62 protein-coding genes (2 of these 62 cut by a window edge) are annotated in these 53,822 nt (G+C 70.3%); 50 read left to right on the top strand and 12 right to left on the bottom strand.

Annotation, left to right across the window (positions count from 1 at the left end; all coding sequences use genetic code 11):
• Positions 1 to 598: the 3' portion of a hypothetical protein gene (locus tag ACWCXH_RS17115; RefSeq protein WP_449802220.1), read on the top strand. 29 nt of this gene lie to the left of the window's left edge; the window shows 598 of its 627 coding nt (coding positions 30-627); its start codon lies beyond the left edge, outside the window; the stop codon is at positions 596 to 598.
• On the opposite strand, the gene ACWCXH_RS17110 is transcribed toward ACWCXH_RS17115, so the two are convergent.
• Complete coding sequence (locus ACWCXH_RS17110; protein ID WP_449802219.1) at positions 595 to 2,397, bottom strand: vWA domain-containing protein; 1,803 nt, start codon at positions 2,395 to 2,397, stop codon at positions 595 to 597. The genes ACWCXH_RS17115 and ACWCXH_RS17110 overlap by 4 nt on opposite strands.
• A complete protein-coding gene (locus ACWCXH_RS17105; RefSeq protein WP_449802218.1) occupies positions 2,394 to 3,488 on the bottom strand; it encodes an ATP-binding protein in 1,095 nt (364 codons plus the stop codon). The genes ACWCXH_RS17110 and ACWCXH_RS17105 overlap by 4 nt, the downstream gene beginning before the upstream one ends.
• A gap of 127 nt (positions 3,489 to 3,615) precedes the next feature.
• On the opposite strand from ACWCXH_RS17105, the gene ACWCXH_RS17100 reads away from it, so the two are divergent.
• The 3 genes from ACWCXH_RS17100 to ACWCXH_RS17090 all read left to right on the top strand — a co-directional run bounded on the left by ACWCXH_RS17100 (position 3,616) and on the right by ACWCXH_RS17090 (position 6,655).
• Positions 3,616 to 4,356, top strand: a complete 741-nt coding sequence (locus ACWCXH_RS17100; protein WP_449802217.1) for an SIR2 family NAD-dependent protein deacylase — start codon at positions 3,616 to 3,618, stop codon at positions 4,354 to 4,356.
• Between the two features lie 66 nt (positions 4,357 to 4,422).
• A complete protein-coding gene (locus ACWCXH_RS17095) occupies positions 4,423 to 5,637 on the top strand; it encodes a cytochrome P450 (protein ID WP_449802216.1) in 1,215 nt (404 codons plus the stop codon).
• A 19-nt stretch (positions 5,638 to 5,656) separates the two neighbouring features.
• Positions 5,657 to 6,655, top strand: coding sequence for an ADP-ribosylglycohydrolase family protein (locus tag ACWCXH_RS17090; protein ID WP_449802215.1), 999 nt, complete (start codon positions 5,657 to 5,659; stop codon positions 6,653 to 6,655).
• An 11-nt stretch (positions 6,656 to 6,666) separates the two neighbouring features.
• On the opposite strand, the gene ACWCXH_RS17085 is transcribed toward ACWCXH_RS17090, so the two are convergent.
• Positions 6,667 to 7,305 (bottom strand): hypothetical protein, encoded by a 639-nt coding sequence (locus ACWCXH_RS17085; RefSeq protein WP_449802214.1) that lies wholly within the window; start codon positions 7,303 to 7,305, stop codon positions 6,667 to 6,669.
• A gap of 85 nt (positions 7,306 to 7,390) precedes the next feature.
• Between ACWCXH_RS17085 and ACWCXH_RS17080 the strand changes: the two genes are divergently transcribed.
• Positions 7,391 to 8,716, top strand: a complete 1,326-nt coding sequence (locus tag ACWCXH_RS17080; RefSeq protein ID WP_449802213.1) for a serpin family protein — start codon at positions 7,391 to 7,393, stop codon at positions 8,714 to 8,716.
• Between the two features lie 3 nt (positions 8,717 to 8,719).
• Here ACWCXH_RS17080 and ACWCXH_RS17075 read toward each other — a convergent pair whose 3' ends face one another.
• The 4 genes from ACWCXH_RS17075 to ACWCXH_RS17060 form a co-directional block, all read right to left on the bottom strand.
• A complete protein-coding gene (locus ACWCXH_RS17075) occupies positions 8,720 to 9,838 on the bottom strand; it encodes an ADP-ribosylglycohydrolase family protein (protein ID WP_449802212.1) in 1,119 nt (372 codons plus the stop codon).
• A 62-nt stretch (positions 9,839 to 9,900) separates the two neighbouring features.
• A complete protein-coding gene (locus tag ACWCXH_RS17070; RefSeq protein ID WP_449802211.1) occupies positions 9,901 to 11,205 on the bottom strand; it encodes a DUF2786 domain-containing protein in 1,305 nt (434 codons plus the stop codon).
• A 76-nt stretch (positions 11,206 to 11,281) separates the two neighbouring features.
• Positions 11,282 to 12,898: a transporter gene (locus ACWCXH_RS17065; RefSeq protein WP_449802210.1), complete on the bottom strand. Its 1,617-nt coding sequence runs from the start codon at positions 12,896 to 12,898 to the stop codon at positions 11,282 to 11,284.
• Positions 12,895 to 13,740: an ABC transporter ATP-binding protein gene (locus tag ACWCXH_RS17060; protein WP_449802209.1), complete on the bottom strand. Its 846-nt coding sequence runs from the start codon at positions 13,738 to 13,740 to the stop codon at positions 12,895 to 12,897. The genes ACWCXH_RS17065 and ACWCXH_RS17060 overlap by 4 nt, the downstream gene beginning before the upstream one ends.
• Before the next feature lie 238 nt (positions 13,741 to 13,978).
• Between ACWCXH_RS17060 and ACWCXH_RS17055 the strand changes: the two genes are divergently transcribed.
• The 9 genes from ACWCXH_RS17055 to ACWCXH_RS17015 all read left to right on the top strand — a co-directional run bounded on the left by ACWCXH_RS17055 (position 13,979) and on the right by ACWCXH_RS17015 (position 24,860).
• Positions 13,979 to 14,500, top strand: coding sequence for a DUF1707 and DUF4190 domain-containing protein (locus tag ACWCXH_RS17055; protein WP_449802208.1), 522 nt, complete (start codon positions 13,979 to 13,981; stop codon positions 14,498 to 14,500).
• Between the two features lie 416 nt (positions 14,501 to 14,916).
• Positions 14,917 to 15,288: a 30S ribosomal protein S12 gene (rpsL, locus tag ACWCXH_RS17050; RefSeq protein ID WP_014144289.1), complete on the top strand. Its 372-nt coding sequence runs from the start codon at positions 14,917 to 14,919 to the stop codon at positions 15,286 to 15,288.
• A gap of 2 nt (positions 15,289 to 15,290) precedes the next feature.
• The gene (gene rpsG, locus ACWCXH_RS17045) at positions 15,291 to 15,761 is read left to right on the top strand and encodes a 30S ribosomal protein S7 (RefSeq protein WP_030055803.1); all 471 of its coding nucleotides are present in this window, start codon (positions 15,291 to 15,293) and stop codon (positions 15,759 to 15,761) included.
• Positions 15,762 to 15,800: 39 nt separating this feature from the next.
• Positions 15,801 to 17,906, top strand: coding sequence for an elongation factor G (gene fusA, locus ACWCXH_RS17040; RefSeq protein ID WP_449802207.1), 2,106 nt, complete (start codon positions 15,801 to 15,803; stop codon positions 17,904 to 17,906).
• Between the two features lie 234 nt (positions 17,907 to 18,140).
• Positions 18,141 to 19,334: an elongation factor Tu gene (tuf, locus tag ACWCXH_RS17035; protein WP_449802206.1), complete on the top strand. Its 1,194-nt coding sequence runs from the start codon at positions 18,141 to 18,143 to the stop codon at positions 19,332 to 19,334.
• 211 nt (positions 19,335 to 19,545) lie between these two features.
• Entirely contained in the window at positions 19,546 to 20,742 is a 1,197-nt protein-coding gene (locus tag ACWCXH_RS17030) for an acyltransferase family protein (protein ID WP_449802205.1), read from the top strand.
• A 135-nt stretch (positions 20,743 to 20,877) separates the two neighbouring features.
• The gene (locus tag ACWCXH_RS17025; protein WP_449802204.1) at positions 20,878 to 21,891 is read left to right on the top strand and encodes a glycosyltransferase family 2 protein; all 1,014 of its coding nucleotides are present in this window, start codon (positions 20,878 to 20,880) and stop codon (positions 21,889 to 21,891) included.
• An 81-nt stretch (positions 21,892 to 21,972) separates the two neighbouring features.
• Positions 21,973 to 24,369 (top strand): hypothetical protein, encoded by a 2,397-nt coding sequence (locus ACWCXH_RS17020; protein WP_449802203.1) that lies wholly within the window; start codon positions 21,973 to 21,975, stop codon positions 24,367 to 24,369.
• Between the two features lie 17 nt (positions 24,370 to 24,386).
• Positions 24,387 to 24,860 (top strand): GtrA family protein, encoded by a 474-nt coding sequence (locus tag ACWCXH_RS17015; RefSeq protein WP_449802202.1) that lies wholly within the window; start codon positions 24,387 to 24,389, stop codon positions 24,858 to 24,860.
• Here ACWCXH_RS17015 and ACWCXH_RS17010 read toward each other — a convergent pair.
• From ACWCXH_RS17010 to rfbA, 5 genes are all read right to left on the bottom strand, one after another.
• On the bottom strand, positions 24,850 to 25,956 hold the full coding sequence (locus tag ACWCXH_RS17010) for an acyltransferase family protein (RefSeq protein ID WP_449802247.1): 1,107 nt from the start codon (positions 25,954 to 25,956) through the stop codon (positions 24,850 to 24,852). The two genes, ACWCXH_RS17015 and ACWCXH_RS17010, sit on opposite strands and share 11 nt — an antisense overlap.
• A 169-nt stretch (positions 25,957 to 26,125) precedes the next feature.
• Positions 26,126 to 27,085, bottom strand: coding sequence for an NAD-dependent epimerase/dehydratase family protein (locus ACWCXH_RS17005; protein ID WP_449802201.1), 960 nt, complete (start codon positions 27,083 to 27,085; stop codon positions 26,126 to 26,128).
• 25 nt (positions 27,086 to 27,110) lie between these two features.
• On the bottom strand, positions 27,111 to 28,013 hold the full coding sequence (locus tag ACWCXH_RS17000; RefSeq protein WP_449802200.1) for a glycosyltransferase family 2 protein: 903 nt from the start codon (positions 28,011 to 28,013) through the stop codon (positions 27,111 to 27,113).
• Positions 28,014 to 28,164: 151 nt separating this feature from the next.
• Positions 28,165 to 28,764, bottom strand: a complete 600-nt coding sequence (locus ACWCXH_RS16995) for a dTDP-4-dehydrorhamnose 3,5-epimerase family protein (protein WP_449802199.1) — start codon at positions 28,762 to 28,764, stop codon at positions 28,165 to 28,167.
• Positions 28,761 to 29,636, bottom strand: coding sequence for a glucose-1-phosphate thymidylyltransferase RfbA (gene rfbA, locus ACWCXH_RS16990; protein WP_449802198.1), 876 nt, complete (start codon positions 29,634 to 29,636; stop codon positions 28,761 to 28,763). Before rfbA ends, ACWCXH_RS16995 begins: the two co-directional genes overlap by 4 nt.
• A 93-nt stretch (positions 29,637 to 29,729) precedes the next feature.
• Between rfbA and rfbB the strand changes: the two genes are divergently transcribed.
• From rfbB to ACWCXH_RS16810, 36 genes are all read left to right on the top strand, one after another.
• Positions 29,730 to 30,704, top strand: coding sequence for a dTDP-glucose 4,6-dehydratase (gene rfbB / locus ACWCXH_RS16985; RefSeq protein ID WP_449802197.1), 975 nt, complete (start codon positions 29,730 to 29,732; stop codon positions 30,702 to 30,704).
• A complete protein-coding gene (locus tag ACWCXH_RS16980; protein ID WP_449802196.1) occupies positions 30,701 to 32,017 on the top strand; it encodes a hypothetical protein in 1,317 nt (438 codons plus the stop codon). The genes rfbB and ACWCXH_RS16980 overlap by 4 nt, the downstream gene beginning before the upstream one ends.
• Before the next feature lie 111 nt (positions 32,018 to 32,128).
• Positions 32,129 to 32,530: a DUF2304 domain-containing protein gene (locus ACWCXH_RS16975; protein WP_359962256.1), complete on the top strand. Its 402-nt coding sequence runs from the start codon at positions 32,129 to 32,131 to the stop codon at positions 32,528 to 32,530.
• Positions 32,527 to 33,303, top strand: a complete 777-nt coding sequence (locus tag ACWCXH_RS16970; RefSeq protein ID WP_449802195.1) for a glycosyltransferase family 2 protein — start codon at positions 32,527 to 32,529, stop codon at positions 33,301 to 33,303. Before ACWCXH_RS16975 ends, ACWCXH_RS16970 begins: the two co-directional genes overlap by 4 nt.
• A gap of 359 nt (positions 33,304 to 33,662) precedes the next feature.
• A complete protein-coding gene (locus tag ACWCXH_RS16965) occupies positions 33,663 to 35,417 on the top strand; it encodes a phospholipid carrier-dependent glycosyltransferase (RefSeq protein ID WP_449802194.1) in 1,755 nt (584 codons plus the stop codon).
• A 393-nt stretch (positions 35,418 to 35,810) separates the two neighbouring features.
• Entirely contained in the window at positions 35,811 to 37,622 is a 1,812-nt protein-coding gene (locus ACWCXH_RS16960) for a hypothetical protein (protein ID WP_449802193.1), read from the top strand.
• Positions 37,623 to 38,014: 392 nt separating this feature from the next.
• Positions 38,015 to 38,323, top strand: coding sequence for a 30S ribosomal protein S10 (gene rpsJ, locus ACWCXH_RS16955; protein WP_012785157.1), 309 nt, complete (start codon positions 38,015 to 38,017; stop codon positions 38,321 to 38,323).
• 14 nt (positions 38,324 to 38,337) lie between these two features.
• Complete coding sequence (rplC, locus tag ACWCXH_RS16950) at positions 38,338 to 38,985, top strand: 50S ribosomal protein L3 (protein WP_153460994.1); 648 nt, start codon at positions 38,338 to 38,340, stop codon at positions 38,983 to 38,985.
• A gap of 4 nt (positions 38,986 to 38,989) precedes the next feature.
• Positions 38,990 to 39,667: a 50S ribosomal protein L4 gene (gene rplD, locus ACWCXH_RS16945; protein ID WP_449802192.1), complete on the top strand. Its 678-nt coding sequence runs from the start codon at positions 38,990 to 38,992 to the stop codon at positions 39,665 to 39,667.
• Positions 39,667 to 39,984, top strand: a complete 318-nt coding sequence (rplW, locus tag ACWCXH_RS16940) for a 50S ribosomal protein L23 (protein WP_030280768.1) — start codon at positions 39,667 to 39,669, stop codon at positions 39,982 to 39,984. The genes rplD and rplW overlap by 1 nt, the downstream gene beginning before the upstream one ends.
• Before the next feature lie 46 nt (positions 39,985 to 40,030).
• On the top strand, positions 40,031 to 40,867 hold the full coding sequence (gene rplB, locus ACWCXH_RS16935) for a 50S ribosomal protein L2 (protein WP_030232466.1): 837 nt from the start codon (positions 40,031 to 40,033) through the stop codon (positions 40,865 to 40,867).
• Between the two features lie 11 nt (positions 40,868 to 40,878).
• Positions 40,879 to 41,160, top strand: a complete 282-nt coding sequence (gene rpsS / locus ACWCXH_RS16930) for a 30S ribosomal protein S19 (RefSeq protein ID WP_030280772.1) — start codon at positions 40,879 to 40,881, stop codon at positions 41,158 to 41,160.
• A 57-nt stretch (positions 41,161 to 41,217) separates the two neighbouring features.
• The gene (gene rplV, locus ACWCXH_RS16925) at positions 41,218 to 41,565 is read left to right on the top strand and encodes a 50S ribosomal protein L22 (RefSeq protein WP_030280773.1); all 348 of its coding nucleotides are present in this window, start codon (positions 41,218 to 41,220) and stop codon (positions 41,563 to 41,565) included.
• Complete coding sequence (rpsC, locus tag ACWCXH_RS16920; protein WP_030055823.1) at positions 41,565 to 42,389, top strand: 30S ribosomal protein S3; 825 nt, start codon at positions 41,565 to 41,567, stop codon at positions 42,387 to 42,389. Before rplV ends, rpsC begins: the two co-directional genes overlap by 1 nt.
• Before the next feature lie 5 nt (positions 42,390 to 42,394).
• Positions 42,395 to 42,814, top strand: a complete 420-nt coding sequence (gene rplP / locus ACWCXH_RS16915; protein ID WP_030232476.1) for a 50S ribosomal protein L16 — start codon at positions 42,395 to 42,397, stop codon at positions 42,812 to 42,814.
• The gene (gene rpmC, locus ACWCXH_RS16910) at positions 42,814 to 43,038 is read left to right on the top strand and encodes a 50S ribosomal protein L29 (RefSeq protein ID WP_030263491.1); all 225 of its coding nucleotides are present in this window, start codon (positions 42,814 to 42,816) and stop codon (positions 43,036 to 43,038) included. The genes rplP and rpmC overlap by 1 nt, the downstream gene beginning before the upstream one ends.
• A complete protein-coding gene (gene rpsQ, locus ACWCXH_RS16905; protein WP_030280777.1) occupies positions 43,038 to 43,310 on the top strand; it encodes a 30S ribosomal protein S17 in 273 nt (90 codons plus the stop codon). The genes rpmC and rpsQ overlap by 1 nt, the downstream gene beginning before the upstream one ends.
• A 102-nt stretch (positions 43,311 to 43,412) precedes the next feature.
• Entirely contained in the window at positions 43,413 to 43,784 is a 372-nt protein-coding gene (gene rplN, locus ACWCXH_RS16900; RefSeq protein WP_030232481.1) for a 50S ribosomal protein L14, read from the top strand.
• Between the two features lie 15 nt (positions 43,785 to 43,799).
• Positions 43,800 to 44,111, top strand: a complete 312-nt coding sequence (gene rplX, locus ACWCXH_RS16895) for a 50S ribosomal protein L24 (RefSeq protein WP_270151185.1) — start codon at positions 43,800 to 43,802, stop codon at positions 44,109 to 44,111.
• Positions 44,111 to 44,680, top strand: coding sequence for a 50S ribosomal protein L5 (gene rplE / locus ACWCXH_RS16890; protein ID WP_449802191.1), 570 nt, complete (start codon positions 44,111 to 44,113; stop codon positions 44,678 to 44,680). Before rplX ends, rplE begins: the two co-directional genes overlap by 1 nt.
• Positions 44,681 to 44,684: 4 nt before the next feature.
• Positions 44,685 to 44,870 (top strand): type Z 30S ribosomal protein S14, encoded by a 186-nt coding sequence (locus tag ACWCXH_RS16885; protein ID WP_030055830.1) that lies wholly within the window; start codon positions 44,685 to 44,687, stop codon positions 44,868 to 44,870.
• Positions 44,871 to 45,137: 267 nt separating this feature from the next.
• Positions 45,138 to 45,545 carry a 30S ribosomal protein S8 gene (gene rpsH, locus ACWCXH_RS16880; RefSeq protein WP_030280781.1) on the top strand — a complete coding sequence of 136 codons (408 nt, stop codon included), beginning with the start codon at positions 45,138 to 45,140 and terminating at the stop codon, positions 45,543 to 45,545.
• Positions 45,546 to 45,567: 22 nt separating this feature from the next.
• A complete protein-coding gene (gene rplF / locus ACWCXH_RS16875; protein ID WP_030280782.1) occupies positions 45,568 to 46,107 on the top strand; it encodes a 50S ribosomal protein L6 in 540 nt (179 codons plus the stop codon).
• A 3-nt stretch (positions 46,108 to 46,110) separates the two neighbouring features.
• A complete protein-coding gene (gene rplR, locus ACWCXH_RS16870; protein ID WP_030280785.1) occupies positions 46,111 to 46,494 on the top strand; it encodes a 50S ribosomal protein L18 in 384 nt (127 codons plus the stop codon).
• Between the two features lie 48 nt (positions 46,495 to 46,542).
• Complete coding sequence (rpsE, locus tag ACWCXH_RS16865) at positions 46,543 to 47,163, top strand: 30S ribosomal protein S5 (RefSeq protein WP_350573992.1); 621 nt, start codon at positions 46,543 to 46,545, stop codon at positions 47,161 to 47,163.
• On the top strand, positions 47,163 to 47,345 hold the full coding sequence (rpmD, locus tag ACWCXH_RS16860) for a 50S ribosomal protein L30 (protein WP_030300409.1): 183 nt from the start codon (positions 47,163 to 47,165) through the stop codon (positions 47,343 to 47,345). The genes rpsE and rpmD overlap by 1 nt, the downstream gene beginning before the upstream one ends.
• A gap of 2 nt (positions 47,346 to 47,347) precedes the next feature.
• Positions 47,348 to 47,800 (top strand): 50S ribosomal protein L15, encoded by a 453-nt coding sequence (gene rplO / locus ACWCXH_RS16855; protein ID WP_449802190.1) that lies wholly within the window; start codon positions 47,348 to 47,350, stop codon positions 47,798 to 47,800.
• 322 nt (positions 47,801 to 48,122) lie between these two features.
• Positions 48,123 to 49,433, top strand: a complete 1,311-nt coding sequence (gene secY / locus ACWCXH_RS16850; protein WP_449802189.1) for a preprotein translocase subunit SecY — start codon at positions 48,123 to 48,125, stop codon at positions 49,431 to 49,433.
• The gene (locus ACWCXH_RS16845; protein ID WP_449802188.1) at positions 49,433 to 50,086 is read left to right on the top strand and encodes an adenylate kinase; all 654 of its coding nucleotides are present in this window, start codon (positions 49,433 to 49,435) and stop codon (positions 50,084 to 50,086) included. The genes secY and ACWCXH_RS16845 overlap by 1 nt, the downstream gene beginning before the upstream one ends.
• 108 nt (positions 50,087 to 50,194) lie before the next feature.
• Complete coding sequence (gene map, locus ACWCXH_RS16840; RefSeq protein ID WP_449802187.1) at positions 50,195 to 51,034, top strand: type I methionyl aminopeptidase; 840 nt, start codon at positions 50,195 to 50,197, stop codon at positions 51,032 to 51,034.
• A gap of 143 nt (positions 51,035 to 51,177) precedes the next feature.
• Positions 51,178 to 51,603 carry a large conductance mechanosensitive channel protein MscL gene (mscL, locus tag ACWCXH_RS16835; RefSeq protein WP_449802186.1) on the top strand — a complete coding sequence of 142 codons (426 nt, stop codon included), beginning with the start codon at positions 51,178 to 51,180 and terminating at the stop codon, positions 51,601 to 51,603.
• Positions 51,604 to 51,797: 194 nt separating this feature from the next.
• Entirely contained in the window at positions 51,798 to 52,019 is a 222-nt protein-coding gene (gene infA, locus ACWCXH_RS16830; RefSeq protein ID WP_003956442.1) for a translation initiation factor IF-1, read from the top strand.
• Positions 52,020 to 52,051: 32 nt separating this feature from the next.
• Complete coding sequence (gene rpmJ, locus ACWCXH_RS16825) at positions 52,052 to 52,165, top strand: 50S ribosomal protein L36 (protein WP_003956441.1); 114 nt, start codon at positions 52,052 to 52,054, stop codon at positions 52,163 to 52,165.
• Between the two features lie 192 nt (positions 52,166 to 52,357).
• Positions 52,358 to 52,738 (top strand): 30S ribosomal protein S13, encoded by a 381-nt coding sequence (rpsM, locus tag ACWCXH_RS16820; protein ID WP_188306769.1) that lies wholly within the window; start codon positions 52,358 to 52,360, stop codon positions 52,736 to 52,738.
• A gap of 72 nt (positions 52,739 to 52,810) precedes the next feature.
• The gene (gene rpsK / locus ACWCXH_RS16815) at positions 52,811 to 53,218 is read left to right on the top strand and encodes a 30S ribosomal protein S11 (RefSeq protein WP_014136257.1); all 408 of its coding nucleotides are present in this window, start codon (positions 52,811 to 52,813) and stop codon (positions 53,216 to 53,218) included.
• A gap of 130 nt (positions 53,219 to 53,348) precedes the next feature.
• A protein-coding gene (locus tag ACWCXH_RS16810) for a DNA-directed RNA polymerase subunit alpha (RefSeq protein ID WP_030055844.1) crosses the window boundary here: on the top strand, positions 53,349 to 53,822 show its 5' end (the start). 549 nt of this gene lie beyond the right edge of the window; the window shows 474 of its 1,023 coding nt (coding positions 1-474); the start codon lies at positions 53,349 to 53,351; the stop codon falls past the right edge of the window.

Below are 53,822 nucleotides of genomic sequence, written 5' to 3'. Positions count from 1 at the left end.
CACCCGCCTCGCGGCCTACGCCGTCGTCGGCGCCCCCGCCCTGATGGCGCTGTACGGCGGCATCCGCCTGGTCCCGGGCTCCCGCGAGCCGGGCCTCGGCTGGACGGCCGGCCACACCGCGATGTTCGCCGGGCTGCTGCTGTTCGCCCCCGTCCTGCTCGCGCTGCACCGGTTGATCGCCCCGCGCGGCACGGTGGCCGGGCGGCTCGCGGCGGGCACCGGGCTGGGGGTGGCGTTCACGGGCCTGGCGGCCTCGGCGGTCCAGATCGGGATCGACCTGTACGTCGGCCTGGCGTCGGCGACCAAGGGCGAGCAGGCGCGGATGTTCGAGCGGATCCAGGCCGTCCCGGGCGTGCTCGCTGCCGTGTACAAGGTCGGCCCGCTGTTCTTCTACGTCGGTCTGCTGGCCCTGCTGATCGCCGCCTCGGTGGGCGCGTCCCGGACGCTGCGCTGGTGGAGCCCGGTGCTGATGCTGGTCGGGACCCTCGCGTCGATGGTCGACCTGGCGTTCATCCCGCCGGCCGCCGCCTGCTACCTGATCGCGCTGGCCCCGCTGGTCCGCCTCGGCGCCGCCACCCCGTGGGCCGTACCGGCCTAGCTCATCCGGAAGACCGGCCCGCGCGGGGTGAACGGCAGCCCGGCGCCCCGGGGGACGAGGAAGGCGTGCTCGCGGCGGACCCGCAGCACGTCGCACTCGCCGTCGGTGATGACCAGGACGGGTGCCCCGGGCGGGAAGTCCTCGGCCCGTTCCAGCAGGTCGACGCCCGGCTGGAGGACGGTGCCGCCGCGACCCCGGATCCGGACCCGGCCGGCGATCTCGGTGACCGCGACGTACCCGGCGTCGTGCGGGGCGGCGTCGCAGTGCACCACCCGGGCGGCGGGGACGTCCCGGGCGGTGGCGTACGAGGCGATCGCGCCGAGCGCCTTGCCGAGCAGCACCGGGTCCATCGAGCCGGAGGTGTCCAGCACCACCCCGAAGGTGCAGCGCGGTACTTCCTCCTCGGGGTGGTAGCGCCCGGCGCGGGGGATGTCCGGGGTGGCGGACTGCCGGCGGGCCGGGCGGGAGTAGCTCCGGACGGGCTCCGGGCTCGGCACGAACTCGTCGAACCAGCGGGCCAGTTGGGCGTCCCAGGGCAGTGGCGGGTGGGCGAGCGCGCGGATCTCCTCGACCAATCCGGCCGGGAGCAGACCGCGTCCGCGCTGGTGCAGCTCGAAGCCCTGCAGGAGGCCGCGCCGGTAGAAGTCGTCGAGGTCGACGTAGTCGCGCGGGCCGAGGTCGAGCGGTGCGCCGAGGACGTCCGGGCGGTTCTTGCCGGCCAGGGTGGCGAGCCGGCGGATCCGGCGCTGGTCGCGGACGATGCGGTCGTACACCTCCTCGGCCGACAGGCCGTTCAACTGCGGGTCGTGCAGCAGGCCTTCGGGCATGTCGCCGACGCCCATCTCCAGCAGCCAGCCGTTGATGACGTAGTCGGCGGCGACGTTGAACAGGAACGGGTCGCGCCCGCCGCGGCGTTCGCCGTGCCGCAAGGCGGCGTGCAGCATCTCGTGGCCGAGGATGAACCGCCACTCCTCGTCGGTGTAGCGGCGCAGCGGGTTGACGTAGACCTCCCCGGCTTCGGCGTTGACGGCGGCGATGGCGATGTCGTGCGCGCGGGCGAGTTCGGCGTCGGCGACGACGGTGAGGCCGGCCGCGATGCCGCCGAGCAGCGGGTACGAGGAGACGAACCAGTTGAGCGCCCTCGTCCACGGCCGTTCGGGCAGGCGGTCGCCGGTCGCCTCGTCGATCCGGCCGCCGGCCCGGTCCATCGCGGCGGACATGGTGCGGGTGAGCGCGGCGGCGAAGGCGCCGGACCAGTCCTTCGGGTGCCGCCCGTGGCCCGTCCACTCGACCAGCAGCTGGTCGGCGTCGGCGCCCGCGGTGCCGTCCGCCCCGGCGACTCCGGCGGGCGGCGGGCCGTCGCGGCGCCAGCGGGCGGCCAGCTCCTCCTCGTCGCCGCCGGGGTACTCCTGCGGGAGGGTGAGCGGGGAGCGGCCGACGGGGAAGCCGGCGAGGAAGCGGTTGACGACCGCGCAGCGGGCGGCCGTGTCGTGCGCGTCGGGCTGGACGCGGGTGCCGCGGGCGGCCGGGACGTGGCCGAAGCCGAGGTGCAGCAGGCAGTGCGCCAGCACCCAGGCCCACTCCTCGGGCTCGGCGCGGCGGCGGTGGTTGACGTGCACGGTGCCGTCCGAGTCGACGGCGGCCCAGCCGGTCTCCGGGGCGACCGGGCAGTCCTCGCGGCGGCAGAAGTCGGCGTCCAGGGCGGCGAAGGCCGGGTTGCGGCGCAGGATCCGGACGCCCTCGGCGAAGACCTCCGCGCCCGGGTCGGGCTTCTTCTGGGCGGCCGTGGTGCGCCTCACCGGCGGGCCTCGACCAGCCGGGGCATGTCCCGGGCGGCCTCGATGAGGAACCAGGACGGCAGGACCGGGTTGCCGTCCGCGCCGTCGGCGATCACCGTCTGGGCCACCTCGACCGATATCTCGGCCAGCTGGACGAGCAGCGACTTGGCCCGGAAGGCGGTCTGCCGCTGTGCCCCGGAGGCGTGCTCCTTGCTCGCGGGCAGCTCCTTGACGAGCCGGCCGCGGAAGGCGTCGGCGAGGTAGTAGAGCAGGTCGCGGTCCTCCAGGCGGTGCGGCCAGCGGGCGTCGCCCTTGAGGATCGCCTCCAGCCCGTAGGAGTTGCGGACGATCTTCGCGTAGCCGCAGAACGCCACCGCGTGCTGCGGGGTGAGCAGGCCGTGTGCGAGGACCTTGAGGGTGTCTCCCCCAGCCTGGCGGCTGGGAGGTGCCCCCACGTCGAGGGTGGGCCCGAAGGAGTGCAGCGCGTCGGAGAGCATGTGCCAGGCGCGCGGGGTGGAGAACGGCTCCTCGGACTTGGGCGGGGCGGACCACAGGTGGTCGGGCCGGTCGGTGAGGTAGTCGACGACCCAGGAGTGGATGCCCTCGCCGGCCGCCCACCGCAGCCAGTCGTCGGCGCTGGCCCGCAGGTGGACGTGCACCATGCGGTTGACCAGCGCGGACGCCATCGGGCGGGCGAGCGCGCCGTCGGTGGCCCGGTTCCCGGCGCCGATCACGATCGAGCCGGGCGGCAGCTCGTACGAGCCGATCCGGCGGTCCAGGATGAGTGAGTAGAAGGCCTTCTGGACGTCCGGGCCGGCCGCGTTGAGTTCGTCGAGGAACAGGCAGTACGGCTCGTCGCGGGCGATCTGCTCGGGCGGGCAGAACCGGGAGCGGCCGTCCGGGGTGAGCTGCGGGACGCCGATCAGGTCCTCCGGGGCGAGCTGGGTGCCGACCAGGCTCACGCACTCCAGGCCGAGCGACTCGGCGAACGCCCGGACCAGGGAGGACTTGCCGATGCCGGGGGCTCCCCAGAGGAACACCGGGCGGACGGTGGCGAGGCCGAGCAGCAGCTCGGGGATCTGGGCGGGCGAGACGCTGACTGCTCCCTGCACGGGGCTCCTCTGTGGCGGGGTGGAACGACCGGCCCAGTGTGCGGCGGGAGTTGACTCGGCGCATCCGGATTTCCGGTGCGCGTATTTTCGGTGGCCGCTCAGCGGTCCGCCCCCGTACCGTCCGGGTATGAACGCGAAGCGTCCGCTGATCGCCGTGCTCACCGGCGCGGGCATCTCCACCGACTCCGGCATCCCCGACTACCGCGGCCCGAACGGGCTTTGGCAGCGCGATCCGTCGGCCCAGAAGCTGGTCACCATCGGCCCGTACCTGGCCGATCCCGAGGTGCGCCGCCGGGCCTGGCTGCTGCGCCGGGACGCCGGGGCGCTGGCCGCCGAGCCGAACGCCGGGCACCGCGCGCTGGTCGAGCTGGAGCGCAGCGGCCTGCCCGTGCGGGTGCTGACGCAGAACGTGGACGGCCTGCAGCAGCGCGCCGGCCTGCCCGCCCGCAAGGTGCTCGAACTGCACGGCACCGCGCGGGAGGTGCAGTGTGCGCGCTGCCGGGTGGTCGGCACCATGGCCGAGGCGCTGGAGCGGGTGGCGGCGGGGGAGCCGGACCCGGACTGCCGGGAGTGCGGGGGGATCCTGCGTCCGCGCACGGTGATGTTCGGGGAGGCGCTGGACCCGGTGGTGCTCCAGCAGGCCGACGCGATCGCCAGGGCCTGCGACCTGTTCATCGCGGTGGGCACCAGCCTCCAGGTCTACCCGGTGGCCTCGCTGCCGCAGATCGCGCTGGAGGGCGGCGCCCGCCTGGTCGTCGTGAACGGCGAGCCGACCCCGTTCGACGAAGCGGCGGACGAGGTGATCCGGGAACCGATCTCCACCGCTCTCCCGGCGCTGGTACGGAAGTTGGTCACCGAACACTCTTAAAACGGACGAACCGCATGCGTACGATGATCCTTCCGGCTCCCCCTCTCGGCCTGGAGTGATCGACCGATGACGACGACGGCGAAGTTCGACCCCTGGTCGGCGGCGTTCGTGGCCCACCCGTACGACGCGTACGCCGAGCTGCGCGAGCACGCGCCGGTGACGTACTACGAGCCGACGAAGCAGTGGCTCGTCTCGCGCCACGAGGACGTCAGCGCGCTGCTGCGCGACCGACGCCTCGGGCGGACGTACACCCACCGCTTCAGCCACGAGGAGTTCGGCCGGCCCGCGCCCGACCCGGCGCACGAGCCGTTCCACACGCTGAACGACCACGGGCTGCTCGACCTGGAGGCGCCCGACCACACCCGGATCCGCCGGCTGGTCTCCAAGGCCTTCACCCCGCGCATGGTCGAGGGCCTGCGGCCGACCGTCCGGCGGCTCGCCGCGGAGCTCGTGGACGGGCTGCTCGCGGCCGGCGGCGGCGACCTGATCGCCGCCGTCGCCGAGCCGCTGCCGGTCGCCGTGATCGCCGAGATGCTGGGCGTCCCGGAGGCCGACCGGCACCTGCTGCGACCCTGGTCCGCCGACATCACCGGGATGTTCGAGCTCAACCCGACCGAGGAGGCGGCCCGCCGGGCGGTCACCGCGAGCATCGAGTTCTCCGACTACCTGCGCGCCCTGATCCGCGAGCGCCGCGCCGCCCCCGGCACCGACCTGATCAGCGCGCTCATCCAGGCCCAGGAGGGCACGGACGCGCTCAGCGAGCAGGAGATGGTCTCCACCTGCGTGCTGCTGCTCAACGCCGGCCACGAGGCCACCGTCAACACCACCGGCAACGGCTGGTGGGCGCTGTTCCGCAACCCCGGCGAACTCGCCCGGCTGCGCCACGACGTGGACGGGCTGCTGCCCACCGCCGTCGAGGAACTCATGCGCTGGGACACCCCGTTGCAGATGTTCGAGCGCTGGGTACTGGAGGACGTCGAGGTCCGTGGCGTCACCATCCCGCGCGGCTCGGAGATCGCCCTGCTCTTCGGCTCCGCCAACCGCGACCCGGAGCGCTTCGCCGAACCGGACCGGCTCGACCTCGGCCGCGCCGACAACCCGCACATCACCTTCGGTGCCGGAATCCACTTCTGTCTCGGCGCCCCGCTCGCCAGACTGGAGCTCACCGAGTCGTACGGCGCGCTGCTGCGCCGGGCGCCGGGCCTGCGGCTCGTCCGCGAGCCCGAGTGGCGCCCGGGCTACGTGATCCGGGGGCTCAAGGAGCTGTTGGTCGAGGTGTGACGGAAGAGGGGGAGTGGCCGTGGGCAAGGCGACGGGTGCGCTGCTGGGGCTGGCGATCGGGGACGCGATCGGCCGGGTGACGGAGTTCAAGACGGTCGAGATGATCGCGAACGACTGGCCCGACTGGTGGCAACTCCCGCTTCCCGAGCGGGCGTTGGTCACCGACGACACCCAGATGACGCTCGCCCTCGCCCGCGGCCTGCGCACCGCCCTCGCCCGCGGGCCACTCACGCCATTGCGCCTGGAGCGGCCCGTCCGCGAGGAGTTCGTCGACTGGTGGCGCTCCCCGCAGAACAACCGCGCCCCCGGCATGACCTGCCTGCGCGCCTGCGAGCGGTTGAGCCACGACGAGTACCGCTGGCAGCAGGCGAGCGACGTCGGCTCCAAGGGCTGCGGCGCCAACATGCGGGTCGCCCCCATCGGCCTGATCCGCGAGCTCGACGCGCGGCAGCACTCCGGCGCCGCGCAGTTGCAGTCCGCGCTCACCCACGGCCACCCCACCGCGCTCGCCGCGAGCGACCTCACCGCGTACGCCGTCCGCAAGCTCGCCGAGGGTGTACCGCCCGTCGGGCTGCCTGCGATGCTGCGCGCGTACGCGCTCGCGCGCCGCGACCGGTACGACGAGTTCTGGCTCGGCGACCTCGCCGACCGCTGGTACGGCTCCTCGCCGCAGGCCGTCCTCGCGCGGGGCTGGGACGACTGTCTGAAGTCGCTCGACGACCTCGACGCCGCGCTTGCCGCGCACGACCTTGAGGCTGACCCCTGCCTGATCACCGGCGAGGGCTGGATCGCCGAGGAGGCCTTCGCCACCGGGCTGCTCTGCTTCCTGCTGCTGCCGGACGACCCGGTGGCCGCCGTCCGCCGGGCCGCCTACTCCAGCGGCGACTCCGACTCCCTCGCCTGCCTGACCGGCGCCTTCGCCGGCGCCCACCACGGTGAGGCGGCCTGGCCGGCCGAGTGGGTCGAGCGGATCGAGCACCGGGACGAGCTCCTGGAGTTCGGCGCGCTCTGGGACTGATCCCCCCGGTGCTAAGCCTCGCCGCGCAGCCGGGCCGCCGTGCCGGCGACCAGGTCCGGGAAGCGGTGCACCGGCACGGCCGGCGAGGCGGCGATCGGGAGCGCGCCCTCCGGCACGTAGGCGACGTGGCAGCGCTGGCACAGGTAGGCGGCGCTCCAGGCGGCGGCGTAGGACGGGTACACCGCCGAGTGCGCCTGGAAGTCCTGCTGGGCACGGCGGCGGAACTTCGCGCGATTGACGAGCATCATCACCGCCGCGAAGACGAACGGACCGCCCAGGATGGCGAACATGATCGCGGTGTTCCGCCCGGCGTGCTGATCGCCGGACGTGAACAGGTACGGCAGCAGAACCACCCCCCAGGCCGACGCAACGGCCACCAGGATCGCCAGCCCGCACCCGCTGCCCGGCCGGGCGAGCCGCGGCGGGGGCGGCGGCGCGATCTGGTTCGCCAGCAGGCTGCTGGAGGCACCGGAGGTGTGGACGGTCGAGCTGCCGAACGTCGGGATCACCCCGACCCCGCTCGCGTACGCGACGCCGGAGGAGTAGCCGGTGCTCGTCCCGGAATACGTGCTGGTCTGCGACTCGTAGACGCTCGGGACGCTCCGCACCTGGTCGAGCGTTCCGCACTGCGGGCAGTTGATACGGCTCATGTGTCCCCCCGGAGTCGGCCTGACGGCAGACGATCATGGCACAGGCGGTACGGAACCGGCACGCCCCCCGTCACGTCGAAGGGCCATGACGCACCGCAGCCCCATCGGAACCCGTTGCCCCCGCCGCCCGGCGGCGCTGCTCCTCGCCGCCGCGCTCGCCGCCCCGCTGGTCGCGGGCTGCGGCAGCACCGGCGCCACCACGCCCGCCGCGCCCGCGGTGATCCGGGTCTCCGCGCCCGCCACCCGCCCGGCGGTCGACCCGGCGCAGGTGGCCGCCACCGCCGCCGGCACCAACGCCTTCGGCCTGGACCTCCTGCACACCCTCACCGCCACGCCCGACGGCGCCGGCCGCAACCTCGTGCTCTCCCCGTCCGGCCTGGCCACCCTGCTCGCGATGCTGCTGCCCGGCGCCCGCGGCACCACCGCCGACGAGCTCGCCAAGGCCCTGCACACCGGCCTCACCCCGCAGCAGTACGCCCTCGCCACCGGCGCGCTCGACCGCCCGGCCCCGGCCGGCGACCAGGTCACCCTGCGCCAGTCCGACGACCTCTGGGCGCAGCAGGGCTACCCCGTGCAGCCCGACTACCTGCAGACCCTCGCCGCCGCCTTCGACACCGGCGTGCACCCCGCCAACTTCGCCAAGGACCCGGAGAACGCCCGCAAGGCCGTCAACGCGGCCGTGGAGAAGGCCACCGACGGACGGATCAAGGAGCTCTTCGCGCGGGGGCAGATCACCGGCGAAACCCGCATGGTCCTCACCGACGCGCTCTACCTGAAGGCGAAGTGGGCCTCCCCGTTCAAGTCCGAGCACACCGCCGACCGCCCGTTCCACAAGCTCGACGGTTCCACCCCGACCGTCAGCACGATGGGCCAGAGCGGCAGCTTCAAGTACGCAGAGGGCTCCGGCGGCATCGTCGGCGAGCCCTGGCAGGCCGTCGAACTCCCTTACGCGGACGGCGGGTTGGCGATGGACCTGATCGTCCCCGCGCAGGGCGGCTTCGCCGCCTTCACGAAGGGGCTGGACCAGGCCCAGCTCGACCGGATCCTCGGCGGGCTCGCCGAGCGGCCCGTCGACCTCCAGCTCCCGCGCTTCCGCTTCGACACGTCCAACGAGCTCACCCCGGCCCTGCGTGCGCTCGGCGTCAACGCGGCTTTCGACAAGACCGAATTCGGCGGCATCACCACGGAGCCGCTCAGGGTCGGCACGGTGGTGCAGAAGGCCGACATCGAGGTGGACGAGGACGGCACGGTCGCAGCGGCCGGCAGCGGCGCGGGGATGGCCGGGGCGGCGGCGCCGGCGGCACACCCCGCCCAGCTGCACATCGACCGGCCGTTCCTGTTCCTGATCCGGGACACCGCCGGCGGGCGGCCGCTCTTCCTCGGCCAGGTCACCGACCCGCAGGCCCGGTAGGCCTCACCAGGCGGGGTAGCGGCCGCCGAGCGCCGGGTGCGACGGATCCCGGCTGCCGAACAGCGCCAGCAGGTCGTCCGCCACCTGCAGCAGCTCCGCCCGGCCCTCGACCGCCCCCACCCACTCGGGCGGCAGGGCCGCGGCGCCGTACGCGGCACCGGCCAGGTTGCCGCAGACGGCGCCGGCGGAGTCGCTGTCCCCGGAGTGGTTCACCGACAGCAGCAGCGCGGTGCGCACCGGGTCGGGGGCGAGGGTCGCGGCCAGCAGCGAGTACACCGCGATGGCCAGGCACTCCTCGGCGATCCAGCCGAGCCCGACCCGCTCCACCGCCTCCGCCGAGGGCTCCGACTCCTGGGCCACCCGGACCGCCCGGGCCAGCGCCTGCACCGTCTCCTTCGAGCCCGGCAGCTCGCGGATCTGGTCGACGGTCCCGCCGACCGCCGCCCACGGCTCGGTGCCGCCCACGAGCCGCTCGACCAGCGCCGCGAACGCGCCCGCCGCGATGTAGCCGGTCGGGTGACCGTGGGTCAGCTGGGCGCACTGCACGGCCAGCCCGAAGGCCTGGTCCACGCCCAGCCGGGCCAGCCCGAACGGTGCCGAGCGCATCACCGTGCCGCAGCCCTTGGAGCCCGGGTTGATCGGCCCGGGCAGCCCGATCCGGGCCGGCGCCCGGAACTCCGGGTGCTCGGACACCCCGCTCAGGCAGGCGTTGCCCGGCGCCCGCCGGGCGTACAGGAACGGCTGCCGCAGCAGCCAGCCGTCGTACGGGCGGGGGAGCGGCGCGGCGTCCGGCGCGGGCTGGTACTGGGTCAGCAGCCAGCGCCGGTAGGCGCCGTGGACGGCCTCCGGCACCGAGCCGCCGCCGCCCGACCAGCCGCGCACGAAACCGCGGATCAGGCCCTCGGCGGTGAACAGCGTCATCTGGGTGTCGTCGGTGACCTCGACCGTCCCGGGGCGCGCGGCGGGCGGCAGCCCGGTCACGCCGTCCGGCCCGTGCTTGTCCCGGATCTGGTACAGCTGCAGGAACTCCACCGGCCAGCCCAGCGCGTCGCCGATCGCGCCGCCGAGCAGTGTTCCGCGCACGCGGTCCCGGTGTCCCGAGTCGGCCGCCCAGTCCGTCACGTCGATCCCCCTTGTTCGTGGCGGACTACGTTCTATCAGGTCACTCCGGTGCGAACGGCCGACTACCGGCGGATCTCCCCGGCACGCCCGTGCAGGGCGGCCCGGTCCGCGGCGGCCCGGCCGGCCGCCCAGCCCTCGCCGTCGCTCACCCGCACCCGCTGCGACACCAGCTTCGGGAACAGCCGGCCGACCTCCTCGTCCACCGCCTCGGAGCGGGCGGCGAGAGCCGGCAACAGTCGCTCGTCCGGCAGCAGTTGCTCCTCGGTGCCGTCCTCGCGCAGGTGCCGCCCGGCCGCCGCGGCGCTGGTGGCCCGCTCGGTGGCGGCGGTCAGCCGCTCGCGGATCCGCGCCGCGTACGCGACCAGGAAGGACTGCCGGAACGCCTTGGTGCGCGAATCCCGGCCCGCGCCGGCCTTGTTGAGCGCGTGCGTGGCCTGCACCAGCAGCGAGGTGTACAGCAGCTCGACGCCGTCCAGGTCGCCGTCGAAGCCGACCACCGTGCAGAAGCCGAACTCCTTCGCCCACACCACCCGGCACCGGTTCGCCGCCGCGACCGCGTCCAGCAGCATCGTCTTCGGGCCCTCGTACGGGTTGTCCACGCCGATCCGCAGCGCCGACGGGGCGTTCCGGTCGGCGCCGACGGCGGCCACCAGCGCCTCGTCGATGCTGTGCTGGGCCATCAGCTGCTGGGCCTTGGCGGTCAGCGCCTCGGCCTCCTCCGGGTACTCGGTGGACTCGGCCTTCGCCAGCAGCGCCCGGACCCGCGCCAGCATCCGGGGCTCGCCCGGCACCCGGCCGGCGGCGCCGCGGGCGGGCGCTTCCCCAGCCCGGCGGCCGGGAGGTGCCCCCAGCCCGGGGGCGGGCCCGACCGGGGCGATCGGGGGCAGCCGGCCCCAGGTGCGCAGCAGCTCCAGGGCGGCCGTGGCGAGCGCGAAGCGGTCCAGTCGGTGGCGCTGGGCGAACGCGGCCAGATAGCCGTCGTCGCCCTGCCACCACACCTCGGTCTCCAGCTCGCGCAGCTGCTCCTGCCAGCGCCGGTCCAGCGCGGCCGCCGGGTGGCGGCGGCCCTCGGCGGCGATCAGGTCCACGGCGAGCGGGAGATGGACGGGCTTCAGCTCGCGCCGCACCACCCGGACCAGGTCGGCCGGCCGCCACCCCGCCGACCAGCACCGCCCGACGGCGGTGTCCGCGTACCCGAGCACCGCCCGGCTCACCGCCGGCCACTGCCCGGCCGACGCGGCCAGCGACGACGCGCCCGTGTCCAGCGCGAGGTCCAGCATCTCGTCCGGGGCCGTCAGCACCGACCGCACCGCCTGCTCCAGCAGCGGCCCGGCGTCCCCGCCACCCTGCTGCGCCCGCTTGCCCACGGTGTGTCCCTGCTCTCGTCGACGGCCCGTTTCCTCCAGCCCATGATGCCGGAGCCCCGGGCCCCTGCCGCGGCGGTCAGCGTTCGATGGCCTTCGCCAGGATCTCCGGCGTGCGCTCCAGCAGGCGGGCGCCGGCCAGGCGGACGCCGGCGTAGGCGATCAGGCCGCCGTAGAGCGGGCCGATCAGCAGGACCGGCCAGGTCGGCCGGTCGGTGGCGAGGGCCCAGCCCAGGTAACCGCCCATCGGCAGGCCCAGCAGCGTGACGCCGAACATCGACCCGAACTGGTTCACCAGCACCAGCCCGCTCTGCCCCGGGGCGGCGTTGCGCATCGGGTTGCTGTCCGCGGGCATCGTGTACGGCGCGAGCACGCTCAGCACCGAGCCGATCGCGATCCCGCATCCGAGCAGCCCGAGGGCGAGGCCGAGTGCGGACGGCAGGTGCGCCCAGTCCCCGGTGACGACGGTCAGCACCAGGCCGAGCACCACCGTCACGGGCACCGCGTACGACAGCACCGCGTACGCCCGCCCGCGAAGCTCGTCGCGGGCGTCGGACGGGGTGCGCAGGGTCGCGGCGACCATCCAGAACGCCGAGCCGTCCATGCCGAACAGGTTGAGCATCTGCAGCCCGAGGAACATCCCGGTCATCGCCAGCAGGTAGACGCTCGACCAGCCCTGGACCACCGACAGCACGCAGATCACCAGCGTCATGCCGATGCTGGTGAACACCGCCGCCTTGGCCCGCGGCTCGCGCCAGCCGTACCGCAGGTGGCGCTGCATCACCGCGCCGGCCCGTCCGTCCGGCAGGAAGCCCCAGCCGCGCGAGCTCCGCACCCCGCGGGCGACCTCCAGGGTCGAGGAGTCCGCGGTGACCATGAGCTCCTGGAGGCTCCGCCGCCACCAGCGCAGCAGCAGGACGAGCAGGGCGCCGGCCAGCGCCAGCTGGAGCAGCGCGAGCGCGTACCGGCCCTCGCCGGCCGTCCGGCCCGCGTCCATCGCGCTGATCGGCGGGATCCAGCGCAGCACGGCGGCGATCGGCCGCAGCGGGCTGAGGTCGAGGTGTCCGTCGGAGCCGGGCCGGCCGAAGATGCTCTGCCAGCCGACGTTGGCGCCCTGGACGAGCAGCGCGAACAGCAGCCCGCCGAAGATCGCGAAGTCCTTGCCGCGCCGGCTGGACAGCATCCGGGCGTTGCCGGCCGCGACCGCCCGGGAGAGCGTGACCAGGCAGAGCACCGTGAGCGGCACGCCGATCACGGCGGTCGCCGCCGAGGCGCCGCCGTTCGCGCCGGACAGCGCCGCGCCGGTGACGAGCACCAGGCTGACCAGCGGCCCGGGCCCGATCAGGCTGGCCAGCAGCGCGCCGCGCAGCAGCGGTCCGGGTTGCAGCGGCAGCATGGTGAGCCGGGTGGGGTCGGCGCTCTCGTCGCTGGAGAACAGGAACAGCGGGATCGCGGCCCAGCCGAGGGCCAGCACGCCGACCAGCATCACGCCGACGTCCCCGGAGCCGGCGGTCCGGCCGTCGAGCACCGCCAGGGCGAAGGCGATGCCGGAGGCGAGGAGCAGGCCGACCACGGCGCCGGCGACGTACACCCCGGCCCGGCCCGGGCTGCGCTTCAGCCCGTTGCGCAGCAGCCGCAGCTTGAGCGCCACGAGCGCGCGGACGACCGTCCGCCCGTCGGGCACGGCCGCGGTCACCGGCCGTCCCCGACGTTCCCGCCCCCGACGTTCCCGCCCCCGAGCCAGCCGAGCGCCTGCCCGTCGTCCTCGCGGACGCCGATCAGGTCGAGGAACGCCTCGTGCAGGCTGCGCCCGCCGCGGACGGCGTCCAGCGGCCCGTGGGCGATCACCCGGCCGGCGTTGACGACGGCGACCCAGTCGCAGAGCTGCTCGACGAGCTCCATGACGTGGCTGGAGAAGACCACCGTGGAGCCGGCCGCCGCGTACCGCTTGAGCACGCCGCGGATGGTCTGTGCGGAGACCGGGTCGACGCCCTCGAAGGGTTCGTCGAGGAACAGCACGTCGGGGTTGTGCAGCAGCGCGGCGGCGAGGCCGATCTTCTTGCGCATGCCGGTGGAGTAGTCGGCGACGAGCTTGTCGGCGTCGGCGGCGAGGTCCAGGACGGCCAGCAGTTCCTCGGCCCGGCGGTCCACCTCGGCGCCGGGCAGGCCGCGCAGCCGCCCGTTGTACTGGAGCAGTTCGCGCCCGCTGAGCCGCTCGAACATCCGCAGGCCCTCGGGCAGGATGCCGATCCGCGCCTTGACGGCGACCGGGTCGGCCCAGACGTCGCCGCCGTGCACGAGGACGGTGCCCTGGTCGGGCCGGAGCAGGCCGGTGACCATGGAGAGCGTCGTGGTCTTGCCCGCGCCGTTCGGGCCGACCAGTCCGATGAACGCGCCGGCCGGCAGCTCCAGGCTGAGGCCGGCGACGGCGGCCTGGGTGCCGAAGTGCTTCCAGAGCCCCTGGATGCTGACGGCGGAGGGGGCGGACGGGGTGGCGGGTCCGGATACGCCGGACGGCGGAGGCGCGGACGCCTGCATGGCAGCCCTTTCTCGTCGGTCTTCTCGGCCGGTGGGCCGTTCGGGTTCAGCCTGTCACTCGCCGAACGGGCTGTCGTCCGAGTTGAGGATCCCCTGAGTCTGTCCGCCGAACGGGTGAGCCACGCCGCCTCCCGCAAACCCCTGCCTCGGACTGGCAACTACTCAGCCGCCCCGTTCGTCCGGCACTATGAGGACCAGTTGGGCGCGCGGGGCGCGCCGGGGTGTCGGGAGGCGACGGATGGCTGTCCAGCCGTGGGGTGAGTCCGCGCCGCAGTCCGCGATGCGGGCGGCGCACGCGGATCGCGACCGCACGATCGACGTGCTGAAGGCCGCGTACGCCGAGGGCCGGCTGTCGATTCAGGAGTACGAGCAGCGCCACGAGGCGGCGAGCGTCGCGCAGACCTACGGCCAGCTGTCCGCGTTGGTCGCCGATCTGCCGTCCGGCCCGTTGGCACCGCCGGTGGCGTACGACGGGCGGCCGGTGCCGCAGACGTTCCAGCCGTACCCGCCGCCCCCGATGCCCTACCCGCCGTACCCGGTGCGGAGCACCAACGGCCTGGCCATCACCTCGATGGTGCTCGGCCTGTCCGGGCTGTCACTGCCCGCGGTGATCACCGGCCACATCGCCCGCTCGCAGATCAGGCAGCGCAACCAGGACGGGGACTGGGCGGCGGTCGTCGGCCTGGCCGTCGGCTACCTGGGCTCCGCGTTCTGGACCCTGATGTTCATGGCGGCCTTCCTGGCGGGGAGCCGCGGCTGATCACCGTCGGCGGCGAGCCCCGAGTGGCACCCGCCCCCCGGGTGTGGTAGAGCGGCATGAGGACGGTCCGTCACCGGGCGGCCGTTCGCGGGACACCCCCGCGACACCCGGCCGACGGCCACGACCTGCGGCGTTGCATTTGTTTTGACCGCGCCCCATGCGCTAGGTACGCTCTGACCTTGTGCCTGGGGTGTCCCCGGGTCCTTGTGCGTGCATGCACACCGGTCGCCGCGCCGAGCCGGAGCGCCCTCCAGCGCTCCGCGCGTAGAGCGCCGTCGCTGTACATCAGCTCATGGGATTCCGTGTCGGAATAGGCCCAACACACCCGACCGCGTGGGTCGACCACGGGGTCGTGTGCGAGGGAAACACCGCAGGTTAGTTCCACCAAGCCTTGGCACACAGAAAACGGAGAAACGGTGCCTACGATCCAGCAGCTGGTCCGAAAGGGCCGGCAGGACAAGGTCGAGAAGAACAAGACTCCCGCGCTGAAGGGCTCCCCGCAGCGCCGTGGGGTCTGCACGCGTGTGTACACGACCACCCCGAAGAAGCCGAACTCGGCGCTTCGTAAGGTCGCCCGTGTGCGCCTCACCAGCGGGATCGAGGTCACCGCTTACATCCCGGGCGAGGGCCACAACCTGCAGGAGCACTCCATCGTGCTGGTGCGCGGTGGCCGTGTGAAGGACCTTCCTGGTGTCCGCTACAAGATCATCCGCGGCTCGCTCGACACCCAGGGTGTCAAGAACCGCAAGCAGGCCCGCAGCCGCTACGGCGCCAAGAAGGAGAAGTAAGAATGCCTCGTAAGGGCCCCGCCCCGAAGCGCCCGGTCATCATCGACCCGGTTTACGGCTCCCCGGTCGTCACCCAGCTGGTCAACAAGATCCTGCTGCACGGCAAGCGCTCCACCGCCGAGCGGATCGTCTACGGCGCCCTCGAGGGCGTCCGTGAGAAGACCGGCTCGGACCCGGTCGTCACGCTGAAGCGTGCGCTGGAGAACGTCAAGCCGGCCCTCGAGGTCAAGTCCCGCCGTGTCGGTGGCGCGACCTACCAGGTCCCGGTCGAGGTCCGTCCGGGCCGCGCCAGCACCCTGGCGCTGCGCTGGATGGTCGGTTACTCCCGCGCCCGTCGCGAGAAGACCATGACCGAGCGTCTGATGAACGAGATCCTCGACGCCAGCAACGGCCTGGGCGCTTCCGTGAAGCGTCGCGAGGACACCCACAAGATGGCCGAGTCCAACAAGGCCTTCGCGCACTACCGCTGGTAGTCCGTACCCCGTCACTAGACAGAGAGAGAACGAGCCACCATGGCTGCAACCTCCCTTGACCTCGCCAGGGTCCGCAACATCGGGATCATGGCGCACATCGACGCGGGCAAGACCACCACCACCGAGCGGATCCTGTTCTACACCGGTGTCTCGTACAAGATCGGTGAGGTCCACGATGGCGCTGCCACCATGGACTGGATGGAGCAGGAGCAGGAGCGCGGCATCACGATCACGTCGGCCGCGACGACCTGTCACTGGACGGTCGACGACGTCGACAACACCATCAACATCATCGACACCCCGGGTCACGTCGACTTCACCGTCGAGGTGGAGCGTTCGCTGCGCGTCCTCGACGGTGCCGTGACGGTGTTCGACGGTGTCGCCGGTGTCGAGCCCCAGTCCGAGACCGTGTGGCGGCAGGCTGACCGCTACGGCGTTCCGCGCATCTGCTTCATCAACAAGCTGGACCGCACGGGCGCGAACTTCTTCTTCTGCGTGCAGACCATCGTGGACCGCCTCGGCGCCACCCCGCTGGTCATGCAGCTCCCGATCGGTGCCGAGGCGGACTTCAAGGGCGTTGTCGACCTTGTCCGCATGAAGGCGCTGGTCTGGTCGGCCGAGGCCGCCAAGGGCGAGATGTACGACATCGTCGACATCCCGGCCGAGCTGCAGGAGCAGGCGGAGGAGTACCGCGAGGCGCTGATCGACACCGTCTCGAACGTCAGCGACGAGATCATGGAGCTCGCCCTCGAGGGCGAGGAGATCCCGGTCGAGCTGCTGCAGGCCGCGATCCGCAAGGGCACCCTGAACTCGGACTTCACCCCGATCTTCTGCGGTACCGCCTTCAAGAACAAGGGCGTTCAGCCCCTGCTCGACGCGGTCGTCAAGTACCTGCCGTCGCCGCTGGACATCGAGTCCATCGAGGGCACCAAGCCCAACGACCCGGACACCAAGATCTCCCGCAGGGCGTCGGACGACGAGCCGCTGTCCGCGCTGGCGTTCAAGATCATGTCCGACCCGCACCTGGGCAAGCTCACCTTCGTCCGGATCTACTCCGGCCGCCTGGAGTCCGGCACCTCGGTGCTGAACGCCGTCAAGGGCAAGAAGGAGCGCATCGGCAAGATCTACCGCATGCACGCGAACAAGCGTGAGGAGATCGAGTCGGTGGGCGCCGGCGACATCGTCGCCGTCATGGGCCTGAAGCAGACCACCACCGGTGAGACGCTGTCCGACGAGAAGAACCCGGTCATCCTGGAGTCCATGGACTTCCCGGCCCCGGTCATCCGCGTCGCGATCGAGCCCAAGTCCAAGGGTGACCAGGAGAAGCTGGGTGTCGCCATCCAGCGTCTCGCCGAGGAGGACCCGTCCTTCCAGGTCAACACGGACGAGGAGACCGGCCAGACCATCATCGCGGGCATGGGCGAGCTGCACCTCGAGGTGCTGGTCGACCGCATGAAGCGTGAGTTCAAGGTCGAGGCCAACGTCGGCAAGCCGCAGGTCGCGTACCGCGAGACGATCCGTTCGGCCGTCGAGCGCATCGACTACACGCACAAGAAGCAGACCGGTGGCTCGGGCCAGTTCGCGAAGATCCAGATCGCGATCGAGCCGCTCGAGCAGGCCGAGGGCTACGAGTTCGTGAACAAGGTCACCGGTGGCCGCGTGCCGAAGGAGTACATCCCTTCGGTCGACGCCGGCTGCCAGGAGGCCATGGAGTTCGGTGTGCTCGCCGGCTACCCGCTGCAGGGTGTCCGCGTCACGCTGCTCGACGGTGCTTCGCACGACGTCGACTCCTCCGAGCTCGCGTTCAAGATCGCCGGTTCGATGGCCTTCAAGGAAGGCGCCAAGAAGGCCAAGCCGGTCCTTCTCGAGCCGATGATGGCCGTCGAGGTCACCACGCCCGAGGACTACATGGGCGACGTGATCGGCGACATCAACTCTCGCCGTGGCCAGATCCGGTCCATGGACGAGCGTCACGGCGCCCGCGTCGTCACGGCGCTGGTGCCGCTCTCCGAGATGTTCGGCTACGTCGGTGATCTGCGCAGCAAGACCTCTGGTCGCGCGAGCTACTCGATGCAGTTCGACTCGTACGCCGAGGTTCCGAAGAACGTGGCGGACGACATCATCGCCAAGGCCAAGGGCGAGTAAGGACCGGCGCCAGCCGGCTCCCTACCCGAGGCCGCAGTACGTCCCGACATTCGGGACGATTGCGAACCCTTAGGCTATTCGGAGGCGACCCGGGAGAATCCGGCCGGATTCTCCCGGGGGCCTCCGGCCCCCACCCGCGGGACGGTACGAGGTGCTCCTGCACCGCGGACCCAAGCCCGATCAAGACCAACTGACGTCAGCACGGCGTACAGAACTGTCCTCAGGAGGACTGCAGTGGCGAAGGCGAAGTTCGAGCGGACGAAGCCCCACGTCAACATCGGCACCATCGGTCACATCGACCACGGTAAGACGACCCTTACCGCGGCCATCACCAAGGTGCTGCACGACGCGTACCCGGAGATCAACCCCTTCACGCCGTTCGACCAGATCGACAAGGCGCCGGAGGAGCGGCAGCGCGGTATCACCATCTCGATCGCGCACGTCGAGTACCAGACCGAGGCGCGTCACTACGCCCACGTCGACTGCCCGGGTCACGCGGACTACATCAAGAACATGATCACCGGTGCGGCCCAGATGGACGGTGCGATCCTCGTCGTCGCCGCCACCGACGGCCCGATGCCGCAGACCAAGGAGCACGTCCTCCTGGCCCGCCAGGTCGGCGTCCCCTACATCGTCGTCGCCCTGAACAAGGCCGACATGGTGGACGACGAGGAGATCCTGGAGCTCGTCGAGCTCGAGGTCCGTGAGCTCCTCTCCGAGTACGAGTTCCCGGGCGACGACCTGCCGGTCGTCCGCGTCTCCGCGCTGAAGGCGCTGGAGGGCGACAAGGAGTGGGGCGAGAAGCTCCTCGGCCTGATGCACGCCGTCGACGAGGCCATCCCCACCCCGGCCCGCGCCGTGGACCAGCCGTTCCTGATGCCGATCGAGGACGTCTTCACGATCACCGGTCGTGGCACCGTCGTCACCGGCCGCATCGAGCGCGGCATCCTCAAGGTCAACGAGACTGTCGACATCATCGGCATCAAGGAGACCAAGACCACCACCACGGTCACCGGCATCGAGATGTTCCGCAAGCTGCTCGACGAGGGCCAGGCCGGTGAGAACGTCGGTCTGCTGCTCCGTGGCATCAAGCGCGAGGACGTCGAGCGCGGCCAGGTCATCATCAAGCCGGGTTCGGTCACCCCGCACACCGAGTTCGAGGCCCAGGCCTACATCCTGTCGAAGGACGAGGGTGGCCGCCACACCCCGTTCTTCAACAACTACCGCCCGCAGTTCTACTTCCGTACCACGGACGTGACCGGCGTCGTGACCCTCCCCGAGGGCACCGAGATGGTCATGCCGGGCGACAACACCGGCATGACGGTCGCGCTGATCCAGCCGATCGCCATGGAGGAGGGCCTGAAGTTCGCCATCCGTGAGGGTGGCCGCACCGTCGGCGCCGGCCAGGTCACCAAGATCATCAAGTAATTGATGCTCTGACCTGCCTGCTTCGCACAGGCGAGTCCGAAGGGCCCCGCACACCCCCGGGTGTGCGGGGCCCTTCGGCGTGTCGGCTGGCATCGCGGGTACCGGTGTGGGTGGGCGCTTTCCCCGCCGGATAGACTGAGGCACCCGCAGCCGTCGCCAGGGCGAGGCTGACCGTGGCTCTCTTCGCCCCCCTCGCCGAAAGCGCTCCGGAATGACCTCTGCTCCGCTTCTGACGAAGCCATCGCTGCTCCGGCGCCGCTCCGCCGGCCGGACCGGCGATTCCGGTGGCCTTCGGCCCAAGCGCCCCCGCCTGTACGCGCTGGACGGGATGCGGCTGTTCGCCGCCCTCAGCGTGATGTCCTTCCACTGGACGGCCTACGTCGGGATCGGCGGCATCTGGCAGGGCGGTGTGACCCCCAAGCAGGTGCTCCCGCTGGTGAACCGGATGGCGGCGTACGGCTGGCTGGGCGTCGAGCTGTTCTTCGTGATCAGCGGCTTCGTGATCTGCATGAGCTGCTGGGGGAAGCGGTCGGGGGAGTTCTTCGTCTCCCGGATCGTGCGGCTCTACCCGGCCTACTGGGCCGGCATCGCGCTGACCAGCCTCGTGGTGCTCGACTTCAAGCACTTCGCCCGGCAGGGCGCCGGGGACGGGCTCAACCTGACCACGATTCTCGGCAACCTGACGATGCTGCAGACCCCGCTCGGGATGCGGCACGTCGACGGGGTGTACTGGACCCTCTGGGTCGAGATGCGGTTCTACCTGCTGTTCGCCATCGTCGTGGCGACCGGCCTCACCTACCGCAAGGTGGTCGCGTTCTGCGGGACGTGGACCATCTTCGCGGTCCTCGCCCCGCAGGCCGGGATACCGCTGCTGACCACGATGGCCATGCCGGAGGAGTCGCCGTTCTTCATCGCCGGCGTCGGCATGTTCCTCATGTACAGGTTCGGGCAGAACCTGCTGCTCTGGGGGATCGTGGGCTTCTCCTGGATCCTGGCGCTGACCAGGCTGAACTCCATCAAGGACATGTACGTCAACGTCCTCGGCCACCCGCTCTCGTGGAACGTCATGGCGATCGCGGTGACGCTGGCGTTCGCGCTGGTCCTGGGCGCGGCGCTGGGCTGGTTCGACTGGGTCCAGTGGAAGTGGCTGACCGTCGCGGGAGCGTTGACCTACCCGCTGTACCTGATCCACCAGGAGGTCGGCTGGACGCTGATCCACTTCCTCCTCACGAGGGACTTCGGCGTCAAGGCGGCCCTGGTCACGGCACTCGCCACCATGCTCGTCACGGCCTGGCTGATCCACCGGCTGGTCGAACGGCCGGTGTCGAAGGTGCTCAAGCGCGCCCTGGACCGCTCGATGGCGACCCTGCGCCAGGTCTCGGACGAGCCCGCCCCGCAGAAGCCCTGACAGCGGCCGGGGGGTCGAGATGAATGATCCGCCCAAGAAGCATTCATCCAAAGGCAAAGACCCGCTGTTAGCCTGGCCGACATCCGGGCCCGGCACCGATCGAACGTCCCATTCACAAGGAACAGGCGACAACTGATGTACACCGCAGCTGTATCGGCAGAGCCCGAGGCCCCCAGGTCGGCACCGCTGTTGTCGGTCGTCATGCCGATCTACAACGAGCAGGAGGCGCTGCCCCTGACCGTCCAGCGGCTGCGTCCGATCCTCGACGGCCTCGGGATCAGTTACGAGGTCGTCGGCATCGACGACGGCAGCACCGACGCGACCCCGGCGCTCATGCAGAAGATCCACCAGGACTGGCCGGAGTTCCGCATCGTCCGCTTCGCCCGCAACTCCGGGCACCAGGCCGCGCTGACCGCCGGCATCCACCGCGCCTTCGGCGACTACGTCGTGTCGATCGACGCCGACCTCCAGGACCCGCCGGAGAAGATCCCCGAGATGCTCGCGCTCGCGCGCGAGAAGAACCTCGACATCGTCTACGGCGTGCGCGGCGACCGCGGCACCGACACCGTCTTCAAGCGGCGCACGGCCGGCGCGTACTACTGGCTGATGCGCAAGCTCGTCGGCAAGAAGATGCCCAACCAGGCCGGCGACTTCCGCCTGCTCAGCCGGGCCGCCGTCGAGGCGCTGAAGGCGATGCCCGAGCACCAGCCGGTCTACCGCCTGCTCGTGCCGTGGCTGGGCTTCCCGAGCGGTGAGGTCGTCTACGTGCGCGAGGAGCGGGTCGCCGGCAGCACCCACTACCCGCTGTCGAAGATGCTCCGCCTGGCCATCGACAGCATCACCAACTTCTCGGCCGCCCCGCTGCGGCTCGCCACCTGGCTCGGCATGCTGAGCTTCGTGCTCTGCTTCGGCCTGGGCGTCTACACCACCATCGCGTACGCGCTGGGCAAGACCGTGCCCGGCTGGTCCTCGCTGTTCATCGGCATGCTCTTCCTCGGCGCCGTCCAGCTGATCTGCATGGGTCTGCTCGGTGAGTACGTCGGCCGGATCTACTCGGCGGCCCAGGCCCGGCCGGCCTACTTCGTGGGCTACGACTCGGCCGACGACCGCGGCGCGAAGGCGGAGAAGGTCTCCGAGTACGTGGCGTGAGCGCACGTCCGGTCCCGCCGGGACCGGACGCCGCCACCGACCGTCACCCCGATGCCGAGCCCGCAGGAGAAAAGACACGCGATGGGCACCACTGACAGCACCGCTCCCGCCCTCGGGACGCCGTCCGCGGCCGAGGGGCGGACCGGCGCCTCGGTGCCCGGCGCCGCGCCCGCCCCTCGCGGAGCGGGGGCGCGGCTGGTGCGGTTCCTGCCCGCCCTGGCCGCGTACGCCCTCCTTGTCGCCCTGCTCCTGGCCGCGGACACCTCGGTCCCGGACGTCGCGCGCTACACGTTCTACGTGCTCTGGGGCGTCCTGCTGCCCGGGACCCTGGTGTTCCGCACCCTGCGCCGCCACCCGCACACGCTGGTCGAGGACCTCGCCTTCGGCGCCGTCGTCGGCCTGGTGCTGGAGCTGGCGGCCTGGGCCGTGCTGGTCGGGCTCGGCCTACAGTCGGCGGCCACGGCGTGGCCGCTGGCGGTGGTGATCCCGTTCCTCGCGGTACCGCGGCTGCGGCGGCACTGGTTCCCGCGCGGCTACCGGCGGACCTCGACCGGCTGGAACTGGTCGGTCGCGGGCATCGTCGGCGTCACCAGCGCGTACCTCTACGAGGCCGTCCTCAGCCGCAACCCGATCCTCCCGGACACCGAGACCACCCGGCAGTACATCGACCTGCCGTACCTGCTCTCGCTGGCGGGCAACGCGAAGAACAACTTCCCGCTGACCTTCCCCCAGGCGGCGGGCGAGCCGCTGCACTACCACTGGTTCACCTTCGCGCACATGGCGATGACCGACCTGGTCGGCCACATCGACCTGCCGGTGGTCCAGATGCGGCTGATGGTGCCCGCGCTGGTCGCCCTCGCGATGGTGATCACCGCGGTCGTGGGGCACCGGCTGTCCGGCCGGGCCTGGGTCGGACCGGTCGCGGCGCTGCTGGTGTTCGTGGTGGGCGAGTTCAGCGCCGCCTACCCGAACAACACCCCCAACTGGACCTTCGGCGCGCCGCTGGTGCCGCTGATGGCCTGGGCGAGCCTGTCGCTGACCTACAGCCAGCCGCTGCTGATGGGGCTGATCGGGGTGATCGCGGACGCGCTGCGCCTCCGCGGGGACGAGGAGGAGGACGGGCGGGAGCGTCCTCCGGCGTTCGGCCGCGGCGCCTACGTCCTGGTCGGGCTGTTCGCGCTGGCCTCCAGCGCGGCCAAGGCGAGCTCGCTGCCGGTCACCCTGGCGGGCCTGGCGTTCGCGGGCCTGATGGTGCTCATCGGCACCCGGCGGATCCCCTGGGCCATCGTCCGCCTCGGTGCGATCGTGGCCGGCGCCCAGCTGTTCGCCACCGCCGTGCTCTTCAGGTTCGAGAGCTACGGCCTGGAGGTCGTGCCCTTCGGCAACGTCCAGCGGTACTGGGCCGACCCCGCGCACACCCGCACCGCGGTGACCCAGGCGGTGGTCGTCGCCGCGACGCTGATCGCCTTCGTGCTCAACCACCAGCTCCGCCTGGCGGGCATGATCCCGCTGATCTGGCGGCGCCGGCTCCGGCTGGAGCAGTCCCAGTGGTTCCTGCTCGGCGGCGCCCTGGCCGGCCCGGCCGTCTACCTGGTGGTCAACGGCTTCAACGCCAGCTACTTCACGCTGGCCGGCCTGCCGTTCGGCGTGCTGCTCTCGGCCTGGGGCTACTGCGAGGTGTTCGAGCGGGCCGCACTGTCCGCCCGGGGCAAGGCCGCGCTCGCCGTCGGCACCCTGGCCTTCGTCGGCCTGCTGACCTACGGCATCCACCACTACGCCGGTGACTGGGCGACCTTCGCGCTCAAGGCGGTCGGCGACGCCAAGGGCGCCGAGTCGTACGCACCACTGGTGCCCGCGCTGGCCGCCGCCGCGGCGCTCGCCGCCGTCGCCGCGGTCTGCGGACTGCTCTGGTGGGCGGCCGGACGGGCGCTGCCGGGGCTGCGGCGGCGCGGCGCGGTGGTGCTCCTCACGGGCGCGCTCGTGGCGGGTGCGCCGTCCCTGCTGCTGGACGTCCAGCAGTCGAAGCACGTCGTCTGGGACGGCGCCTGGCCGATGCCGGCCAGCCAGGTCGAGGCGGCGCGCTGGGTGCGTGCGCACAGCAAGCCGTCGGACGTCCTGGTCACCAACGACCACTGCCGCTCCGAGGACGACTACGCGGTTGCGGGCCAGAACTGCTGGAACGCGCTGTCGTTCTGGCTCAGTGCCTACTCCGAGCGCTCGGTGCTCGTGGAGGGCTGGGCGTACTCGCCGCGGCTGATGTCGGAGAAGTCCAGCAGCTTCTGGGACCAGCCGCTGCTCAAGCTGAACGACGACGCGATCCACCACCCGACCGCCGACATCCTCCGGCAGCTGCGGGACCGGTACCACGTCCGGTACCTGGTGGCGGACCGCAAGCCGGCCCCGGAGTCACCGCTCCTGAAGACCCTCGCCACCCCCGTCTTCGACGACGGCCGGGTGGCCGTGTACGAGCTCTCCTGACCCGACAACCAGATCGCATGGGTTCCCACATGGTTTCCACCAACGAGTCGACCGACGCGGCCGCGGCGCCGAACACCGGGGAGCGGGGTACCGCCGGCACCGGCAAGGCCAACCGGCAGATCCCGTCCTTCCTGGTCATCGGGGTGCTGAGCACGCTGTTCTACCTCGGGCTGTACGTCGTGGCCCGGACGGTGGTCAACCCGCAGGCCGCCAACCTGATCGCGCTCGCCGTGAGCGCCGTCGCCAACACCGCCGCCAACCGGCGGTTCACCTTCGGCATCACCGGCAGCGAGGGGGCGCTGCGGCACCAGCTGCAGGGGGCCGTCGCCTTCGTGATCGGGCTCGCGCTGAGCTCGGGCGTCCTCGCCCTGCTCGACGTGGTGGCCCCGCACGCCTCCAAGGTCGTCGAGGTGGGCGGCCTGATCGTGGCGAACGGCTTGGCCACCGTGGTCCGCTTCCTGCTGATGAAGGTCTGGGTCTTCAAGAAGTGATGCGGGCGGGGGCGCTCTCCCGGTCGGCGCTCCGGCGCAGCAGCCGGGGCGTCCAGCCGCGCAGCCGCATCGCCGGCTCCTCGACGGCGTGCCAGGAGAGGGCGGCCAGCACGCCCGTCACGGTGAGTGCGCAGGCGAGGAAGGCCGGCTGCCCGTAGGCGGCGCAGCCGACCAGCGCCAGGGCCTGTTCGACCGGGAAGCCGTAGATGTACACCCCGTACGAGTAGTCGCCGGTCCCGTCGAGGCGCCGGCACCAGCGGGGGAGCCGCGCCGCGGCCCAGAACAGCAGGTAGACGAGGGCGGGTTGGCCGATCGCGCCGAAGCCGCCCCAGCGGAGCGTGGCGGCCAGTGCCAGGGCGGCGGCCAGCGCGAGGCGGTCGTCGACCGGGACGCGCTCGGCGTACAGCCGACAGGCGGTACCGAGCAGGAACGCGAAGCCCAGCACGGTCGCCAGGTGCCAGGTGAGCTGGCCGAGGAGCGGCACGGTGACGCCCGGCCCGCCGGCCGGGGGCACGCCCGGGGGGAGGTCGGTGGCGCCGGAGAGGACCAGCAGCCAGAGCACGAGCGCCAGCGCGGGCACGACCGCCCGCCGCCGCAGCAACCCGGCCAGGGCGAGCAGGGCGGCCAGGAGGTAGCAGAGCAGCTCGTACTTGAGCGACCACAGGGCGCCGTTGAGGCTGTGGTCGAAGTTGGTCCCGGCGCGGATGCCGCCGGCGATCACCCCGGAGACGTCCCAGCCCGCGGTCGGGCTGCTGCTGCCGAGGCTGGTCACGTAGCTGAGGGGCCCGTCCGAGCGGTCCCAGAAACCCGTCAGGGTGCCGTGCTGCCACCGGAAGAGCAGGGGCATCAGGACGGCCGCGCAGAAGAGCAGCGACACCCAGAGTCCGGGGACGATCCGCAGCGCGCGGTGCCAGACGAACCGTACGGCGCCCAGCCGTCCGGCGCTGCCGGTGATGACGAAGCCGGAGATCGCGAAGAAGCCGAGGACCGCGCTCTTGCCCAGGTCGGTCTGCTGACCGCTCCAGGCCCACAGCGGGTCCGGCCGGCCCCAGCCGAGCGGGTAGACGTGCGACACCACGACGGCGGTTGCCAGCAGCAGGCGCAGCGCCCCGAAGGCGTTCGCCCGGCCGACGGTCAGGTCGGCGAAGGTCCCGCGCCGGAATCGGTCTGGTATGGCTCCCCCTCGTGTGCAACAGGAGGGGTGCCCGGAGCCTGGCTCCGGGCACCGCAGGACGAAGAGTCGGCTGCTACGACTGCTCCTACTGCTACGACGCTGCCGCGGCGGCGGTCTGGGCGTCCCAGAGCTCGCGGACGGCCTCGCGGAGGGTGCGGCGGGGGGTCCAGCCGAGGCTCTCGCGGGCGACGGTGACGTCGAGCTGCTGCCACTCGGTCTCCGGGCCGGTGCCGTCGGGCGCCGGGACCTCGGTGATCTCGGTGGGCACGCCGCTCTCCTCGATCAGCAGCTCGACCAGGTGGCGGGCGGTGGAGGCGGCGCCGGTGCCGACGTTGACGACGGGCGGGGCCGAGCGGTCGGCGGCGGCCAGCAGGACGGCGTCGAGGGTGTCGGTGAGGTCGACGAAGTCGCGCAGGGCGGTGAGCGGCTGGAGCGAGAGCTGCGCGGTCTCGCCGGCCAGGCGGGCGGTGTCGAGCTTGGCGGCCATCACGCCGAGCAGGCTGTGGCCGGGCTGGCCGGCGCCGACGACGTTGCCGAGCCGCAGCACGACGCCGCTGATCCGGCCGGCCTCGACGGCGCGCACGACGGCCTCGGTGGCGGCCAGCTTGAGCTTGCCGTACTCCATGACCGGGGCGGGCGGGTCGCTCTCGCGCTGGCTGGTGCCGACCGGGGCCATCCCGTACTCGTGCACGGTGCCGAGGTGGACCAGGCGGGCGGGGGAGGCCATGGCGGCGACGGCCTCGATCAGCCGCTCGGTGAGGACGACGTTGGCCTGGTACATCTGCTCGTCGTTCAGGCCCCACATGCCGCCGGCGGCGTTGACGACGGTGTCGATCCGCTCCCGGTCGAGCAGCGCGGTGAGCTCGGCGGGGTCGCCGCCGGAGAGGTCGAAGGCGACGAACCGGCCGGGCGCCGGCTCGGCCGGGGCCTTGCGGGCGAGGCTGACGACCTCGGCGCCCTGCGCCAGGAGGCGGGCGCCGAGCACCCGTCCGATGAAGCCGGTGCCACCGAGGACGGCCACCCGGGCCGGTGCCGTGTGCGAAGCGGTCATTGCGGGGACTCCAGGGGTTCGGGGGTCAGCGGGGACGGCGGGCCGTGCTGGTGGCGTTGCGCAGCAGCGTCTTCGCGCCGTCCCACTGGCCGGCGCGCATCGCGCCCGGGACCAGGGTGAGGGCGTGGATGCGGGCGGACAGGTGGATCCGGGAGGCGCGTGCAGCCCGCGGCCAGCCCTGCGCGTCGAGGCGGTCGGCGGTGTCGAGGAAGTAGCGCCGGGCCTCGGTGAAGCGGGTGCCGCTGAACGCGGACGAGGAGGAGATGCTGACGGCGTGCCGGCGGTACTGGAAGGCGCGGACGTCGTCGACGACCATCTGCTCGCCGGCCTGGAGCAGGTCGATGACCAGGGCGAGGTCCTGGATGATCTCCAGGTTGTCGCGGAAGCCGGTGGTCCTCACGGCCTCGGTGCGCCAGCAGATCGACGGGAAGTACAGCCAGTTGCCCTTGAGCAGGCTGACCGCGAGGTCCTCGCCGCCCATCAGGACGCGGCCCTGCTGCTTGGGCGCGTAGATGCGGCGCTTGGACTCGTCGGCGAGCGAGGTGCTCGGCCGGCCGTCGCTGCCGATGACCTGGACGCCGGGCTGGATCATCGCGACGCCCGGGTGCTGGGCCAGGATCGAGCGGATCGTGGCGACGTAGTTGGGCAGCATGACGTCGTCGGTGCCCATGAACACCATGTGCTCGTGCTCGGCCATGCCGAGGCACTTGCGGTAGTTGCCGGTGACGCCGAGGTTCTGCTCGTTGCGGAAGTAGCGCACCCGCGAGTCGCCCAACTCCGCGAACCACTCCGGGACTCCGGGCTCCTTGCCGTCGTCCACGACGGTCAGCCGCCAGTGCGGGTCGGTCTGGGCCAGGACGCTGCGGACCGCCTCCTGCATCAGTGCGACGTCGCCGTAGTACGGAAGCAGGATTTCCAGAGTGGTCATGGTGGAGGCACATCCGGTGGTCGGTTCGGGGCCTGCGGGCGGGAGCACGACCCCGCGGCGGGCCCATCATACTGAGCCCCGTACAGGCCCCCGCCGACGCCGATGCCCGGACCGCGGCCGCTGCGGGCGCCGGTCCGGGCATCGGTCGGGGTCAGCCGGCGCGCAGGCTCTCGGTGTACGCCAGGCACTTCTCGTAGTCCGGCAGCAGGCCACCGGCGATCGCGTCGGCGAGCGAGGGCGCGGCCGCGTCGCGGGCGGACAGCTGCGGGGCGTCGGTGGGCCACTCGATGCCGAGGTCCGGGTCGAGCGGGTGCACCGCGTGCTCGCCGGTCGGGTTGTACGTCTCGGAGCAGACGTACGACAGCGTGGCGTCGTCGGTCAGCGCGCAGAAGCCGTGGCCGAGGCCCTCGGCGATGTACACCGCCTTGCGCTCGACGTCGTCGAGGCGGACGAACTCCCACTGCTTGAAGGTGGGGGAGCCCACCCGCAGGTCGACGATCACGTCCAGGACGGCGCCGCGCACGCAGCTGACGTACTTGGCCTGGCCGGGCGGGACGTCGGCGAAGTGGATGCCGCGCACGACGTCCTTGGCCGACACCGACAGGTTGCCCTGGGCGAGGCGCAGCGGGTGGCCGACGACCTCCTGCAGGCGGTCGAAGCGGTACCACTCCATGAACAGGCCGCGCGGGTCGCCGTGCTGCTGCGGGGTGACCTCGACGGCGCCCGGGATGGACAGCTCGCGGAACTTCACTTGGCAGCCTCCTCGTCGAGCAGGGCGAACAGGTAGTCGCCGTAGCCGCTCTTGCGCAGCGGCTCGGCCAGCTCGCGCAGCTGCGCGTCGTCGATCAGGCCGGCCCGCCAGGCGGCCTCCTCGATGCAGCCGATCTTGAAGCCCTGGCGCTCCTCGATGACCCGGACGAACTCCGAGGCCTGGACCATCGAGACGAACGTGCCGGTGTCCAGCCAGGCGGTGCCGCGGTCGAGGACGGTGACGTGCAGCTCGCCGAGCTTGAGGTACTCCTCGTTGACGGCGGTGATCTCCAGCTCGCCGCGGGCGCTCGGGGTCAGGCCGCGGGAGATCTCCACGACGCGGTTGTCGTAGAAGTAGAGGCCGGGCACGGCGTAGCGGGACTTCGGGGCGTCCGGCTTCTCCTCGATGGAGATGACCTGGCCGTTGTCGTCGAACTCGACGACGCCGTAGGCGGTCGGGTCGGCGACCGGGTAGGCGAAGACCATGCCGCCCTTGGGGTCGGTGCGCTGGGCGAGCCGGGTGCCGAGGCCGCTGCCGTGGAAGATGTTGTCGCCCAGGATCAGCGCGACCGGCTCGTCGCCGATGAAGTCGGCGCCGAGGACGAAGGCCTGGGCGATGCCCTCGGGCTTCTCCTGGACGGCGTACTCCAGCTTCAGGCCGAACTGGGAGCCGTCGCCGAGCAGACGCTGGAACTGCTCCTGGTCCTGGGGGGTGGTAATGATCAGGATCTCGCTGATTCCCGCCATGACCAGGGTGGACAGCGGGTAGTAGATCATCGGCTTGTCGAAGACCGGGAGGAGCTGCTTCGAGACAGCCCGGGTCAGCGGCCAGAGTCGGGAGCCGGTGCCGCCGGCCAAGAGGATTCCACGCATGCCCCGCAGCTTATGTGAGGCCCGGGGGCGGTCCGGAAGCCCCCGTCGGCCCGGGGGATGGGGTTCGATCCGCCCCGGTAGACTGCCCGCACTATGCGCATCCTCGTCACCGGCGGCGCCGGCTTCATCGGTTCAGAGTTCGTCCGCCAGCTGCTCGGCGCCGACGCAACGGATCAGATCACCGTCTTCGACAAGCTCACCTACTCGGGCGTCGAGGCCAACCTGGCCCCGGTCGCCGGCCACAGCGGCTACACCTTCGTGCGCGGCGACATCTGCGACGCCGACGCCGTCGACCAGGTGATGCCCGGGCACGACGTGGTCGTGCACTTCGCGGCCGAGTCGCACGTCGACCGGTCGATCGAGGGCGCCGGCCCGTTCGTGGTGACCAACGTCCTCGGCACCCAGGTGCTGCTGGACTCGGCCCGCAAGCACGGCGTCGCCCGCTTCGTCCACGTCTCCACCGACGAGGTGTACGGCTCGATCTCCGAGGGCTCGTGGACCGAGGAGTGGCCGCTCGCCCCCAACTCCCCGTACTCCGCCTCCAAGGCCGGCTCCGACCTGCTGGCGCTCGCCTACCACCGCACCCACGGCATGGACGTGGTGGTCACCCGCTGCTCCAACAACTACGGGCACTACCAGTTCCCGGAGAAGGTCATCCCGCTGTTCACCACGAACCTGCTGGACGGCAAGAAGGTGCCGCTGTACGGCACCGGTGGCAACATCCGCGACTGGCTGCACGTCTCCGACCACTGCCGCGGCATCGAGCTCGCGATGCGCAAGGGCCGCGCCGGGCAGGTCTACAACATCGGCGGCGGCACCGAGCTGACCAACAAGGAGCTCACCGAGCTGCTGCTGCAGGCCGCCGGCGCCGACTGGTCGTCGGTCGAGCCGGTCGCCGACCGCAAGGGCCACGACCTGCGCTACTCGCTGGACATCACCAAGATCAGTGAGGAGCTCGGCTACGCCCCGCAGGTCCGTTTCGAGGACGGCCTCGCGGCCACCATCGCCTGGTACCGCGACAACCGCGCCTGGTGGGAGCCGCTGAAGGCCAAGGCCGCGCTGCGATGACGAACCCGGTGGCCAAGCTGCTGGGGGCACTGCCCCCTGGCGTGCGGCTCGTCGCGGGGGGCACCGTCGTGCTCGGTGCCTCCTCGTACATCTTCCTGGCGCTCGCCGGGCACGGCTTGGACACCACGCAGGTCGCCGGCGTCTCGATGCTGTGGACCCTGGTCATGTCGGTCGGGTACGGGCTGTTCTCGCCGGTCGAGCTGGAGCTGAACCGGCTGGTGGCCGCCCGCGACGTGGCCGGCCACGGCCCCGGCCCGGCCATCCGCCGGGTGCTGCTGACCACCGTCGCCGTGCTGGCCGTCGTGCTGGCCGGCGTCGCGGCGGCGGCCCGCCCGATCGCGGACCGCTTCTTCTCCGGCGACATCGGCCTGGTGGCCGGCATGGGCGGCGCCCTGGTCGGCCTGGCCGTCAGCTCGGTGGCCCGTGGCGCGCTGGCGGGCCTCGGCCGGTTCGGCGCGTACGGCCTCCAGCTGGGCGTCGACGGCGGCCTACGGATCGGCCTGGCCGCGCTGATCCCGCTGTTCGGCGTGCACTCGGCATTCGCGTTCAGCCTGATCCTCGTCGTGGCGCCGCTCGCCGCCTCGGTGATCGGGATGCGCTCGGTGCTCGCCGACCGGCGCGGCGGCCCGGCCCCGGCCTGGCGCGACGTCGTCACCGGGCTCGGCCTGCTGACCGGATCGACGCTGCTCGCGCAGCTCATGGTCAACGCCGCCGTGGTGAGCGTGGGCGTGCTCTCGCCGTCCTCCAAGGCACTGATCGCCGCGCTGCTCAACGCGGTGGTGCTGGCCCGGGTGCCGCTCTTCGCGTACGCGGCCATCCAGGCCTCGCTGGTCTCCTCGCTGTCCGGCGCCGCGGCGGCCGGCAACCACGCGGAGTTCCGCAAGGTCCTGCTGCGCACCGGCGGCATCGTCGCGCTGATGTGCACCGCGGCCGGCGTGCCGACGGTGATCCTCGGCCCGTGGGCCATCCGGCTGTTCTTCAAGGCGCAGGACGTGCTCGGTTCGGTCGACTTCCTGTGGCTGTCGCTCGGCACGCTCTGCTACATGCTCGCGACCGTCTTCGGCCAGGCGCTGCTCTCGCTCGGCCGCCACCAGCGGCAGCTGCTCTCCTGGCTCGTGGGCACGGCGGTGCTCGTCGCCGTCACCGCGGTGCCGGGGGCGATCGCGACCCGCGTCGAACTCGCCTACCTGACTGGTGCCGCCGTGAGCGCGGCTGCCATGCTATGGGCGCTGGCCCGGTCCCTGGCGGCTCCGGTCGCGACCGCGGTGGAGCCGGGTGCAACCATGGCGGCGCGTCAGTCGTCAGAAGTCTGACACCATCCGCGCGGGCCCCGTACAACCGGCGGCGGCAGTCCGTTTCGCCACGCCTTTTAAACTGTCGTTACTTTGGCCACGCCACACAGCCGCTGAAAGGCGCTCCCCGTCGTGCATCTCACCGTCATCACTTCGATCACCGGCGTGCTGGTGCTCGTCTACATCCTGGAGCTGCTGCGCCGACAGCAGCTCCGGGAGAAGTACGCGGCGATCTGGCTCGCGATCGGCGTCGTCGTCGCGCCGCTCGGGTTCTTCCCCACGATCCTGGACTCCACCGCCCGCCGGCTCGGCATCGCCTCCGGCGTCAGCCTGGTCCTGTTCGCGGGCTTCATCCTGGTGCTGATGGTCTCGCTGCACCTGAGCTGGGAGGCCTCCCGGCTCGAAGCCGAGACCCGCACGCTGGCCGAGGACGTCGCGATGATGCGCGCCTACCTGGCCGAGCACCACGACTACCCGATCGCGCGCAGCAACAACGACGCGGCCAAGGCGAACGACCCCGGGGTGACGGCATGATCGACGGCAAGCGGGTACTGATCATCCTCCCGGCCTGGAACGAGGCCGAGGGACTGCCCAAGATCCTCCGGGAGATCCAGCAGAAGCTGCCCGGCGTCGACACCCTGGTCGTCGACGACGGCTCGGTGGACGACACCGCCGCCGTCGCCGCGGCGCACGGCTCCAAGGTCGCCCAGCTGCCCTACAACCTGGGCGTCGGCGGCGCGATGCGCTTCGGCTACCGCTACGCGCACCTGCACGACTACGACATCGCACTGCAGTGCGACGCCGACGGCCAGCACGACCCGTCCTACGTGCCGTCGCTGATCGCCAAGCTCGACGAGGCGGACCTGGTCATCGGCGCCCGCTTCGCCGGCGAGGGCTCGTACAAGGTGCGCGGCCCGCGCTCCTGGGCGATGAAGCTGCTCTCCGTGGTGCTCTCCCGGGTCGCCCGCACGCGGCTCACCGACACCACGTCGGGCTTCAAGGCCTGCAACAAGCCGATGATCGAGTTCTTCTCGCAGTGGTACCCGGTCGAGTACCTGGGCGACACGATCGAGAGCATGGTCGGCGCCGCCCGCTGCGGCTTCGTGATCCGGCAGGTGCCGGTCGCGATGCGCGAGCGGACCACCGGTACGCCCAGCGCCTCCCCGATCAAGGCGACGATCTACCTCGCCCGGGCGGGCCTGGTGCTGCTGCTGGCGATGATCCGCCGGATGCCCAAGCACCTCAAGCTGATCCAGCCCGCCACCAAGCAGGCCGCGGGCAGGAGCCCGCAGCTGATCGGGCGCTGAGCACCTCCCGTACGCACCCCCGGGCCCGGCACGCCACCGCGTGCCGGGCCCGGCTGCTGCAACTGGCCGGATTCGGTGCGGCTACCATGATGGTCACGCAGCGTGTGGTATGGAGCCGGTCGTCATTGGGGCGGGGAGTTTCCGACGGCCGGCGTCTGCGTGCGGGTTCTGCGCGAGTCGTTGGCGTGAACTTCATGAATGGTCCGCAACGGCGGCGCTCCCGGCGCCCGCGGCCCCGCGATCAGACCGGACGGTCTGCCGGATCGATCACCGAGCCGGACTACCAGGGGGAGAGTCGAACTTCAGTGCAGATGTCAGCAGAGGCCGAGCACCGTAGTGCCCACGACAGCAGACAGCCCTTGGAGGGGCAGCAGCCGTCGGGGCTGCAGGGCCGCCTGATGCAGCGGTTCGACGAGCTCAGGAGCCGCCGCTGGTTCTGGCCGGCCGCGCTGGCCGCCGGGTACCTGGTCGAGGTCCTGATCCGCCTGGTGCTCGTCCGGGGCCTGAGCTTCCCGTCGGTCCACCCGGACGAGGACTCCTACCTCGTGCTCGCCCGGGTCCTGGCCGGCCGACCGACCACCGAGATGCCGGTCGGCGTGGTCATCCCCGGTGGTTACCCGCTGCTGATCTCCCCGGTGATGCGGATCGCCGACGACCCGGTCACGGCGTACCAGCTGATCCTCGGCATCAACGCCTTCCTCAACGCCCTGGTCTTCCCGCTGGCGTACCTGGCGCTGCGCCGCCTGGGCGTGCGCCGTCTGCTGGCCTACGTGTTCGCCGGCGCCACCGCGCTGCTGCCGCCGGTGGTCTTCTACTCGCAGTTCGTGATGTCGGACACCGTCCTCCCGGTGCTGATCCTCGCGTGGCTGCTCTGCATGCACGGCTGGCTCAGCGACGGGTCACCGAAGGGACGCCACTGGTACGCGGCCGGGATGGGCGCGTCCGCGGCCTACACGATGGCCACGCACGACCGTGGCGGCGTCGTGGTCGCGCTCACCGGTGTGGTCCTGCTCGGCGTGCTGGTGCTGCGCTGGGCGCCCTGGCGGACCACCCTGGTCGGCCTCGGCGCGCTCGGGGCCGGCGCGGTCGGCGCGAAGGCGTTCGCCTGGTGGCTGGAGAAGCAGTTCACCGTCCCGCCGAGCCAGGTCGGCACCTTCCTGCTGGACGGCCTGAAGAACCTCGACATACTCCAGCGCACGGTGACGCGCACGATCGGCCAGATCTGGTACTTCATCGTCTCGACCTGGGGCATCGCCGGACTGGCCGTCGCGGTCTGCCTGTTCGCGATCTTCAGCAGCCGCTTCGCGCGCCCGGACCGGATCGTCGGCGCCGTCATGGTCGCGCTGCTCTTCGGCACCGCGCTGGCCGCCGCCGCGGCCCTGCCGGACGACCACCGCATAGACGACTGGGTCTACGCCCGGTACACGTCCTACCTGATCCCCGTCGCCTTCGTGGTGGGCACCGCGATCCTCTGCCGGTTCTCCCGCAAGCGCCTCGCCCTCGCGGCGGCCGGCACGGCGGGGCTCACCCTGGCGCTCGCCCAGGGCGTGGTCCTGTCGGCCGGCTCGGAGCTGCGCACCCAGGTCTTCGTGCTCTGGGGCCTGCCGGACGTCTCGTTCCTGACCGCGGACTGGGACAAGCTCAACATGATGCGGGCGACCGCCGCCGCCTTCGTGATCCTCGCGGGCGTGGTCCTGCTGCTGGTCGCGGGCGGCCGCAAGGTGCTCTGGGCGATCGGCGTGTCGCTGTCGCTGTTCGCCTGCTTCGCCACCGTCACGATCACCGAGCAGGTCAGCCACCCGTTCTCGAAGGTGCGCAAGAGCTCCGCCACCGGCTTCACCCAGGCCGCGGGCCTGAAGCCCAAGGACAACCTGGTGATCGCCTGGGACATGGACTGGAGTCTGCGGATGGCCCAGCCCTACGAGGTCTACCAGGGCCGGGTCTGGTACCTGGACCCGCGCTGGCAGAAGGTCCCCGCGGAGGCCACGGCGATCGTCACGCCGCTGCCGGGCGACAACAAGCCGGCCGAGGCGTACTGGCCGGACCGGCCCTCGCAGTGGTACGTCGACCGCACCAACACCAAGGAGAACTGGATCATCTGGCGCAAGCACTGAGCGCCGGGGCACGTCGCGGAACCCGATCGGGGCCGGTGAGGTACACCTCACCGGCCCCGATCGGCATTGGCGACCGGGTACTGAGTCATCCTTCCGGCCCGGAGAGGGGGCGAGGGGGATGCCCAGGATCCTTCGGGAAGGAAGGCTGCGGTCCCACGGAGCGAACCGGCCGGCGGAGCCGACCACGGCGTGCAGCCGCCGGGCGTGGATCCGGCGAGCGGGGCGGTGAGGGGCGCCGTCGGCTTGCTAGCGTGTCGGGCGTGGACGTCGCGTCAGCAGTCCGAGGACGTTCGGTGACGACCGGGCGGCCCCGGCCGGCGCCCGCTGACCCCGCGCGCCCCGCCGAGCCGACCTGATCTGCGGCAGAGTGCCGCTTCACGGAAGCGAATTGACATGACGGATTTGGCACCGAACGTCGTCGGCGCCCCCTCCAGTACCTCGGACGGCGCTGGCGGCGCGGCGTCCGGCGGGACGTCGACGGCCCGGCCGGGCGGCCGCTTCGACCGCTGGACCGAGAAGCGCTGGGTCCTCCCGCTGGGGGAGGGCGTGGTCAGCGTCGTCGTCGCCCTCGGGTTCATGCTGCTGTGCACCCGCATCAGCGTCAACCCCGTGACCCGGATCGGTCAGGTCAGCGGCCTCGCCGGCATCCAGCAGTACGCGGCGCTGCTCGGCATCCCCGTCCTCGCGGCGCTGTTGTTCCTCGCCTACCGCGGCACGCTGCGCCACTACCAGGCCGCCCAGCGGCTGGCCTGCGCGGCCGTCGCGGGCCTGGGCACCGGTGTCGTCGCCGGTGGCATAGTGGTCGCCCTGCACGGCACGCCCTGGGGCCTGGGCGGCCAGGAGGGCGACCCCGGCAACCTCATGGGCATGGCCAACGACATGATGCGCGGCAGGGGCCTGCCCGGGGTGTACCCCCCGCTGTTCCCCGCCCTGCTCGCGGTCTGGGCCAAGCTCTTCCACCACGGCGTCGCCGGCGTGGGCCACGCGCTCAAGGACCTGCAGCTGATCCTCAGCGCGCTGGTCGGGCCGATGGCCTACCTCTCGTGGCGGATGCTGCTGCGCCCGTTCTGGGCGATGGCCGTCGCCGTGCCGGCCTCGATCGTCTTCCTCGACCCGATCCGCCCGTACAGCCACGGCTCCATGCTGGTGCTGCTGCCGCTGCTGGCGGCCTGCTTCCGCGAGATCCGCCGGGCCGGCGAGCTCTCGACGCGCTCGGCGGTGCTGCGCGGCCTCGGCTTCGGCGCCGCGTTCGGCGTGATGTTCCTCTGGTACTCGGGCTGGTACCTGTGGGCCGCGCCGGGCTCGTTCTTCCTCGCCCTGCTGCTGTTCCCGTGGCGCCGGGGCCGGGTCGCGATCAAGCGCGCGGTGTTCTTCCTCGGCGTCCTGCTGGTCACCGCCGCCGTGATCGGCGCGCCGCTGCTGTACCAGCTGGTCCGCCTGGGCGCCACGACGATGGACCGGTACGCCTACATCAACACCTACATCGACCCGGCCTACGTGATGGGCTGGGCGTCCGACCGCGCCGGCGACCTGAACTACCACGACTTCCCGGTGTCGGGCGAGCTGGCCGGCCAGACCGGTTTCGGCGTCCTGCTGCTCCTGGGCGTGGGCATCGGCGTGGGCCTCGGCCTGCGCAACGTCGTGGTCCGCACCGCGGGCTTCGTCCTCGCCGGCGCCTGGCTGCTGCGCTTCTGGTTCGCCTCGCACATGGAGCGCGACCAGGCCGTCCAGCTGTACCCGCGCACCACCTGGATCATCTTCTACTGCCTGATCATCCTGGCCGTCCTCGGCGTGATGCTCACCTACGAGCGCGGCTTCGGCTGGATCCGCGGCACGCTGGAGGAGGTCGCCCCGGCCCGGGCCGCCCGGATCTCGCCGCGCGCGATGTCCCAGCTCGCCGCCGGCCTGATCTGCGCGATCGCCCTGTTCGCGACCATGGGCGGCTCGTGGTCGGCCAACCGCTTCATGCCGTCCACCAACCCGGGCGTCGAGGACATGGGCCTGGACGCGCTGCGCGCCCACCTGCAGCAGCTGGACAACGGGCAGTGCCCCACGTACTCGCCGTACAAGGGCAAGCAGGCCTGCAACCCGATCAACATGAACCTGCACGAGTACACCTTCGGCCCGGACCAGAAGAAGCTCTACTGCGCCAACACGACCTCCAAGGACTACGACGTCGTGTGCGGCCGTCCGCCGGAGAACTGATCCCGTACGGGTGACGACCGGGGCCGGTGAGGAGCATCTCACCGGCCCCGATTGGCATCCGGGCTGCTCCATGTGGCAGTATGTCCAAGTTGCTCGGTTGAGTGCCGATGCTGCGCGCCTCCCGCCGGGAGGACCGGAAGCGAGTCCCATGTACTCGTCGTTCCCGTGATGGCCGTCAAGCGTGAGTTCTACGCCACGGCAGCTGCGGGGCGAAAGTACGGGAATCTTCCGGGAAGCGTGTGCGGGGCCTCGGCCCGGCTGCCCCCACCCCGAAAGTTCGAAACCGACGAGTTCTTCGCCGGTTTTTTGCAAGCGCGAGTGCGACACGCCCGAGCGCGGGGGTCGGAGGGGGAGTCGTGCAGCGACTAAGGACAAAGGACTACTGAGTAGCCATGGCGGGACAGAAGATCCGCATCCGGCTCAAGGCCTACGACCACGAGGTCATCGACTCCTCGGCGAAGAAGATCGTCGAGACGGTGATCCGTACTGGTGCGCAGGTCGCGGGCCCGGTGCCGCTGCCCACTGAGAAGAACGTGTACTGCGTCATCCGCTCGCCGCACAAGTACAAGGACTCGCGCGAGCACTTCGAGATGCGTACTCACAAGCGTCTGATCGACATCCTCGACCCCACGCCGAAGACGGTTGACTCGCTGATGCGTCTCGACCTGCCGGCGGGCGTCGACATCGAGATCAAGCTCTGAGAGGCGCACCGAAGATGGCTAAGCAGATTAAGGGCATCCTGGGCGAGAAGCTCGGCATGACCCAGGTCTGGGACGAGAACAACCGGGTCGTCCCGGTGACCGTCGTCAAGGCCGGGCCGAATGTCGTGACCCAGGTCCACACCGCCGACAGCCCGGCCGGCTACGACGCCGTCCAGATCGGCTTCGGCGAGATCGACCCCCGCAAGGTGAACAAGCCCCTCGCGGGCCACTTCGCCAAGGCCGGTGTCACCCCGCGCCGTCACCTGGTCGAGCTCCGTACCTCGGACGCCTCCGAGTACACCCTGGGCCAGGAGATCACCGCCGAGCTGTTCGAGGCGGGTGTCAAGGTCGACGTGACCGGCACCTCCAAGGGCAAGGGCTTCGCCGGTGTCATGAAGCGCCACAACTTCCGTGGTCTCGGCGCCGGTCACGGCACCCAGCGCAAGCACCGCTCGCCCGGTTCCATCGGTGGCTGCGCCACCCCGGGCCGTGTGTTCAAGGGCCTGCGCATGGCTGGTCGGATGGGCCACGAGCGTGTGACGACCCAGAACCTGACCGTGCACGCGGTCGACGCGGAGAAGGGTCTGCTGCTCATCAAGGGCGCCGTCCCGGGCCCGAACGGCGGCCTCGTCCTCGTCCGCACCGCGGCGAAGGGGCTGTGAGGAAATGAGCACCATTGACATCCTGTCGCCGGCTGGCGACAAGACCGGCAGCATCGAGCTGCCGGCCGAGATCTTCGACGCGAAGGTCAGCGTTCCGCTGATGCACCAGGTCGTCGTGGCGCAGCTCGCTGCGGCCCGTCAGGGCACCCACAAGACCAAGACTCGTGGCGAGGTCCGCGGTGGCGGCAAGAAGCCGTACCGCCAGAAGGGCACCGGCCGCGCCCGTCAGGGCTCGACCCGTGCGCCGCAGTTCGCCGGCGGTGGCGTCGTGCACGGTCCCGTGCCGCGTGACTACTCGCAGCGGACCCCGAAGAAGATGATCGCCGCCGCCCTGCGCGGTGCGCTCACCGACCGGGCCCGCCACAACCGCATTCACGTCATCACCGACGTGACCGCGACCGAGGCGCCGTCGACCAAGGCCGCCAAGGGCCTGTTCGGCAAGATCACCGAGCGCAAGAACGTCCTCCTGGTCGTCGAGCGCGCGGACGAGCTGGGCATCAAGTCCGCTCGCAACCTGCCGAACGTGCACATCCTGGACGCCGGTCAGCTGAACACCTACGACGTGCTCGTCTCCGACGATGTGGTCTTCACCCAGGCCGCCTTCGAGCGTTTCGTGGCCGGTCCGGCCGCGTCCGCCAAGGCCGTTGCCGCTGAGGGCGAGCTCGAAGGGAGCGCCGCCTGATGAGCGACGTTACGAGCAAGACGTTCACGGACCCCCGTGACGTCCTGGTGAAGCCGGTCATCTCCGAGAAGAGCTACAGCCTTCTCGACGAGAACAAGTACACGTTCATCGTGTCGCCGGGCGCCAACAAGACCCAGATCAAGCAGGCCGTCGAGGCGGTCTTCTCGGTCAAGGTCGAGGCTGTCAACACGATCAACCGTCAGGGCAAGCGCAAGCGGTCCAAGACGGGCTTTGGCAAGCGCAAGGACACCAAGCGCGCCATCGTGACGCTGGCCGAGGGCAACCGCATCGACATCTTCGGTGGTCCGGTCTCCTGAACCAGGAGATCGTGATCGTCGATTAGGACGAGGACGAGAGAGCCAAATGGGCATCCGCAAGTACAAGCCGACTACGCCGGGCCGTCGCGGCTCCAGCGTGGCCGACTTCGTAGAAATCACGCGGTCCACGCCGGAGAAGTCGCTGGTTCGCCCCCTGCACAGCAAGGGCGGCCGTAACAACGCCGGTCGTGTCACCGCTCGCCACCAGGGTGGCGGTCACAAGCGCGCCTACCGCGTGATCGACTTCCGTCGTCACGACAAGGACGGCGTGCCGGCCAAGGTCGCGCACATCGAGTACGACCCGAACCGCACCGCGCGCATCGCGCTCCTGCACTACGCGGACGGCGAGAAGCGCTACATCATCGCGCCGCGCGGCATCGCGCAGGGTGACCGGATCGAGAACGGCGCTGGCGCCGACATCAAGCCGGGCAACAACCTGCCGCTGCGCAACATCCCGGTCGGTACCACCATCCACGCGGTGGAGCTGCGTCCCGGTGGCGGTGCCAAGCTGGCCCGCTCCGCCGGTTCCGGCATCCAGCTGCTGGCGCGTGAGGGCAAGATGGCGCACCTGCGCATGCCCTCCGGTGAGATCCGTCTGGTCGACGCCCGCTGCCGCGCCACCGTTGGCGAGGTCGGCAACGCCGAGCAGTCGAACATCAACTGGGGCAAGGCCGGCCGTATGCGCTGGAAGGGCGTCCGCCCGACCGTGCGTGGTGTCGCCATGAACCCGATCGACCACCCGCACGGTGGTGGTGAGGGTAAGACCTCCGGTGGTCGCCACCCGGTCTCGCCGTGGGGTAAGCCCGAGGGCCGCACCCGTCGCCCGAACAAGGCGTCGGACAAGCTCATCGTGCGCCGCCGCAAGACCAACAAGAAGCGCTAGGAGCAGGTCAGATGCCGCGCAGTCTCAAGAAGGGCCCCTTCATCGACGGCCACCTCATCAAGAAGGTGGACGCTCAGAACGAGGCGGGTACTCAGAACGTCATCAAGACCTGGTCCCGTCGTTCCGTGATCTCCCCGAGCATGCTCGGTCACACGATCGCGGTCCACGATGGCCGCAAGCACGTCCCGGTGTTCGTCACCGAGTCGATGGTCGGCCACAAGCTCGGCGAGTTCGCTCCGACCCGCACCTTCCGTGGCCACGTGAAGGAAGACCGGAAGTCGAAGCGTCGCTAAGCGCCTGAGCTTCAGCGCCAGAACGACTCAATGACTTACTCCATTAAGGGGACAACCATGGAAGCCAGGGCACAGGCGCGGTACATCCGCGTGACGCCCATGAAGGCCCGCCGCGTGGTGGACCTCATCCGTGGCATGAATGCCACGGAGGCCCAGGCCGTCCTGCGTTTCGCTCCGCAGGCCGCCACCGTGCCGGTCGGCAAGGTGCTCGACAGCGCCATCGCCAACGCCGCGCACAACTACAACCACTCCAACGTGGACGACCTCTACATCTCCGAGGCGTACGTTGACGAGGGTCCGACCCTGAAGCGGTTCCGTCCGCGTGCCCAGGGCCGTGCCTACCGGATCCGCAAGCGGACCAGCCACATCACCGTGGTCGTCAGCAGCAAGGAAGGGACCCGGTAATGGGCCAGAAGGTTAACCCGCACGGGTTCCGCCTCGGCATCAGCACGGACTTCAAGTCCCGCTGGTACGCCGACAAGCTGTACAAGGACTACGTCAAGGAAGACGTTGCCATTCGTCGCATGATGACGAAGGGCATGGAGCGCGCCGGCATCTCCAAGGTCGAGATCGAGCGCACCCGCGACCGCGTCCGCGTCGACATCCACACCGCCCGCCCCGGCATCGTCATCGGTCGCCGTGGCACCGAGGCCGACCGCATCCGCGGCGACCTCGAGAAGCTGACCGGCAAGCAGGTCCAGCTGAACATCCTCGAGGTCAAGAACCCCGAGCTGGACGCCCAGCTCGTGGCTCAGGGCGTCGCGGAGCAGCTGTCCTCCCGCGTCTCCTTCCGTCGTGCCATGCGCAAGTCGATGCAGGGCACCATGAAGTCCGGCGCCAAGGGCATCAAGGTCCAGTGCTCCGGTCGTCTCGGCGGCGCCGAGATGAGCCGTTCGGAGTTCTACCGCGAGGGTCGCGTGCCGCTGCACACCCTGCGTGCGAACGTCGACTACGGCTTCTTCGAGGCCAAGACCACCTTCGGCCGCATCGGCGTGAAGGTCTGGATCTACAAGGGCGACGTCAAGAACATCGCCGAGGTCCGCGCTGAGAACGCCGCTGCCCGCTCGGGCAACCGCCCGGCCCGTCCCGAGGGTGGTCGTCCCGCCCGCGGTGGCGAGCGCCGTGGTGGCGAGCGCGGTGGCCGCGGCCGTCGTCCCGCCGCTGCCGAGGCCCCCGCGGCCCCGGTCGCCGAGGCTCCGGCTGCTGAGAACACCGGAACGGAGGCCTGACCCCAATGCTGATCCCCCGTAGGGTCAAGCACCGCAAGCAGCACCACCCGAAGCGCCGTGGCGCTGCCAAGGGTGGCACCGAGCTGGCGTTCGGCCAGTTCGGCATCCAGGCCGTCACCCCGGCCTACGTGACGAACCGTCAGATCGAGTCCGCTCGTATCGCGATCACCCGTCACATCCGTCGTGGCGGCAAGGTCTGGATCAACATCTACCCGGACCGCCCGCTCACCAAGAAGCCGGCCGAGACCCGCATGGGTTCCGGTAAGGGTTCGCCGGAGTGGTGGATCGCGAACGTGCACCCGGGTCGGGTCATGTTCGAGCTGTCGTACCCGAACGAGAAGGTTGCTCGCGAGGCGCTCACCCGCGCCGCGCACAAGCTGCCGATGAAGTGCCGGATTGTCCGGCGCGAGGACGGTGAGAGCTGATGTCGGCCGCTACCAAGGCTGCTGAGCTTCGCCAGCTGGACAACGAGGGTCTCGTTGCCAAGCTCCGCGAGGCCAAGGAGGAGCTGTTCAACCTCCGCTTCCAGGCGGCGACCGGGCAGCTCGACAACCACGGACGGCTCAAGCTCGTCCGTAAGGACATCGCGCGGATCTACACCCTGATGCGCGAGCGCGAGCTGGGCATCGAGACGGTGGAGAACGCCTGATGACTGAGAACACCAACGAGACGCGCGGTTTCCGCAAGACCCGTGAGGGTCTCGTCGTCAGCGACAAGATGGACAAGACCGTCGTCGTCGCCGTCGAGGACCGCGTCAAGCACGCTCTGTACGGCAAGGTCATCCGCCGTACGAACAAGCTGAAGGCGCACGACGAGCAGAACGCGTGCGGCGTGGGCGACCGGGTCCTCCTCGCGGAGACCCGCCCGCTGTCCGCGACGAAGCGCTGGCGCGTCGTCGAGATCCTCGAGAAGGCCAAGTAACGAAGCCGATGAGGTACGGCCGTATGTGCACCGGGTCCCCCGCGGACGCCGGTGTGAGCAGCGGCCGGCCCGTCGACTCTCGTTGACGATCAGGAGAAAGCTGTGATCCAGCAGGAGTCGCGACTGCGTGTTGCCGACAACACTGGTGCGAAGGAGATCCTTTGCATCCGTGTTCTCGGTGGCTCCGGTCGCCGCTACGCCGGCATCGGGGACGTCATCGTCGCGACCGTCAAGGACGCGATCCCCGGTGGTTCGGTGAAGAAGGGTGACGTCGTCAAGTGCGTCGTCGTCCGCACCGTCAAGGAGCGTCGTCGTCCGGATGGCTCGTACATCCGCTTCGACGAGAACGCCGCCGTCGTGCTGAAGAACACCGAGGGTGACCCCCGTGGCACCCGCATCTTCGGCCCCGTGGGCCGCGAGCTGCGCGACAAGAAGTTCATGAAGATCATCTCGCTGGCGCCGGAGGTGCTCTGACCCATGGCGAACAGCATGAAGATCAAGAAGGGTGACCTGGTCCAGGTCATCACCGGCAAGGACAAGGGCAAGCAGGGCAAGGTCATCCAGGCCCTGCCGGCCGAGAACAAGGTCCTGGTCGAGGGTGTCAACCGGGTCAAGAAGCACACCAAGCCGGGTCCGGGTACCCAGGGTGGCATCGTGACCGTCGAGGCCCCGGTGCACGTCTCCAACGTCCAGCTGGTCGTGGAGAAGGACGGCAAGAAGGTCGTCACCCGCGTCGGCTACCGCTTCGACGACCAGGGCAACAAGATCCGCGTTGCCAAGCGGACCGGTGAGGACATCTGATGTCTGAGACGACTGTTGAGAAGGTGGCCCCCCGCCTCAAGGAGCGTTACAACTCCGAGATCAAGGGCCAGCTGCAGGAGCAGTTCAAGTACGAGAACGTCATGCTGATCCCCGGCCTGGTCAAGGTCGTGGTCAACATGGGTGTCGGCGAGGCTGCCCGTGACAGCAAGCTGATCGAGGGCGCGATCCGCGACCTGACCGCGATCACCGGTCAGAAGCCGGCCGTGACCAAGGCTCGCAAGTCCATCGCGCAGTTCAAGCTGCGCGAGGGCCAGCCGATCGGCACCCACGTCACCCTCCGCGGTGACCGCATGTGGGAGTTCCTGGACCGTCTGGTTTCGCTGGCCCTGCCGCGAATCCGCGACTTCCGTGGCCTCTCCCCGAAGCAGTTCGACGGCCGTGGCAACTACACCTTCGGTCTGACCGAGCAGGTTATGTTCCACGAGATCGACCAGGACAAGGTCGACCGTCAGCGCGGTATGGACATCACCGTCGTGACCACCGCTCAGACCGACGACGAGGGCCGGGCGCTCCTGCGCGCTCTGGGCTTCCCGTTCAAGGAGGCGTGAGCCAATGGCGAAGAAGTCCCTCATCGCGAAGTCCGAGCGCAAGCCGAAGTTCGGCGTCCGGGCCTACACCCGGTGCCAGCGCTGCGGCCGTCCGCACTCGGTGTACCGCAAGTTCGGCCTGTGCCGTGTCTGCCTCCGTGAGATGGCGCACCGCGGCGAGCTGCCGGGCGTGACCAAGAGCTCCTGGTAATCCAGAGCCCTAGGCACAGCTAGCGAAGCAGAGGTGCCCGACCCCACACCGCCCTTTTTTGGGCTCCTGTACGGATTCCCGTAAGGTAGTGGGGTCGGGCCCCTGCCGCGGCTTCCCCATGGATGTCCGTGGCCCTTCTCTGGAAGGGCTCGCACCCAGTCTTACTACGTCGTAGGTCCCCTGCGCTTGTGCCCCTGACGAACTCGGAAGAGTCCGGCGGGGGGACCTGGTGCGGAGAAACCACGGCGAGAGAGGCCTGAGGCCATCATGACCATGACCGACCCCATCGCAGACATGCTCACGCGTCTGCGTAACGCGAACTCGGCGTACCACGACTCCGTGGCGATGCCGGCGAGCAAGATCAAGGCGCACGTCGCCCAGATCCTGCAGCAGGAGGGGTACATCTCCTCCTACAAGGTTGAGGAGCCCGCTGAGGGCGAGGTCGGCAAGAAGCTGACCATCGAGCTCAAGTTCGGCCCCAACCGTGAGCGCTCCATTGCCGGCATCAAGCGCATCAGCAAGCCGGGTCTGCGCGTTTACGCAAAGTCCACCAACCTGCCGAAGGTGCTCGGCGGCCTGGGCGTGGCGATCATCTCCACGTCGTCCGGCCTCCTGACCGACAAGCAGGCCGCCAAGAAGGGCGTAGGCGGAGAAGTTCTCGCCTACGTCTGGTAATTCGGGAAACGGAGGTACAGCAATGTCGCGCATTGGACGGCTGCCCATCCAGGTCCCCGCTGGCGTGGACGTCACCATCGATGGCCAGACGGTCGCGGTGAAGGGCCCGAAGGGTTCCCTCACCCACGTCGTCGCTGAGCCGATCGAGATCGGCAAGGGCGAGGACGGCACCGTGCTCGTCACGCGCCCCAACGACGAGCGTCGCTCGAAGGCCCTGCACGGCCTGACCCGCACGCTGGTGGCGAACATGATCACCGGCGTGACCGCGGGCTACCGCAAGTCGCTGGAGATCAGCGGTGTTGGTTACCGAGTCACGGCGAAGGGCTCCGACATGGAGTTCGCGCTGGGCTACAGCCACCCGATCCTGATCACCGCGCCGGAGGGCATCTCCTTCGTCGTCGAGTCGCCCACCAAGTTCCACGTGGACGGCATCGACAAGCAGAAGGTCGGCGAGATCGCCGCCAACATCCGCAAGCTGCGCAAGCCCGACCCGTACAAGGCCAAGGGCGTCAAGTACGCGGGCGAGGTCATCCGCCGCAAGGTCGGAAAGAGTGGTAAGTAAGCGATGAGCGTCTCTGTCAAGATCGGCAAGGGCAACGCCTACAAGAGCGCCGCTCGCAAGCGCCGCGCGATCCGCGTTCGCAAGCGCGTCGTCGGCACCGAGGTGCGTCCGCGTCTCGTGGTGACGCGCTCGAACCGTCACATGGTCGCCCAGGTCATCGACGACGCCAAGGGTCACACCCTGGCGTCGGCGTCCACCCTCGACGTGTCCATCAAGGGCGCCGAGGGCGACAAGACCGAGCTGGCCAAGAAGGTCGGGAGCCTGGTCGCCGAGCGCGCCAAGGCTGCCGGCATCGAGTCGGTCGTCTTCGACCGCGCGGGCAACCGGTACGCCGGCCGCATCGCCGCCCTGGCGGACGCGGCTCGCGAGGCCGGGCTCGACTTCTAAGCCGCTCGTCGACTCTGTCGGCGGACGTAATCGAGAGAGGTAATTCCAATGGCTGGACCCCAGCGCCGCGGTAGCGGCGCCGGCGGCGGCACCGGTGGCGAGCGGCGCGACCGTAAGCGTGACGACCGGGGCAACGCCCCCGCCGTCGAGAAGACCGCTTACGTCGAGCGCGTCGTCGCGATCAACCGTGTCGCCAAGGTTGTCAAGGGTGGTCGTCGCTTCTCCTTCACCGCGCTGGTCGTGGTGGGCGATGGCGAGGGCACCGTGGGTGTTGGTTACGGGAAGGCGAAGGAGGTTCCGGCCGCCATCGCCAAGGGCGTTGAGGAGGCCAAGAAGAACTTCTTCAAGGTTCCCCGTATCCAGGGCACCATCCCGCACCCCATCCAGGGTGAGAAGGCCGCCGGCGTCGTGCTCCTGAAGCCCGCCGCCCCCGGTACCGGTGTTATCGCCGGTGGTCCGGTGCGTGCCGTCCTGGAGTGCGCCGGCATCCACGACATCCTGTCGAAGTCGCTCGGCTCGGACAACGCGATCAACATCGTGCACGCCACCGTGGCTGCTCTGAAGGGCCTCGTCCGCCCCGAGGAGATCGCCGCCCGCCGTGGCCTGCCGCTGGAGGACGTGGCTCCCGCCGCTCTGCTGCGGGCTCGTGCTGCCGGGGTGAGCGCCTGATGGCTCGCCTGAAGATCACGCAGACCAAGTCGTACATCGGCAGCAAGCAGAACCACCGCGAGACCCTGCGTTCGCTCGGTCTCAAGCGCATGCACGATGTCGTGGTGAAGGAGGACCGTCCCGAGATCCGCGGGATGGCCCAGACTGTCCGTCACCTGGTGACGGTTGAGGAGGTGGACTGATCATGGGCGACAACCCGATCAAGATCCACAACCTGCGTCCCGCCCCGGGCGCCAAGACCGACAAGATCCGCGTCGGTCGTGGTGAGGGCTCCAAGGGTAAGACTGCCGGTCGTGGTACCAAGGGCACCAAGGCCCGCTACCAGGTTCCGCAGCGCTTCGAGGGTGGCCAGATGCCGCTCCACATGCGCCTGCCGAAGCTGAAGGGCTTCAAGAACCCGTTCAAGATCACCTTCCAGGTTGTCAACCTCGACAAGCTGGCCGAGCTCTACCCGCAGGGTGGCGAGGTCACCGTCGAGGACCTGGTCGCCAAGGGCGCGGTTCGCAAGAACTCGCTCGTCAAGGTGCTCGGCACCGGCGAGGTCTCGGTTGCGCTGCAGGTGACGGTCGACGCCGTCTCCGGCTCCGCCGCCGCGAAGATCACCGCCGCCGGCGGTACGGTCACCGAGCTCGTCTGAGCCCGCTGACACAGCTCCGGACCCCGCATCTCCCCTCCGGGAGGTGCGGGGTTCGTGCTTTTCCGGTTCGGCCGCGGAACGGCAACCGGACGGATCGGCCCTCGTTCTTTTGTGTGGCAAACCCGGGCATCCCGTACCCCATGAGTGGGGGACGGGCGGTACGCGCTTCTTTCGAGAGGGTGCGCACTGTTAGAGTCCGTGAAGTTCCCTTGTAGGCTGCGCGTAGGCTCGCCTGTGCCGTCTGTACGGGAGCCCGAACCGCAAACTCCCCATTCAGGACCGACCCTCCCGCCGACGACGCGCGGGAGGCGCAGGAGGCACCGTGCTCAGTGCGTTCGCGCGGGCGTTCCAGACGCCCGACCTGCGCAAGAAGCTGCTGTTCACGCTGGGCATCATGGTGCTGTTCCGGCTGGGCTCGCACATCCCCATTCCCGGCGTGAGTTTCACCGCCGTGAACGAGTGCGTGAAGGAGACCAAGAACAACGGCCTCTTCGGGCTCGTCAACCTGTTCAGCGGTGGTGCGCTGCTCCAGCTCACGATCTTCGCGCTCGGCATCATGCCGTACATCACCGCGAGCATCATCCTCCAGCTCCTCACCGTGGTGATCCCGCGGCTCGAGGCGCTGAAGAAGGAGGGGCAGGCCGGCACGGCGAAGATCACCCAGTACACCCGCTACCTGACCATCGCGCTCGCCGTGCTCCAGGGCACCGGCATCGTCGCGACGGCCTCCAGCGGCGCGCTGTTCTCCGGCTGCCCGCTGGCGAACCAGATCGTGCCGGACACCGGCGTGTTCCGGGTCGCCGTCATGGTGCTGACCATGACCGCCGGCACCACCGTGATCATGTGGCTGGGCGAGCTGATCACCGACCGCGGCATCGGCAACGGCATGTCGCTGCTGATCTTCACCTCGATCGCCGCGCAGTTCCCCTCGAACATGTGGAACATCAAGTCGACCGGCACCATCGGCGGCGGCTGGGTCGAGTTCGCGTCCGTGATCGCGATCGGCATCATCGTTGTGATGCTGGTCATCTTCGTCGAGCAGGCCCAGCGCCGGATCCCGGTGCAGTACGCGAAGCGCATGATCGGCCGCCGCGCGTTCGGCGGGACCTCGACCTACATCCCGCTCAAGGTCAACCAGGCCGGTGTCATCCCGGTCATCTTCGCCTCGTCGCTGCTGTACATCCCGGCCCTGGTCGTGCAGCTGACCAACAGCCAGGCCGGCTGGGCGACCTGGATCCGGACGAACTTCGTCAAGGGTGACCACCCGATCTACATGGCCACCTACTTCCTGCTGATCGTCTTCTTCGCCTTCTTCTACGTCGCCATCTCCTTCAACCCCGAAGAAGTTGCCGACAATATGAAGAAGTATGGTGGCTTCATCCCGGGCATCCGGGCCGGTCGGCCGACGGCCGAGTACCTGAACTACGTGCTGACCCGAATCACGTGGCCGGGTTCGCTCTACCTGGGCCTGATCGCGTTGATCCCGATGATCGCCCTGGTTGCCTTCGGACAGCAGACCAGCTTCCCGTTCGGTGGCACCAGTGTGCTCATCGTCGTCGGCGTCGGACTCGAAACTGTGAAGCAGATCGAGAGCCAGCTCCAGCAGCGCAATTACGAAGGGTTCCTCCGCTGATGCGTATCGTCCTCGTCGGACCTCCCGGGGCCGGGAAGGGTACTCAGGCGCACCTGCTCGCCAAGACCCTGTCCATCCCCCACATCTCCACCGGCGACCTGTTCCGCGCCAACATCGGTCAGGGCACCCCGCTGGGGCTCGAGGCCAAGAGCTACATGGACGCGGGTCTCCTGGTGCCGGACGAGGTGACCATCGGGATGGCCAAGGACCGGATGCTGCAGCCGGACGCCGCGAACGGCTTCCTGCTCGACGGCTTCCCGCGCAACCTGGGCCAGGCCAAGGCGCTGGACGAGTTCCTCGCCGAGCAGGGCATCGAGCTCGACGGTGTGCTGGACCTGGAGGTCCCCGAGGACGAGGTCGTCCGCCGGATCGCCGGCCGGCGCCTGTGCCGCAACGACGGCGGCCACGTGTTCCACGTGGACTACAACCCGCCGAAGGTCGAGGGCGTCTGCGACGAGTGCGGTGGCGAGCTGTACCAGCGCTCGGACGACACCGAGGAGAAGGTGCGCACGCGCCTGGAGGTCTACCACACGGAGACCGAGCCGATCATCGACTACTACGTCCAGCAGGGCCTGGTGGCGACGATCTCGGCGCTCGGCAAGGTGGACGAGGTCACCCAGCGCGCGATCGAGGCGCTGAAGCAGGACAGCTGAGTTCTTAGCGACCTACGTACGGCCGCGCTCCCCGACCACGGGCAGCGCGGCCGTACGGCGTCGTACGGTGGTATGCAGTGGAAAACGGAACGTGGAAGGCGTGACCAGATGGTGGAGATCAAGACCCCCGACCAGATCGCGAAGATGCGAGCGGCCGGGCTGGTCGTCGCCGAGGCGCTGAAGGCCTGCCGTGAGGCGGTCGCTCCCGGGGTGACCACCCAGGAGCTGAACGACATCGCCGACAAGGTGATCACCGACCACGGTGCCACCTCCAACTTCCGTGCGCACCACGGCGGTCTGTGGTTCCCCGGCGTGATCTGCGCCTCGGTGAACAACGAGGTCGTGCACGGCATCCCCGGCGAGCGGGTGCTGCAGGAGGGCGACATCATCTCGATCGACTGCGGCGCCATCCTGGACGGCTGGCACGGCGACTCCGCGATCACCGTCGCGGTCGGCGAGGTCCGTCCCGAGGTCGAGATGCTGAGCCGGGTGACCGAGGGCTCGATGTGGGCCGGCATCGCCCAGATGAGGAAGGGCAACCGCCTGGTCGACGTCTCCAAGGCGATCGAGGGCTACGTCCGCCGCCAGCCGCTGCCGCCGAAGGGCAAGTGGGGCATCACCGAGGGTTACGGCGGTCACGGCATCGGCACCGCGATGCACATGGAGCCGCACGTCCTGAACTACGTCGAGCGCGGCCGCGGCAAGGGCCCGAAGCTGATCCCCGGCACCGTGCTGGCGATCGAGCCGATGGTCTCGCTGGGCACCCCGCACACCACCGTGCTGGACGACGAGTGGACCGTCGTCACCAACGACGGCACCTGGGCCTCGCACTGGGAGCACTCCGTCGCCGTCACCGAGCAGGGCCCGCTGGTCCTGACCGCCTTCGACGGCGGCAAGGCGGAGCTCGCGAAGCTCGGCGTCACCGCCGCGCCGGACCCGCTCGCGTAGTCGTGCGGCGGGCCGACCGCCGTTGCTGACGAGACATCAGGGCCCTGGAGGTTTGGACCTCCAGGGCTTTTGTCCTATTTTTTTTAACGGCCGGCAGTGGCCGCTGTGGCTTGACTTGGTCTTCGAGCGTAGGGAGAGCACGAGTGCTCAAGGGATTCCGCGACTTCATGATGCGCGGCAACGTCGTCGACATGGCGGTCGGTGTGGTCATCGGTGCCGCCTTCACCGCGGTGGTGACCGGCTTCGTGTCCGCGTTCCTCACCCCGCTGGTGGGCGTGGTGGTCGGCGCGGCCGGCGACTTCAGCTCGTACAAGGCGACGGTCGCCGGGGTCACCTTCCCGTACGGCCAGTTCCTCAACGTGCTGATCGCGTTCTTCATGACCGCCGCGGTGCTCTACTTCTGCGTCGTCCTGCCGGTGGGCAAGGCCACCGCCCGGTACCTGCCGAAGAAGCCGGCCACCCCGAAGCGGCCCTGCCCCGAGTGCCTGACCGAGATCCCCGAGGCCGCCCGCCGCTGCTCGGCCTGCACCGCCCACGTCGAGCCGCTGGCGGTCACCGTGGGGGCGTGAGGCCCTCGGTGTGACGCGGCCCGCCTTTCGGGGCCCCCGTTTTGGCCCATCGCACGCGCTGGCGTAGGATGGACCGTCGGCTCACTCGTAGCGTGCTTCAGCACGCCCTCTTCCCCTCGGGGGCGGGGTGAACCCAGGTTCGCACGAGCGTTCCGCATACGGTAGCCGGTCCCGGAAGGTGGATCTCGCAGTTCATGGCTAAGAAGCAAGGCGCCATTGAGATCGAGGGCACCGTGATCGAGTCTCTTCCGAACGCGATGTTCAAGGTCGAGCTGCAGAACGGTCACAAGGTCCTCGCGCACATCAGTGGCAAGATGCGCATGCACTACATCCGCATCCTGCCGGACGACCGGGTCGTCGTGGAGCTCAGCCCCTACGACCTCACGCGCGGCCGGATCGTCTACCGCTACAAGTAAGAACGTCAGATCTAGACCCGGAGAACCTGAACATGAAGGTCAAGCCGAGCGTCAAGAAGATCTGCGACAAGTGCAAGGTGATCCGCCGCCACGGCCGGGTCATGGTGATCTGCGACAACCTGCGCCACAAGCAGCGCCAGGGCTGATCTCTCCCAGCATTTCTCGTAGTACTTCGCGCGACGCGAAAACGTCATAAGCGGGCTACCCGATCCGTCCGGAGAACTGGACGGACTGCCGCCCCCGGTCAGAGGCCGGGGCTCCTCCTCATCGTCCGCAGGACCGTGAGATGCCCGGAGTAGGTAGCACGCAAGACCTCTGAAGAACCACAGGAGCCTTGAATGGCACGCCTCGCCGGCGTTGATCTCCCCCGTGAGAAGCGGATCGAGATCGCCCTCACCTACGTGTACGGCATCGGCCGTACCCGCGCCCAGCAGACCCTGGCCGAGACCGGTGTCAACCCGGATGTCCGCGTTCGCGACATCTCCGAGGACGACCTCGTCAAGCTGAGCCAGTACATCGACGCCAACTACACGGTCGAGGGTGACCTCCGCCGTGAGGTGGCCGCCGACATCCGCCGCAAGGTCGAGATCGGCTGCTACGAGGGTCTGCGTCACCGCCGTGGCCTGCCGGTCCGTGGCCAGCGCACCCACACCAACGCGCGTACCCGCAAGGGCCCGCGTCGCGCGATCGCCGGCAAGAAGAAGCCGGGCAAGAAGTAGTCCGTCCCGTAACCGGACATCCCTCCGGCCCGCGGGTCAGCGGACCGACCACCTCAGTAGGAGAACAGACTTATGCCCCCCAAGGGTCGTCAGGCTGCCGGCGCGAAGAAGATCCGCCGCAAGGAAAAGAAGAACGTCGCTCACGGCCACGCGCACATCAAGAGCACGTTCAACAACACCATCGTTTCGATCACCGACCCGTCGGGCAACGTGATCTCCTGGGCCTCCGCCGGCCACGTCGGCTTCAAGGGCTCGCGCAAGTCCACCCCGTTCGCCGCGCAGATGGCCGCCGAGGCCGCTGCCCGTCGCGCGCAGGAGCACGGCATGCGCAAGGTTGACGTCTTCGTGAAGGGTCCGGGCTCCGGCCGCGAGACCGCGATCCGTTCGCTCCAGGCCACCGGCCTGGAGGTCGGCTCGATCCAGGACGTCACCCCCACCCCGCACAACGGCTGCCGTCCGCCGAAGCGCCGCCGCGTCTGACGCAGCGCCTTCGGGCACGCAGTCTCTGCTTTGAACCTCGTACGGGGTCCTGCTTTTGTGCGGGACCCCGTACGCTTGGTCCCGTCGGCATCAAATAGTGGGTGCCGAAGACAACTGGAGGAACCTCCCCATGCTTATCGCTCAGCGTCCTTCGCTGACCGAAGAGGTCGTCGACGAGTTCCGCTCGCGGTTCGTGATCGAGCCGCTGGAGCCGGGCTTCGGCTACACCCTCGGCAACTCCCTGCGCCGCACGCTCCTGTCGTCGATCCCGGGTGCCGCTGTCACCAGCATCCGCATCGACGGCGTCCTGCACGAGTTCACCACCGTGCCGGGCGTCAAGGAGGACGTGACCGACCTCATCCTCAACATCAAGCAGCTGGTCGTCTCCTCGGAGCACGACGAGCCGGTCGTGATGTACCTGCGCAAGCAGGGCCCGGGTGTCGTCACCGCCGCCGACATCGCGCCGCCGGCCGGTGTCGAGGTGCACAACCCCGAGCTGGTCCTCGCCACCCTGAACGGCAAGGGCAAGCTGGAGATGGAGCTGACCGTCGAGCGCGGTCGCGGCTACGTCTCCGCCGTCCAGAACAAGGCCTCCGGCCAGGAG

Source organism: Kitasatospora sp. NPDC001660 (genome assembly GCF_053596725.1).
The sequence above is the reverse complement of the archived record's forward strand: the minus strand, read 5'-3'. Positions and strand labels throughout refer to the sequence as shown.

What these genes read in the sequence shown, in the direction of transcription:
- ACWCXH_RS17100 (WP_449802217.1), top strand. Translation starts at nt 3,616, where the DNA reads ATGAACGCGAAGCGTCCGCTGATCGCCGTGCTCACCGGCGCGGGCATC.
- ACWCXH_RS17095 (WP_449802216.1), top strand. Translation starts at nt 4,423, where the DNA reads ATGACGACGACGGCGAAGTTCGACCCCTGGTCGGCGGCGTTCGTGGCC.
- ACWCXH_RS17085 (WP_449802214.1), bottom strand. Translation starts at nt 7,305, where the DNA reads ATGAGCCGTATCAACTGCCCGCAGTGCGGAACGCTCGACCAGGTGCGG.
- ACWCXH_RS17080 (WP_449802213.1), top strand. Translation starts at nt 7,391, where the DNA reads ATGACGCACCGCAGCCCCATCGGAACCCGTTGCCCCCGCCGCCCGGCG.
- ACWCXH_RS17060 (WP_449802209.1), bottom strand. Translation starts at nt 13,740, where the DNA reads ATGCAGGCGTCCGCGCCTCCGCCGTCCGGCGTATCCGGACCCGCCACC.
- ACWCXH_RS17055 (WP_449802208.1), top strand. Translation starts at nt 13,979, where the DNA reads ATGGCTGTCCAGCCGTGGGGTGAGTCCGCGCCGCAGTCCGCGATGCGG.
- rpsG (WP_030055803.1), top strand. Translation starts at nt 15,291, where the DNA reads ATGCCTCGTAAGGGCCCCGCCCCGAAGCGCCCGGTCATCATCGACCCG.
- fusA (WP_449802207.1), top strand. Translation starts at nt 15,801, where the DNA reads ATGGCTGCAACCTCCCTTGACCTCGCCAGGGTCCGCAACATCGGGATC.
- ACWCXH_RS17030 (WP_449802205.1), top strand. Translation starts at nt 19,546, where the DNA reads ATGACCTCTGCTCCGCTTCTGACGAAGCCATCGCTGCTCCGGCGCCGC.
- ACWCXH_RS17025 (WP_449802204.1), top strand. Translation starts at nt 20,878, where the DNA reads ATGTACACCGCAGCTGTATCGGCAGAGCCCGAGGCCCCCAGGTCGGCA.
- ACWCXH_RS17020 (WP_449802203.1), top strand. Translation starts at nt 21,973, where the DNA reads ATGGGCACCACTGACAGCACCGCTCCCGCCCTCGGGACGCCGTCCGCG.
- ACWCXH_RS17015 (WP_449802202.1), top strand. Translation starts at nt 24,387, where the DNA reads ATGGGTTCCCACATGGTTTCCACCAACGAGTCGACCGACGCGGCCGCG.
- ACWCXH_RS17005 (WP_449802201.1), bottom strand. Translation starts at nt 27,085, where the DNA reads ATGACCGCTTCGCACACGGCACCGGCCCGGGTGGCCGTCCTCGGTGGC.
- ACWCXH_RS17000 (WP_449802200.1), bottom strand. Translation starts at nt 28,013, where the DNA reads ATGACCACTCTGGAAATCCTGCTTCCGTACTACGGCGACGTCGCACTG.
- rfbA (WP_449802198.1), bottom strand. Translation starts at nt 29,636, where the DNA reads ATGCGTGGAATCCTCTTGGCCGGCGGCACCGGCTCCCGACTCTGGCCG.
- rfbB (WP_449802197.1), top strand. Translation starts at nt 29,730, where the DNA reads ATGCGCATCCTCGTCACCGGCGGCGCCGGCTTCATCGGTTCAGAGTTC.
- ACWCXH_RS16980 (WP_449802196.1), top strand. Translation starts at nt 30,701, where the DNA reads ATGACGAACCCGGTGGCCAAGCTGCTGGGGGCACTGCCCCCTGGCGTG.
- ACWCXH_RS16970 (WP_449802195.1), top strand. Translation starts at nt 32,527, where the DNA reads ATGATCGACGGCAAGCGGGTACTGATCATCCTCCCGGCCTGGAACGAG.
- ACWCXH_RS16960 (WP_449802193.1), top strand. Translation starts at nt 35,811, where the DNA reads ATGACGGATTTGGCACCGAACGTCGTCGGCGCCCCCTCCAGTACCTCG.
- rpsJ (WP_012785157.1), top strand. Translation starts at nt 38,015, where the DNA reads ATGGCGGGACAGAAGATCCGCATCCGGCTCAAGGCCTACGACCACGAG.
- rplC (WP_153460994.1), top strand. Translation starts at nt 38,338, where the DNA reads ATGGCTAAGCAGATTAAGGGCATCCTGGGCGAGAAGCTCGGCATGACC.
- rplD (WP_449802192.1), top strand. Translation starts at nt 38,990, where the DNA reads ATGAGCACCATTGACATCCTGTCGCCGGCTGGCGACAAGACCGGCAGC.
- rplW (WP_030280768.1), top strand. Translation starts at nt 39,667, where the DNA reads ATGAGCGACGTTACGAGCAAGACGTTCACGGACCCCCGTGACGTCCTG.
- rplB (WP_030232466.1), top strand. Translation starts at nt 40,031, where the DNA reads ATGGGCATCCGCAAGTACAAGCCGACTACGCCGGGCCGTCGCGGCTCC.
- rpsS (WP_030280772.1), top strand. Translation starts at nt 40,879, where the DNA reads ATGCCGCGCAGTCTCAAGAAGGGCCCCTTCATCGACGGCCACCTCATC.
- rplV (WP_030280773.1), top strand. Translation starts at nt 41,218, where the DNA reads ATGGAAGCCAGGGCACAGGCGCGGTACATCCGCGTGACGCCCATGAAG.
- rpsC (WP_030055823.1), top strand. Translation starts at nt 41,565, where the DNA reads ATGGGCCAGAAGGTTAACCCGCACGGGTTCCGCCTCGGCATCAGCACG.
- rplP (WP_030232476.1), top strand. Translation starts at nt 42,395, where the DNA reads ATGCTGATCCCCCGTAGGGTCAAGCACCGCAAGCAGCACCACCCGAAG.
- rpmC (WP_030263491.1), top strand. Translation starts at nt 42,814, where the DNA reads ATGTCGGCCGCTACCAAGGCTGCTGAGCTTCGCCAGCTGGACAACGAG.
- rpsQ (WP_030280777.1), top strand. Translation starts at nt 43,038, where the DNA reads ATGACTGAGAACACCAACGAGACGCGCGGTTTCCGCAAGACCCGTGAG.
- rplX (WP_270151185.1), top strand. Translation starts at nt 43,800, where the DNA reads ATGAAGATCAAGAAGGGTGACCTGGTCCAGGTCATCACCGGCAAGGAC.
- rplE (WP_449802191.1), top strand. Translation starts at nt 44,111, where the DNA reads ATGTCTGAGACGACTGTTGAGAAGGTGGCCCCCCGCCTCAAGGAGCGT.
- ACWCXH_RS16885 (WP_030055830.1), top strand. Translation starts at nt 44,685, where the DNA reads ATGGCGAAGAAGTCCCTCATCGCGAAGTCCGAGCGCAAGCCGAAGTTC.
- rpsH (WP_030280781.1), top strand. Translation starts at nt 45,138, where the DNA reads ATGACCATGACCGACCCCATCGCAGACATGCTCACGCGTCTGCGTAAC.
- rplF (WP_030280782.1), top strand. Translation starts at nt 45,568, where the DNA reads ATGTCGCGCATTGGACGGCTGCCCATCCAGGTCCCCGCTGGCGTGGAC.
- rplR (WP_030280785.1), top strand. Translation starts at nt 46,111, where the DNA reads ATGAGCGTCTCTGTCAAGATCGGCAAGGGCAACGCCTACAAGAGCGCC.
- rpsE (WP_350573992.1), top strand. Translation starts at nt 46,543, where the DNA reads ATGGCTGGACCCCAGCGCCGCGGTAGCGGCGCCGGCGGCGGCACCGGT.
- rpmD (WP_030300409.1), top strand. Translation starts at nt 47,163, where the DNA reads ATGGCTCGCCTGAAGATCACGCAGACCAAGTCGTACATCGGCAGCAAG.
- rplO (WP_449802190.1), top strand. Translation starts at nt 47,348, where the DNA reads ATGGGCGACAACCCGATCAAGATCCACAACCTGCGTCCCGCCCCGGGC.
- ACWCXH_RS16845 (WP_449802188.1), top strand. Translation starts at nt 49,433, where the DNA reads ATGCGTATCGTCCTCGTCGGACCTCCCGGGGCCGGGAAGGGTACTCAG.
- map (WP_449802187.1), top strand. Translation starts at nt 50,195, where the DNA reads ATGGTGGAGATCAAGACCCCCGACCAGATCGCGAAGATGCGAGCGGCC.
- infA (WP_003956442.1), top strand. Translation starts at nt 51,798, where the DNA reads ATGGCTAAGAAGCAAGGCGCCATTGAGATCGAGGGCACCGTGATCGAG.
- rpmJ (WP_003956441.1), top strand. Translation starts at nt 52,052, where the DNA reads ATGAAGGTCAAGCCGAGCGTCAAGAAGATCTGCGACAAGTGCAAGGTG.
- rpsM (WP_188306769.1), top strand. Translation starts at nt 52,358, where the DNA reads ATGGCACGCCTCGCCGGCGTTGATCTCCCCCGTGAGAAGCGGATCGAG.
- rpsK (WP_014136257.1), top strand. Translation starts at nt 52,811, where the DNA reads ATGCCCCCCAAGGGTCGTCAGGCTGCCGGCGCGAAGAAGATCCGCCGC.